Below are 56,826 nucleotides of genomic sequence, written 5' to 3' on the forward strand. Positions count from 1 at the left end.
AGAAATTATTTAGCAGGATAATAACTTTTTGCGCAGCCCATTTCATTGATTGGCGAGGGTTTGGTCGTCACCAAGGGCGTTCGAGAACCTGAAGACACTCAGCGGCTCTATGAGAATGAAGGTTCCAGGGTAGCTTTGGTCAGCTTCATGGCGGTTTACTTAAAGTCGATGCAGTGGGTCGTCCGACAACTTTGGCTTTGCCGTCGATTAGCGTTTGAGCCGAATAAACGCCATAATCGGCTCATAATTTGATTCGAATAAGCGTGGTAATCGGCTCATGCATATATGGGAGCAACGCAACTGGCCTTTATTCGAGTGGGATGAGCCCACTTTGCGCCCCCTGCTGAATGCCATAAGGCTGTTGCAAGGCCGTGTGGTCGGTCGAACGGATGCGACACCCGAACACACGGATCTAAACGTGGAAATGGATGCGCTCATTCAGAACGCTATTCGCACTAGCGAGATCGAGGGGGAGCGGTTGGACGTGGGGTCCGTGCGCTCATCGGTGGCTCGCCATTTGGGGTTAGAGCAGGCAGGCGTTACTCACCGAACCACGCCGGAATCTGAAGCGCTGATCGAGCTGCTGCTTCAATCGACCCATCAGCCCGATGATCCCCTCTCCCTGAAGCAGCTATGCCACTGGCAGTCTTTGCTCTTCGTGCAGCGTCCTGGTCTGATAAGCGAGGTACGCGTTAATGAGCTACGCGGCGATCATCCCATGCAGGTCGTTTCGGGTCGGATAGATCGTCCGAAGGTACATTTTGAGGCGCCACCGCGTGCTCAGTTGGAAGCGGAACTCGAGGCGTTCCTTGAGTGGTTCAATCATCCACCGGAAGGGCTCGATCCTTTGGTGCGTGCCGGTATCGCCCACCTTTGGCTGATTACACTGCATCCGTTTGATGACGGTAACGGGCGCGTTACGCGTGCAGTGACCGATCGAGCGCTGGCCCAGGCTGAGCGGCAGTCCGTGCGCTTTTATTCACTCAGCGCGGCAATCATGGCCCGGCGCGAGGCCTACTACGATCATCTTGAACGTACTCAGAAGGGCGGGCTGAATATCACACCCTGGCTTGCGTGGTTTCTGGATACACTCAAAGAGGCACTCGAACAGGCACTATTGCGTATTGACCGGGTGCTGCTGAAAACGCATTTCTGGCAGCGCCATGCCACCACGGTATTAAGTGCGCGGCAGATCAAGATACTCAATCGGTTACTGGATAACGCGGGGGAAGAGTTCGTACAAGGTATCAATGCGCGCAAGTACCAGGCACTGGCTAAGGTGAGTAAGGCGACCGCCACGCGAGATATGACCGAGTTGGTGGAAAAGGGCTGCTTTTACAAGCTGCCTGGTGGTGGGCGTAGTACGCGTTATGCGGTGTTACTTGGGCGAACTGTGGAGGGCTCTTTGTAGTGGCGATCTTTGCTGTTTAAGGGTGATCGTTACTGAAAGGGGGGGATTAAGCAAGCAGCTAACTCATACTATGACCACAAGGCACTTCAAGGATTTGTTTATTAAATGCCTTATAAAGTCACTCTGAGTGACTTTTTTTGTTGTTTATTAAACTCGGCCCATTGTGTCGGTTTATAGAAAGTGTATTTTAGTCATTATGAGTGATCAAAATGATGGAAAATTAAACCGCCTGCTTACAGGACTAAACGATACCGGCGTGGTTTCCAGCCGGTGGCTAAGAGCGCATGGCTATTACAGTAGCTTGTTGGCCCGCTATGTCGCTAGTGGTTGGCTGGTCTCCCCGGCGCGTGGTGTGTACATGCGTAAAGGAGGCTCTTTGAAATGGGAAGGGGTGGTGCGCACGGTGCAAGAGACGGAGGGTTTGTCGCTGCATATAGGTGGGCGCTTTGCGTTGGCTTGGCTGGGGCATGAGCACTACCTACGGTTGGGCGAAGCCGCCGTTATCACACTCTTCGGGCCGGATCGCTTGCCAGGGTGGGTATGCAAGTTGCCGTTGGTGGAACGGGTCGACTACTGCGGCAAAGGACCTTTTGATCTACCTGATATTCCACTTACTGATAAGACAACGGATCAGGCGTTGCTGAACCTGGGGCTGGAACGGCGTGAAGCGATGCCGAGCGGTGTGCTGGTGTGTTCGACACCGGAACGAGCCATGCTGGAGATGTGTGATGAGGTGTCTGATGCGGGTGGGGTCTACGAAGTGGATGCATTAATGCAGGCCATGGCCACCCTACGCCCTCAGCGGCTTGAAATGCTGTTGCGCCATTGCCACAGCATCAAGGCTAAGCGTCTGTTTCTCGCGCTGGCCGAGCGTCATGGGCACGCCTGGTTTTCGCACCTATCGATAGAGGGGGTGAATCTCGGCCGTGGGAAGCGTTCGCTGGTTCCAGGTGGCCGCCTGCATCCCACGTATCACATTGTCCTGCCGGGAGACCTTGATGAGCAGCTGGGATAAAAGACGCGCTCCGCCCAAGTCGCTATGTGCTTTACTATCTACACCTGTTATTCACGGAGAAAACATCCATGGCCATAGGCGGCTTGATTGGATTGCTGGATGACATTGCCGCCCTGGCGAAGCTGGCTGCCGCGTCACTGGACGATGTAAGTGCAGCCGCTGGGCGGGCAACGGCGAAGGCGGCCGGGGTGGTGGTCGATGATACGGCGGTAACGCCGCAATATTTGCACGGGGTAACGGCAGAGCGTGAGCTTTCGATCGTGAAGCAGATCGCGCTGGGCTCCATTCGCAACAAGCTGATCATTATCCTGCCGGTGGCGCTGCTCCTGAATCACTTTTTGCCCATGCTATTGCCGATCATCCTGATGGTGGGCGGCACCTACCTGGCCTTCGAGGGCGCGGAAAAGGTCTGGCACAAGCTCTCTGGTCAGCAGGACGACGACAAGCCAGCGGTCGAAAAGGGGCCGGAGGCCGAGAAAAAGATCGTGAGTGGTGCCGTTCGTACTGACCTGATTCTGTCTGCGGAAATCATGGTGATCGCACTTTCCACGGTTTCTCATCAAGGGTTCTGGTCACAGCTGGTGAGTCTGATCGTGGTCGCGTTGGTCATCACCATTTTGGTGTATGGCGTGGTAGCGCTGCTGGTCAGGATGGATGATATCGGCCTGAAGCTCGCCCAGCGGGATAATTCGGGAATTCAGGCACTGGGCCGTGGTTTGGTGACAGCCATGCCCAAGGTGCTAGCGACCATCTCTGTGGTGGGCACCATCGCCATGCTCTGGGTGGGTGGACATATCCTGATGGCCAACCTGGGGGCGGATGGCACGGGGTGGTTCAACGCGCCCTACGATTGGGTTCACCATATCGAGCATGACATTGGCGAAGCAACCGGTGCCCTGGGCGGCCTGCTGGGCTGGAGCTTCAATACGCTGTGTTCTGCGCTCATTGGCTTTTTGGTGGGCTCGGGGGTAGTGGGAACGTTTCACCTCGTTCCCTTCAAGAAGGCACATTCGCCGTAGTGGAGGCCGCAACGGGCGTATCAGGCATCAAGAGCCTGATACCTTGAATCGGCTGTGCCAGGCTGCTTCGACGTCGTTTGCACTACAATCCACGCAGCTTCGGGTGGGTGATGGCCTGTGGTAAAAGGCTATTTAAATCCAATATTTTATTGGTTAAAGCGCTTTTCAATCTTCCCGATCCCGCTCATAACGCGCCACCCCAGAAAAGCAGGGCAACCAATCCTCGCGGCGAATGTTCCAGAGCTCATAAATTGGCTGTAGCTGGCTGGGTTCATCAAGGGCGCCAAGGTGAATTTCGATTTCCTCTTCGCTGACTGACCAAACCGATGAGCCGCACACAGGGCAGAAGTAGCGCCCTTTGTAGCTGTGCGGTTCGCCTTCGATCGTGACGGCTTGCCTGGGGTAATCCGCCGCCGCATAGAAAAGCGCCCCGTGGTGTTTGCGGCAATCTATGCAGTGGCAGATGCCTACACTCAGCGGTTCGCCATTGGCTTTGAATCGCACCTTGCCGCACAAGCAGCCACCGGTTAGTTGCTTCATTCCTCACCCCCGCAAGACGTATTCACTCAAGGTAGACCGTTCTTTCAGCTTTGCTTTACGCCGTCATTTTAAGGTTGCCGGTAAGAGCGCTATTTGAGTTCGACTGCATCTAGTGAACCGGAAGTACACCTAAAGAGAAAAAGCTAAAGAAAAAGGTGTAAAGCATACGGCTACTACCCTGTGAGCTAAATACTGACTTCATTCGGCTCGTTTTTTGAGCCGAATAAGCGCTGTAATTGGCTCATCTCTAAATAGGTCGTACTGATAAGAGCAGCCTATAGCGCGTTTCGTCTGAGAAGGCTTCTTTCTCGACCACGGGCAATGTAGCAGCGCGGTGTCCAAGCGAGCACCTGCCCAATGTCGCACCACCTTTGGGCTTCAGGCACTTATGTGGTGCGACGAAGTGGCTTATGAAAGCGGTCAGACCCCCGAAATACAGTTATTTTGGATATGGCACAGTCCTTGCTAAGTACTGAGGTAAGTAAACAGTTACTTAACTCAATCAACCTGGAGCGCGACGTCCATCGGCGCCTCGGCAAGGGATCACACCATGAAAACGCAACTCAAGAACGCCAAGCTGAAAACACTCGCCTATAGCGTGGCATTGGGCGCTTTGACCTTCGCCGGCGTGGCAAATGCCAATACGCACATGAAATTCCACCACGACCTGCCGGAAGATAGCGCCCAGCACTTGGCGGCGGAGCGCTTCAAGCAGGCCGTGGAGGAGCGCAGCGACGGTGAGATCACCGTACAGCTCTTTCCCAACAACACGCTGGGTGACGATGTCGAGGTGACCCAGCAGATGCAGATGGGCGCGGTGGAGGCGGCCATCATCCCCACGGCCAAGCTTTCGGGCTTCGTGCCCGCCATGCAGATCGTCGACTTGCCGTTTCTGTTCCCTTCGCCGGACGTCGCCCACACCGTGCTGGATGGCCAGGCCGGTGACTATCTGCTCGCCACCACCGAGCAGGTGGGCCTGAAGGGCGTCACGTTCTGGGAGAGCGGGTTCAAGCAGTTCACCTGTAACCACGCCATCGAGGGCCCGGAAAGCTTTGAAGGCCAGAAAGTGCGCGTCATGCAAAGCCCGATCATCATGGAGCAGTTCAGCGCCATGGGCGCCAACCCGGTGCCTATCGCTTTCGGTGAAACCTACAACGCCCTGCAGCAGCGCGTGGTGGACTGCCAAGAGAACCCGCTGGTCTCGATTACCCAGATGCGGTTTTTCGAAGTGCAGTCGGATGTGGTCATCAGTAACCACGCGTATCTGGGCTACGCGTTCCTGTTCAGCCAGCGCTGGTTCGATGGCCTAAGTGAAGACGACCAGGCGCTGCTGACCGAGGTCGCTCGCGAAGCCACGACCTTCCAGCGTGAAGAGACCGCCCGCCGCGAAGAGGGTTACATCGCCACCATCGAAGAAAGCGGCACTAACGTCAGCTCCCTCGATGACGAGCAGCTGGCGGCGTTTCGCGAGGCGACTGCATCGGTTCACGAGGCCTTCGCCAGCGAGATCGGCATGGATCTGATGGACGAGTTCCAGCAGGCGATCGCCAACGCCGAGTAATACGCCCGCCGCAAGAGGGTCGGTATTCCGCTGGCCCTCTTTTCTTTGAAGTGTTCCTCATTGGGAGTGCGCCATGCGCAAACTTGATGCTTGGCTGTCGCGCAGCGAGGAGGTCGTGATCGGCCTGCTGATTTTCTCAGCTGCGCTCATTCTCTTTGCCAACGTGGTGGCCCGCTACGTGTTCAACGACGGGTTCTCCTGGGCGGAGGAGCTGGTGCGCTACCAGATCGTCTGGATGGTGCTGCTGGGCGCCAGTGTGGCCGCCCGCCAGGGTATTCACATCGGTATCGATATTCTGCGCCGCTTCAGCCCGCCGCCCATCGCCCGGGGGCTTGAGTTACTGGTCCACGCGATCTCGATCGGCTTCTGCGCTTTTTTGGTGTTCTACGGCTTTCAGCTCACCGAACAGACCCATCGGTTCGGCCAGGTCAGCTCGGCGCTGCAGGCGCCCATGTGGGTCGTACAGCTGGCCATTCCCGTGGGCGCTTTGCTGATGGGTATTCGCTTTACCCAGCACTTTTTCCGCGTCCTGCTCGGCCGCCGCCAAGCCGACACCCACCTCGATCAGATTGGATGAACCCATGGTTATCACGTTTCTAGTGCTGTTGGCGGTGTTGATGCTGGTGGGCGCGCCGATCTTCATCGCTCTGGCCGGCTCGGTCATGGCGGCGATGGGCAGCTTCAGCCACATTCCGCTGGCCATCGTCGTCGAGCGGCTGTTCGCGGGGCTGGATAAGTTTCCGCTCATGGCCATTCCGTTTTTCATCCTCACCGGCAGCTTGATGAGCGCCGGCGGGCTTTCGCAGCGCATCATCCGCTTCGCCAACCTGCTGGTGGGCCGCTTTACCGGCGGCATGGGGATGACGGCGGTGTCGTCGAGTATGTTCTTCGGCGCCATTTCCGGCTCCAGCCCGGCCACGGTGGTGGCGGTGGGCTCGCTGCTCTACCCGGCCATGCGCAAGGAGGGCTACTCCGGGCCGTTCTCGATCGGCGTGCTGGTGTCGTCTGGCTCGCTTGGCATCATCATTCCACCCTCGGTGGTGATGATCGTCTACGCGGCGGTCACCGGGGTGTCGGTCGGGGCGCTGTTCATGGCGGGGGTCGGGGCGGGGCTTTTATACGCCGCGTGCTTTCTGCCGTACTGCTGGTATCGCGCCAAGAAAGACGGCGTCGCGCCGATGGACCCGCCCAGCTGGCGCGAGGTGCTGGCCGGGCTGAAAGACGCCTCCTGGGGCCTGGGCGTGCCCGTCGTGGTGCTGGGCGGCATTTACCTGGGGATCTTCACGCCCACCGAGGCCGCCGCCGTGTCGGTGGTCTACGCATTGCTGGTCTCGGCGCTAATCTACCGCGAGAAAAGCTTCAAAGAACTGTTCCAGAGCATGATCGACGCGGCGACCACGACCGCCCAGGTGATGATCATTCTCTCGGCGGCGTCGGTGCTGGCCTGGTTTCTGACCAGTAACGGCCTGGCGACCACGCTTGCCAATACCATCCTGTCGCTCTCCGAGAACCCCTACCACATCTTCTTGCTGATCAACGTAACGGTGTTGATCGCCGGTATGTTCCTGGACGCCTCCTCGATCATGGTGATTCTCGCGCCGCTGTTCTACACGGTGGGTATGCGCATTGGTATCGACCCGGTTCATCTGGGGGCGGTGCTCACCGTGAACGGAGCGATCGGCATGTTCACGCCGCCCTTCGGGCTCAATCTGTTCGTGGCGGGCACGTTGGAAGGTGTGGATTACATGCAGACGGTGCGCGGGGCGCTGCCCTTCATCGGCATCGCGCTCGTTGCCTTGCTGCTGCTGACCTACATTCCGGCGGTTAGCATGTGGCTCCCCAATATGGTGTACGGCGGCTAAACGCCTGGAACAAGGATAATGACAGTGGCAACTTCCACGAAGACGGCCTCGGCCCTGGCGCACTCCCAGGAAGGCGTGGTGACCAGCCCGCACACCCTGGCAACTAGAGCCGGTCGCGAGGTACTGCGCCAGGGCGGCAACGCCGTCGAGGCGGCGATTACCATGGGCGCCTGCCTGGCGGTCACCTACCCGCACTTTACCGGCCTGGGCGGCGATGCCTTCATGATCATCGCCGACGCCCAGGGCGGGGTGCGCACGCTCTCTGGCATCGGCCAAGCGCCCAAGGCCAAGCTTGAACACGCTGGCGCGCTGCCCGCCCGGGGGCCAGGCTCGATGCTCACCACGGCGGCCACGGTGGATACCTGGGGGCAGGCCCAGGCGATATCGCGCCAACACTGTGGCGGCCAAATGAGCTGGCAGGCTTTGCTGGAACCCGCCATTGGGCTGGCCGAGGCGGGCTTCGAGGTCACGCCTTCGCAGCGCTTCTGGCTCGATTTCCGCCGTGACGAGATGGCGACGATGCCCGGTGTACAGGCGCTGTTCATGGCGAAGGGCAAAATGCCCGAGCAGGGCGATATTCTTCGCCAGCCGGAACTGGCCGCGTCGCTGCGCTCGATGGCCACGAACGGCTACCGGGATTTCTACGAAGGCGCGTTGGGGGCGAAGATAGCTGCCGGGCTTGCGGCGGCGGGTTCGCCACTGACGGCAAAGGACCTGGCGGCCACCCGGGCGCGGGTCGAGGCGCCGCTTTCGATGCCTTACCGGGGTGGCGAGCTGCTGGCGCATCGCCCGCCCACCCAGGGTATGACGACGCTGGAGATCATGGGTATTCTCGAGCGCTTCGACTTTACCGGCATCGAAGAGGGCAGTGCGGACTACTACCACCTGCTGGTCGAGGCGGTGAAGCGCGCCTTTCTGGATCGCAACGCTCACCTGGCCGACCCGGACTTTGCCTCAGTACCCGTCGATGAGCTGCTTTCGTCAGCGCACCTCGAAGCGCAGGCCGCCCATATTGAGACGGATAAAGCATTGGCGTGGCCGCACGAATATCAGCACGGCGATACGGTGTACCTGGCGGCTTCGGATCGTTTCGGTAACGCCGTCTCGATGCTGCAGACGATCTACTACGACTGGGGCAGCGGCGTCAGCGTGGGCGATACGGGCATTCTTTGGCACAACCGGGGGGCGGCGTTCAGCGCGGACCCAACGCACCCCAACGCGCTGGCGCCGGGCAAGCGCCCCTTTCATACTCTGAACCCGGGCATGTACCGCGTCGGTGGCAAGCCGCGCTTGCTGTACGGCACCCAAGGGGCGGACGGCCAGCCCCAAACCCTGGCGGCGGTGCTGACCCGCCTGATCGACTACGGCCTGGACCCGCTCACCGCGCTGAAAAAACCGCGCTTTCTATTAGGGCGCACTTTCTCCGACGGGCGTGATACGTTGAAACTGGAAGAGGACGCGGGAGAGGCGGTCTTTTCCGAGCTGACCCGGGGCGGCCATCAGGTGAGCCCGCTGCCCGCCCAGAGCGCGCTGGCCGGCCACCCCGGGGCGGTGGTCATCGACCCCGCCAAAGGCCTTTACGCCGCCCACGACCCGCGCAGCGACGGCATCGCGCTAGGCCTGTCGTTATAGATAGTTCGAGACGGTTCGAGACAGCAATAGACAACAACAGAGAACAAGGATGTCCCCATGAACGACCGCGAGGCGCTGGGCGAGGCACCGCCCGCCCGCCCCGAGAAACCCCGTCGTAACGCGGGTGAGACCCGCGAGCGCCTGATGCAGGCGGCCACGCAGGAGTTTTGCGAATGTGGTTTCGACGGCGCCCGGATGCAGCGCATCGTGCGCGCCGCGGCGTGCAACGTGCGAATGGCGTACCACTACTTCGGCGACAAGGAAGGTCTTTACCTGGCGGTGCTGGAGCGCGTCTACGAGGAGCTGCGGGCCAAGGAGAAAGCGCTCAACCTGGGCGGCCTGGAGCCGGTGGCGGGTATGCAGGCGCTGGTCGAGTTCACGTTTGACCACATGGCCGAGCACCCGGAGTTCACAAGCCTGGTGCGCAACGAGAACCTGCTGGGTGGGCGCATGCTGCGAAAATCCGCCACGGTGGTGCAGCAAACCACGCCGCTGGTGGGCATGATCCGCGATACTCTCGAACGCGGCGAGGCGGCCGGGGTGTTTCGTAGCGCCGTCGACCCCACCCAGCTCTACATCTCGATTCTTTCGCTGTCGATCATTCACATCAATCAGCGCGACACGCTATCGATCATCTTCGAGCAGGACCTGGCTGACGTGCAGTGGCTTTCTCAGCGTCGCACCCACGCGGTCGAGGTCATTCTCTCTTATCTTTGTGTCGATCTCGGGTGACTTCATGGCCCTGCTCCTGACCCGCTCCATCAAGCTTCAGAAAGCCAGTCGATGCATGAGACGGGCATGGAGCTGCGCCACCTTCAACTTCGGTAGCAGGGTAATCGTTTGGCCGCGGTGGTAGGGTTGAGTGGGCTTGAGGCTTTGTGGCTCGGGCCACTCGATTAACCAAACCAGCGTTGAGGAGGCGTGTATGAAGGCGAATGGCAGGTGGGTAGCAGGCTCTATACTGCTGACGGTCATGGCGGCACCGGCGATGGCAGAAAACCGCATCGATACGGTGCGCCCGGATGCCCCGGAATTGGCGGCCTACGGTGAATACCCGGTGGGCGTGCGCGAGCTGACGCTGACCCACGAGGATCAGATCGATATCGCCAACGTGGCCGAGGACGCGACATCAACGGATGAGATGCCGCGCTACGACCGTCCGCTGCCGGTCGAAGTGTGGTACCCGGCAAGCGATGACGCCGAGGGGAGCACCACGCTCGAGGCGTACCTGCGCGATGGCAAGACGCGGGTCGAACTCCAGGGCCAGGGGATGCGGGACGCGCCGCCGGCTCAAACGGATGCGCCGTACCCGCTGGTGATCGTATCCCACGGCTATCCGGGCAACCGCTTTTTGCTGTCCCCCCTTGCCGAGAACCTCGCCTCCAAGGGGTATGTGGTCGTCTCGATCGACCATACGGACACCACCTACAGCACCTTGAGCTCCTTCGCGTCGGCGCTGGTGAACCGCTCAAATGATCAGACGTTCGTGCTCGATGAGGTCGCCCGGCTCGGCCAAGCGCCGGAGAGCTTTCTGAACGGCCTGGTCGATGACGACCATACCGCGCTGGTCGGCTACTCCATGGGGGCTTACGGCACGCTGGTGTCCGCCGGGGTCGGGCTTACGGCGCAGGCGGTCGAGGCGGACGACGGCATGTGGCAAGCGCCCGCCGGCACCCTCGAGCAGTACCGCTTCGATACCACGGCTTTTCAGGAGCGTTTCGACCCGCGCATCAAGACCGCCGTCGTGTTTGCCCCGGCCGGGTACTCCTCGGGCTTTTTCGATGAAGAAACGATGAAAGGGCTGAATGTGCCCACGCTCTTCGTGGGCGGCTCGAACGATGACACCGTCGGTTATGAAGAGGGCGTTTTACCGGCATGGCAAAACGCAGAAGGCGTCGAGCGGGGCCTGTTGATCTTCGAAGGCGCCAACCACAATGTCGGCGCGCCGATGCCCGCACCCAAAGAGGCCTGGGTAGAGAGCGAGGCGGTGGGCTTCAACCTGGCCATGCACTACACCGATTTCGTTTGGGATAGCGTGCGGATGAACAACGTGTCGGCGCATTTCGTGACGGCCTGGCTTGGTCAGTACCTGAAAGACGAAGAGGCCATGTCGGCCTATCTGGATCTCGTACCGTCCTCCAACGACGGCGTATGGCGCATGAAAGAGGGCGAACCAACCCCGGAGCACACCTACTGGACCGGGTTCCCGGAGCGCTCTGCTCAAGCGCTGCATTTTGATTTTCTGGAGGCCGAGCGGTAAATCAAGCCGCTAGTGGCCATCGGCCCCTTGTTGGGGGCCAGAGTGTTTTCTTGATCGGCAAAGCCGTCGTCTGCTCTTTTGTAATCGACGTATCGGTTGGCAGAGAAGGCGACGGCGACACGCTCCAAGGGCATTGGATCGCGGGTTTTCGAGGGCGCTGATTGCGGCTAAGGCATTCGGTGGACGTGGCCCGTCGGGCGGGTTATTGTCTTCAAACGCTGCAATAAGGGCTGGCCAATGCTAATTGCGATAAAAAAGATGGGGTCATTGGGCGTGGAAGGAAACCCCGTCAGGGTTCGCCGGCAAATAGAGCTTTGTAACCAGCTTGGCCTGTTCGGCACGTTGGCCACTATCCCCTATCAACTGTTCTATATTGGCTACGACCTCGACTTCTATCGCGGCATTTTTGCGGCTAATCTGCTGTTCATGGTGGGCTACCTGTCGGTGTTGCCGCTTAACCATTGCCGACGCTATAGAAGCGCTAGAAAGTTGCTGGTCGTGAATGTGTGTATCCAGCTGTTCGTCGTGACGCTTTTCATTAGCGCTGAAGCCGGCGTGCACCTTTTTTACTTTTGTTTAGCGTCGATTCTGGTGTTTCTGTTCGAGCAGCTACGGGTAGGTACTTACCTGGTGCTGATGACCCTGGTCGGCGCGCTCTACATTGCCGCTCACTTCATGTTTCCACCGGCGGTGGCGCTCACGCCGGTGCCATCGCCCTGGGTCGATGTCATGTACGCCGCTAGCGTCGCGGGTGTGCTGTCTTTGCAGGCTGGGCTTTTGTATCTGCTGCTTCAGCAGATCGACAGTGCCGAAGATGAGCTGACGCACAAAAACGAGCATCTCGAGGCGCAGAGTAATACCGACCCTTTGACCGGGTTGGCGAACCGGCGGCTGCTCGATCGAACGCTCGAACGGGAGTGGTCGAGGCTGGCGTTTCAGGCGGGGGAGCTATCGCTGATCATGTGCGATGTCGATCACTTCAAAAGCTTCAACGATCGTTACGGCCACGGAGAGGGAGACGAGTGCCTGGAGCGGATCGCCGCGACACTCGAGCTTACGTTCGCCCGGCCGACGGACCTGGTGGCGCGCTATGGGGGTGAAGAGTTCGCCTGCGTGCTGCCCTTTACCGATGAGCAAGGTGCTCGTTATCTGGGCAACAAGATCGTCGAAGCGGTTCGAGACCTGAATATTTTAAACGCCGACACGCACGCTGGCCGGGTGACCATCAGCGTAGGCGTCTCTAGCGTCGCCCCGGCGTATCTCGAGGCCCGCTCAAAAAACGACAAACAACTGCTCAAATGCGCGGACCAGGCGCTTTACCAGGCCAAGGCCCAGGGCCGCGATCAGGTCGCGTTTTTGGCATGCTCGGCGGCCGAGCGCTCGCCCGAGCGGCCCAGGCCACCGAGTGAAAGACGCAGCACGACGTAATTTTTATCGGCGTCCTTTCTATCGACGTCCTTCCTATCGACGTACTCCTCATTATCGTTCATTTGCTCGGCTTGGTATCAAGAACCCCCGTGCCAGGCCGATAAAGTCTGATTGGGGGAGCGATTGCCGGTGTCGGACGGTCGTCGCTTCCCCGTTACCGTTGCCTCTCATTTTAAGTATTTATCCCCCCCGTTTTTTGAAAGCGTTTTACCGAGCCGCGCAAGCGCCGAACGCAACCAAAAAACCGTAAAGGGTCGTTTAACGCCGCAACGGAGCTTAAGCCCATGCTGGATGTAGTAATGAAGTGTTGGTCGCCGGGAGTGGCGGGCAATTCGACTCGGCTGCGCCGGCAGATAGAGCTTTGCAACCAGCTCTGTTTGTTCTGCATCGTGGCCACTTTGCCGTACCAACTCTTCTACATGCTTTACGATGTCGCCTTTTATCGTCCCATTTTGCTCATGAGCACGTTGTTCGTCGTAATCTGCCTTGTCATCATGTTCCTTAACCACCGGCGACGGTATAACGCCGCCAGAAACACGTTGGTCGCCGTTCTTGCCGTGTATCTGCTGCTCAAAACGTCCTTTTTAGGAGCCGACTCCGGGGTGCCTCTCTATTATTTCGCACTGGCGGGCGTGCTGATATTTTTGTTTCCTCACTTTACCTGGCAAACCTACGGCGTGATGATGGGGGGCTGCGGCGCACTTTACGTCATCGCGCATTTCGTGTTCGCAAGCCGCTCGTTTACGCCGATACCCGCGCCCTGGACCGACATCATGTATGGGGTCAGCGTGACGTGCGTATTGGTGATGTTGGGCGTACTGCTTTATCTTTTTCGACATCAGATCGAGCAAGCCGAAGACGAGCTAACGCTGACCAATCAGGCGCTGCTAACGCTTAGCAGTACCGATCCACTGACCGGGCTTGCCAATCGGCGAGTAATGCACGAAACGCTCAAACGGGAGTGGCGAAGGCTGACGCGAAAGCCCAACGCGCTCTCTATCATCATGTGCGATGTGGACCACTTCAAGCAGTTCAACGACCACTACGGCCATAACGCCGGGGATGACTGCTTGCGGCGCATTGCCCGCGTCCTGGAGGGGGCCGTGTCGCGCTCCTCCGATTTAGTCGCCCGCTTTGGCGGTGAAGAGTTCGTGTTTATCCTGCCGGGCATCAATGAAAAGCATGCTCGCCATCTAGGCGAAAAACTGTGCAAGGCGGTACGTGCGCTCGATATCCCCAACGCGGGTACGGCTTCGGGGTGGGTGACGATCAGCCTCGGCATAGCCAGCCTTGATCCCGCCAATTGCCCGATTCAGCGTACCAATACCGGGGAGGGGCTTTTGAACATGGCCGACAAGGCGCTTTATCGGGCGAAAGACAACGGCCGTAACCGGGTCGAGTTTTTGCCCTACCCACGCACTGACACACGCTAACGGAGAAAGAATGCAGATTGCGCTTTATCAGGTAGACGCCTTCGCCACAAAGCCCTTCGAAGGCAACCCGGCGGCGGTATGCCCGCTGGATACGTGGCTCGACGACAGCGAGCTTCAAGCGATCGCCGCAGAGAACAACCTGTCCGAAACCGCTTTTGTTGTACCGCTGGAGGCGGGCTACCACCTGCGCTGGTTTACCCCCTCCGTCGAGGTGGATCTATGCGGCCATGCGACCCTGGCCGCCGCCTGGGTGATTTTCAACGAGTTGGGCGATACGCGCGACGTTCTTCATTTTGAGACGCGCAGCGGCGTGCTGATCGTGCGCCGGGAAGGTCAGGCGCTGGCCATGGATTTTCCGGCCAAAACGCTTGCGCCTTTCGACCACCATGACGAGGTAGCCGCCGTGCTTGGTGGTATCGAACTCGAAGCGCTTTTGATCGCCGATGATATCGTGGCGGTGGTGCGAGACGCGGCCGCGACCGAAACTCTCGAGCCGGATATGCAGTTGCTGAAAAAACTGCCCGGGCGGGGCCTGGCGGTCACCGGTCAAGGGGAGGAGGTGGACTTCATCTCCCGCTGGTTTGGCCCCAACGTCGGCGTGGAAGAAGACCCGGTCACGGGATCGGCGCACACCGCGCTTGCGCCTTACTGGGCCGAACGGCTGGGTAAGCCCTTACTGACCGCCCGCCAGGGCGGCGCGAGAAAAGGCGAGCTTGGCTGCACCGTTCAAGGCGAACGCGTGGTGATCAAGGGCCGCGTAGCACCATATTTGAAAGGCATGATCACCCTCGGCGAGCGTTAAGCGGCCATGTAAGTATCTTAAGAAGCCGGAAAGTAAAAAGGCCGTTCGCGGATGCGCGAACGGCCTTTTGCTTGGCTTTTTACGCCTCTTCGAGCCCGTCGACGAGCAACACCCGGTAGTCCGCGCCTTGGAAACGGTGCTTGCGCGCCGCCTGGTAGGCGGGGCTTTGGTACCAGGCGCGGGCGGCGTCCATATCCGGGAAGCGCAGAATCACCGCGCCTTCCATGTCGCTGCCTTCCATCACTTCAAAATCGCCGTAAAACGCCAGCGGCTCCGGGTCGTGGCCTTCGCGGGCAGCCTGGGCTTTCTCTGCGTAGCGGGCCAGTTCTTCGGCGTCGTGGGTGCGTTCACGGATCAGTACGACATAAGCGGACATTCGATTCTCCTGTTGTGGGCCGGCGCTTAGGAAAGCTTTTTCAAAAGCGCTTGAGCGGTGGCCTCAGAAGAGCCCGGGTTCTGGCCGGTGATCAACAGGCCGTCTTCTACCACGTAGACGCCCCAGTCGTCGCCCTTGCTGTACTCACCGCCGTGCTGCTTGAGCATGTCTTCGACCAAAAACGGCACGACGCTGGTCAGGCCCACGGCGTCTTCTTCGCTGTTGCTGAAACCGGTCACCTTACGGCCCGTCACGAGCGGCTTGCCGTCGCTGCCCTTCACGTGGCGCAGGACACCCGGCGCGTGGCATACGGTAGCCACCGGCTTGTGGGCGGCCATGGCGTCTTCGATCAGTTTGATCGAGTCCGCGCTCTCGGCCAGATCCCAAAGCGGGCCGTGGCCGCCGGGATAGAACACGCCGTCGAACTGGGAGAGGTCGACATCGGCCAGTTTGTGCGTGTTGGCCAGCGCCTTTTGCGCTTCGTCGTCGGCCTCGAAGCGGTGGGTGGCGTCGGTTTGGGCATCCGGTACGTTGCTGTTAGGGTCGAGCGGCGGTTGGCCGCCGGCCGGGGAGGCCAGTGTCAGCGTCGCGCCGGCGTCCAGAAAGGTGTAATAGGGCGCCGCCAGTTCTTCCAACCAGAAGCCGGTTTTGTTGCCGGTATCGCCCAGCTGGTCGTGCGAAGTAACTACCAAAAGAATATTCATCATTGAATCCTTTAAAGGTTGGGGCTGGTTTAGCCGGTTGAATAAGGCCGTTGATTTAATAAAGCGTAGGTGGCATTGAGGGCGGCCTCCAGCGGTACGTCGTCCCGCGTGATCTTGGCGCGCAGGCTGGCACCCAGCCACAGGTGGTAAAGCGTGGCGGCCAGTGCCTGGGCATCGCCCTGAACGCTTTCGGGCAAGCCAAGTGAACTATCCGCCGTGGCCGCGTCGATAGCCAGTGCCAAACGGTCGATCACAGCGTCGGTGCCACGCTCGAGCACGTGGCGCATGTTCTCGGAAAGATCACTCACTTCCGCGGCCAGTTTGACCGCCAGGCATTTGCTGTTCGGCGCATCGAAGCGTTGGGTATCGCGCCAGTGATGCCAGTAGCTCAAAAGCCGCTGGGCGTTGGACGCACCGGGCTGGGCCAAGCGCTCTTCGAGCTGCGCGAGGTAGCCTACGAAGTACTCTTCCAGTAGCGCTTCGCCAAACGCCTCCTTGGAGGAGAAGTAGTGGTAAAAGGAGCCCTTGGGTACGCTGGCGGCTTTGAGAATTTCATTGAGGCCCACCGCCGCAAACCCCTTGCCGCCAATGATGCTCTGGCCGGTGGTAAGAATGCGTTGCCGGACATCGCCGGTAATAGGTGTCATGGTCATGGCGTTAGACTACTCTTCATTAGACCAGTCGTCTAGAGGGGCTGAGTTTTTTGCCAACACCCGCCTCGACAAAAGCGGCTTATCGTGTGGGCTTCCAAAGGGTAGACAGCGTTCCGCCAATGGGGTCACCGGCGGGCAAGGTCACGGCGGCGATACGCTTTTGGGCCGCCTCCAGCCTGGCCGGGTCGCCCCGTTCCAGGTCCGACGCCTGGTTTGGTGGGTAGGCGCCGACCATGCAAAAGCCGTCGCTATCCTCCAGGCAGGCATGGCCGGTACCGGCGGGCAGCACCAGCACGTCACCGGCTTCGAGCGTCACCTCGGGCCCGTTGGGCCCACCCAGTTGCGCCCGGGCTTGGCCGCGAAAAACGCCCAACGCCTCGTGGGCATTGGTGTGGAAGTGCTGAAAATCATACAGGTGGTAACGCCAGGACGGCGGCCAGCCGTTTTGTTCGAACATGGCCTCGAATTCACGCGCGCAATCTTCGCTGTCGCTATGATCCACCACATTGCGATAAAGCAGCACCGGCAGCGGCGAGTTGGGAAACCCCGTGGCTTCGTCGCCCTCCAGGTAGAGTTTTTCGGGTTGCGGTGGAGTCATCATCGCCTCCTGAGGCAGTCGCTAAAAAAGAAGCAGCTAAAGGGAGCGTAGCAGTGTGTTGGCGCTACTGCTTCGTTTGAATATTGCCCAGGTCTTTGGTGCTAAACCGCTTGTGCGGCTAATCAGTGAATGTGCATAAGCGTTTTAAACGCGATCTGAAAAGACGCTGTGAGCGGGACTATGGCCTACCTCTAAGCGTGGTCGGCCTTGGGTCGTGCTATAGACTAAAGTTGAGGATGCGGGATCGCTCGCCGGGCGGCGTTACTTGGTACGCTAGCTGTAGCAGCGTAGGCGTTAGATGTGCAGTCACTTCCTTGTTTCCCGTATCGAGAGTTAAGGCGAATTCATGATCATTTCCAGCCCTTCGGATTACCGGCAAGCCGCCAAGCAGCGCGTTCCTCGCTTTCTTTTCGACTACCTCGATGGCGGCTCGGTCACCGAGAGCACGCTGCGCGGCAACGTCGAGGCGCTGCAGGGCATTCCGCTGCGCCAGCGCGTGCTGAAAGGCGGCGGCACGCCCACGCTGGATACCGATATTCTGGGGAGCACGTGGAAGATGCCGGTCGCACTCGCCCCGGTGGGCGCCACCGGCCTGTACGCCCGGCGCGGCGAAGTACAGGCGGCGCGCGCCGCCGAGAAGGCGGGCATTCCCTACACGCTCTCGACGGTCTCGGTCTGTTCAATCGAAGAGGTCGCCCGGGAGGCCCACGGCGAGCAGTGGTCGCAGCTTTACGTCTTGAAAGACCGCGGCTTCATGAAAAACGCCCTGGAGCGCTCCTGGGAGGCGGGCATGAAGACGCTGGTGTTCACCGTGGACATGCCGCTGCCCGGCTCGCGCTACCGCGACCGCCGCTCGGGTATGTCCGGGCCCAACGCCAAACTGCGCCAGTACGCCCAGGCGATTACCCACCCGCAGTGGGCGTATGACGTGGGGCTTAAGGGCAAGCCGCTGTCGTTTGGCAACATCGAAGCCTACACCGGGCGCAAGATGGGCATGGAAGATTACATGGGCTTTTTGGCCAAGAACTTCGACCCCTCGATCAGCTGGGACGAACTGGCCTGGATTCGCGAAAGCTGGAAGGGCAAGCTGATCATCAAGGGCCTGCTGGATAAAGACGACGCCCGCGAGGCCCAGCGCATGGGCGCTGATGGCATCGTGGTCTCCAACCACGGCGGCCGCCAGCTCGACGGCGCGATCTCCACCGCCCAGGCGCTGCCCCACATCGTCGAGGAAGTGGGCGACGAGCTGACCGTGCTGGCGGACTCCGGCGTGCGCTCAGGGCTCGACGTGGTGCGCATGCTGGCCCTCGGCGCCAAGGGGGTGCTGCTGGGCCGCGCCTACGCCTACGCGCTGGCCGCCCGGGGCGAGGCCGGCGTTTCGCATCTTCTGGAACTGATCGCCGCGGACATGCGCGTGACCATGACGCTGATCGGCGCCAACTCCCCCGCCGAGATCAACCAAAGCCACCTGGACGCGGTGGTGAAAGAGCTCAAGATGAGTGAGTAAGTGGTTGGTCGAAGCATCTTAAATTTAATTTGAACCTCCTGTGGTGGCAGCCATCCAAAGGCCAGATTCTTCGAGGTTTTTCGCTTGGCGAACACCTCGAAGGGCATTATGCAGGCTCTGCAATGAGTCTGACGGGCCTCTTGCGAAGTGGTCGTTTTACTATCGATAAGGAGTGTTGAGCCGTGCTGCACAACGTTAAACCGCTAAAAAAGTGCCTGCCATTTGTCATGCTGGGCGTCGCTGTCTCGGTGCCTGCTTTCGCGCAGACCCTGGACCCATCCGACCCTGACGATATGGCCGAAATGCAGCAGCAGATGGTCGAGATCGCGCTCATGCAGCCTGGTGCTACCACCACGAGTGACGGCGCCACCTTACCGCTTTACCCGGATGCCGAGGTTCGGGTCCATTTCACCGACCCAAGCGTTATCCCCAGCATGGATGGCGGGACCCTGGGTGAAGATGCGCTGCCGACGATCATGATGGCGTCCGAGGATTCCGTTGCAGAGGTCACCGACTTTTATGAAGAGCAGCTCGACGGCTTTACGCGGCTGGACTACGAGGCAGAAGGCGTGACCTTCGGGAAAGGGTTGCCGGAGGACTTGAGCCCGATGGAGTTCGAGCGCTGGGCCAACCTCGTGCCGTACCATGAGCACGTGTCCATTTACGAACAGTCCGGCGAGACGATCATCGAAATGGCCTACCAGCCGGAGTAACGCAGCGCCCTTCGTGACCCATAAACGCCCTTCTCGAGCCGGTCGAGAAGGGTGTTTTGCATTTAATGCCCTGCAGCCGCGGGGTAGCGTGGTTTGCCTAGAAGTCGTAGCGCAGCGTGGAGGAGATGCTGCGCGGCTCGCCGTACACGCCGTAGCCGCCCACGTGGCTGTAGTACTTCTCGTCGAAGAGGTTTTTCAGGTTGACCTGCAGGCTAAGGTCCGAGGTGAACTGGTAGCGTCCGAACAGGTTGGTCAGGGTGTAGCTTCCCTGCTCGAACTCGCTGGGCAGACCCGCCGGGGTGGTCAGGCCGTTGGCGACCAGGCTGCTTTGCCAGTTCACGCCCCCGCCCAGGGTCAGCTCCCGGTGTTGGGGTACGCTGTAGCTTGCGAAAAGGTTGAACAGCGAACGCGGCTGGTCGATGTTGAGGACGTCTTCGTCGTCCTTGGCGGTGAAGTGGGAGTAGCCCAGGGTCATGTCCAGGTCCTCGGTCACCGCGCCGCTAAGCTCTACTTCGAAGCCTTCGCTGACCACGCCGTCCACACCGGTGTAGAAGGTTTCGGTTTGGCCCGGCGCCATGGGCAGGGCCGCGGCGACGTTGTCCTGCTCGATGCGAAATATCGAGGCCGAGCCGTTCAGCAAACCGTTGAACCAGGCGGCCTTGAGACCGGTTTCGTAACTTTTGCCCACTACCGGGTCCAGGTAGGTGCTGGCGGGGTCGCGGAAATCCTGGGGCTCGAAGATTTCGGTGTAGCTTGCAAACGCGGAGTAGGTGTCGTTGAAGTCATACACCAGGCCGCCGTAGGGAGTGACTTCGTAGGTGCTTTGGCTGTCATTGCTGCGCGCGGTTTGGGTCATGCCGCTCCATTCGGTGTAGCGCGCCCCGGCTATCAGGGTGAGCGGGTCGGCCAGTGAAAAGCGCGCGGCGGTGTAAACGGCTTTTTGCCGCGTGCTGGCCGCCTCGGAGGGTGTGAAGGGCGCCCAGCCTTCATTGGGCGCCGCCCCGTTGTAGCGGTTGAAATCATCGGCCTCGAAGCCGTCGATGAAGGTGTTCTCGTAGTCGTTGGTTTGCTCGCTGTAGTTGGCGCCGACGACCAGCTCGTGCTCGCGGCCCAGCAGCGTGAAGGGCCCGCTTGCCTGGGCATCGACGGAGTCGACTTCGCGCTGGCCGCGGTTCCAGCCGGTATAGAAGGACACGCCACTGCCATCCAGCCGGTCGGGCAGGGTGCCTTCCACGTAGGGGTAGGCCAGTTTACCGTCCATATCGGTCTCTTCATGGGTGCCCACCACGCGCACCTGCCAGTCGTTGTCGAAGCGGTGGCTTAGCTCGGCGAAGACTTTTTCCGACTCGAAGTCGTAGTAGGACCAGTCCGGCGCTACGCTGAACGAACGCGAGTAGTCGGTGCGGGTGCCATCGCTGTACCAAAGCGGCAGCCCGCCCCAGGTGGGCGAAGAAGTGTGACTGTCCTGATAATCGAAGCCCAGCGAAAGTGTCGTGTTGTCGGTGACGTCGGCGTCGACCACCCCGTAGCCGAAGGTGCGGCGCTTGTCCTGGCGGTCCAGGTGCGCGCCGCCCTCTTCATAGCCGCCGATAAAACGGGCGCGCACGTCGCCCGAGGCGCTCAGCGGCGTGGTTAAATCCACGGTGCTACCGCGCTTGTCCCAACTACCCAGCGTACCGGAAACCGAGCCTTCGAATTCGCGGCTATCGGCGCGTTTGCGTACGAAGTCGACCGAGGCCCCCGGGTTGCCCGAGCCGGTCACCAGTCCGTTGGCGCCGCGAATGACTTCGACGCGATCGTAAATCGCCGTATTGAGCCGGCCCTCGCCGAAATACCAGCGGCTGTCCCGGTTGAGGGTCGGGATCCCGTCATACTGGTAGCTGTTGATCCGAAAACCGCGGGAGTAAAAGCCGACGCGTTCGCTGTCGATAGGGCGCGCGGCGATACCGGTGGTATTGGCCAGCACGTCTTCGATGGAATCGAGGTTTTGGTCGCGAATGCGCTGCTCGGTCACGATACTGATCGCCTGGGGCAGCTCTTTTTGGCTAAGCGTCAGGCCCGTGCCGGCGGTGGTGCTTCTACGTGTGTAGCCAACGTTTTCGTAGAGGTTGGTGCCAATCACCGTCACGGTTTCGAGTGCCTGAACGTCGTTATCGGTTTGCGCCATGGCGTTACCGGCGCCTAGCAGGCTTACGCAGGTTAGCGCCGAAACCGCCGTGTAGACGGCAAAAGGTGCGGTTTTCATAGGATCCCTTGAGCGAGCGTTATATGCCTTATAAACAGGCGTTATATCTATGGCTACGCTGGATCATATAAAAACGGTTATCTTATGTAAATCTACATGAGAATTATTTATATTTAATTTTTATGAAGTTCTTTTAGCTCCCGTCCTCTAATCACTGCTGATAAAGCGTTTGAATGATTTGGCAGTGGGCGGTGTCGCCCCCACGGCACTGGCCGATCACCTGGCGAAGCTCGCCTGCCAGGGACTCGAGCGCCTTGATGCGCTCTTCCAACTGCGCCAGGTGGCGGCTGGCGATGGCATCCACCGCGGCGCAGTCGTTGTTGGGCTGGTCGGAAAGCGCCAGCAATTCTTGAATGGTAGAAAGGTCGAGGCCCAGGTGGCGGCCGTGGCGAATAAAGTTGATACGCTCGAGCGAGGCCTGGCTGTAAAGCCGATAGCCCTGCTCACCCCGGGCAGGGGGCGTGATGAGCCCACGCTTTTCGTAATGGCGGATACTCTCTGGCGAGCAGCCGGTCTGTTTGGCGATTTCTCCGATACGGTAGGACGGTTTCATTGGCTTGACCCTGTAATGGTTACAGGGTTTATCTTGGTGCATATCTACTCGGTCCACCAGCGGGAGACGACGATGGAGATGATGACGAGTTTGCTAAGCGTTGCACTAAGCGCGGCGCCTTGGCTTTTGCTGGGGCTGTTCGTGGCCGGGCTGGTCAAAGCCTGGCTTTCCGAGCGCTTGCTGATGCGCTGGCTGGGCGGTTCGGGCCTTGGCAGCATTCTGCGTGCTTCGATCATCGGCATGCCGCTACCGCTTTGCTCCTGCGGCGCCATTCCCACGGCGATGGCACTTCACCGCGGCGGGGCCGGGCGCGGGCCCACTACGTCGTTTTTGATCAGCACCCCCGGCGTCGGCGTGGACTCGATTTTTCTCACCAGCGCGCTACTGGGGCCTTTAATGGCGCTTTTGCGCGTGCTAGGGGCACTAGTCACCGCGATCGTGACGGGCATTTTGGTCAGCCTGACCGGTGAGCGGGCCGCGCCCGCTGCGCCGGTTTCGAGCTGCTGCGCCTCGGGTGGGTGTGGCTCGGCGCCTAAAGAAGCCAACCCGCCCGGTGGCTTACGGGCCGGGCTTCGCTACGCGTTCAGCGATTTGCTGGATGACTTCAGTGTCTGGATATTTGCAGGGCTCCTGCTGGCCGGCGTGCTCATGACCTGGGTCTCGCCCGAGGCGCTCGCCCGGTTTTCCGGCGGGCCCTTGGCACTGGGTTTGATGGCGATTATCGGTATTCCGCTTTACGTATGCGCGGCGGCGGCCACGCCTATCGCGGCCGGGCTTTTAATGGCAGGCATCACCCCGGGCATGGCGCTGGTCTTCTTGCTGGCCGGCCCGATTACCAGCCTGGCAACGCTGGGCGTTTTCCGCCGTGAGCTGGGTAGCCAAGCGCTGGCAGTTTACCTGGCGGCCATTTTGGTGGTCACGGTGCTGATTGGTTGGGGCGTGGATATTTTGCTGGCGTGGACCGGGTTCGACCCGGTTAGCCAAGCGGGGCAGGTTCAGGCGCTTTTGCCCCCGGCGCTCGAGTGGGCGGCGCTGCTGGTGCTTGCGTTTTTCGCGCTGCGTCCGCTTCGCCGGCGAGCGCTGGGGTTCTAAACTAAATTTGCCCCGTGATCGAGATGGCCTCAATCGTCGTTGCGTGACTCGACCGGGGCCGGGGTGATGTCGATGGGTTCGCGCTCGCTCAGGCGGCGCTGGTCCAGCGTCTCGTGGGCGATGCGGTAGCAGTCCTCGATATGTTTGTTGCCCATATACTTCATGGCGGTATAGCTGATACTGCCCGCTACGGCGCTACCGATGATCGGTACGAACTTCGAGGCCCCCTTGGTGGCCACCTTGAAGCCCATTTTCTGCAGCAGGTTGATGACCAGCTTACGGGTGATGTACTTGCCGGCCATCTGGCTGCCCGTATTCGAAATCGCGGTCATCATCATTACCTTGGATTCGGTATCGAGTTCGTCGATCTGCTCGGGGGTCAGGCCGAACTGCTCGTTGATTTGGGGAATCAGACGCAGCAGGATCGCCACGTCGGAGCCGATATCCAGCCCCGGAACGGGGATCACGGCGGCCCCGGCGGAAAGGGTCGAACTGCGTTTCACCTTCTTCTGGCAGACCCGTTTAATGGCCTCGAGATCTTCGATTGTTTCGATCATGGCAGGTTTCTCCTTGAGTCTGCATTGCAAGCACGCGCATCGCTGCTTTCCTTGCGGCTCGTTACCCTTGGCTTAGGCGCTCGGATGAACGTTTGGGCTGCAGGATTAAGCCCTTGCACGAACGTATTATTCAACGTCCGGGAATAAGAGCGTAGTCAATATGGGCACGCCTTACACCATAATACGCACCGGTGACGCCTTTGCTAACGACCACCGGGTTATCACCCGGGCTTGGCATCGCGATCGATGAAGACCGGCTCAAGGCGCTGAAGCTCGATATCTAAAGGGGAGAAGGGAAGCAGAGGGGAAAAACAGAGGGGAAAGGCAGGAATGCCCGGCGAGGGTGGCTCGCCGGGCAAGGGGCTTATGACTCGGACGTGTCCGCGTCGGGATCTTGCTCGTCGGGTGCTTCTGTGTCTGCTTCCGGGGCGTCTTGTAGCGTTTGCTCCGAGGTATCTTCATCTTCCTCAGAAGCCGACGGCTCGTCAGCGCTTTGCTCAGAGGCGGTCACCGGCGGGTTGTCCGGGGTAATCCGCCACACCACGTTGGTCAGGTCATCGGCGACGATGACCGCGCCATCCGGGGCCACGGTAACGCCGACCGGGCGACCCAGGGCGTTGCCGTCTTCGGTCAAAAAGCCGCTGGCGAAATCGACCGGGTCACCGGCGGGGCTGCCGTTCTCGAACGGGATGAACACCACCTTGTAACCGACCGGATCGGCGCGGTTCCAGCTACCGTGTTCACCAACGAACACGCCGTCGGCGTAGTCATCGCCTACCTCGGGGATCGAGAAGGCGACCCCCAGGGGCGCGACGTGGGAGCTCAGGCTGTAGTCCGGGGCGATCGCGGCGTCGACCAAATCCGGCTTTTGCGGCTGCACGCGCGGGTCGACGTGTTGGCCCCAGTAGCTGTAGGGCCAGCCGTAAAAGCCGCCTTCCTGCACCGAGGTGAGGTAGTCCGGCACCAGGTCCGGGCCCAGCTCGTCACGCTCGTTGACCACTGCCCAGAGCTGGTCGGTCTCCGGTTGAATGGCGAAGTCGGTGGGGTTTCGCAGGCCCGTGGCGTAGGGGCGGTGAGCCCCGGTCTCGGCGTCGATTTCCCACACCTCGGCCCGGTTCACCTCGGCGTCCATTCCGCGCTCGGTGATGTTGCTGTTCGAGCCGATGCCCACGTAGAGATACTCGCCATCGGCGCTTGCGACCATCGCCTTGGTCCAGTGATGGTTGATCTCGGCGGGCAGTTGGGCAATCACTTCCGGGGCGCCCTCGGCCTCGAGCTGGCCCTCTTCGTAATCGAAACGTACCAGCGCATCCTGGTTGGCCACGAACAGACCATCGTCGATCAACGCGAGCCCGTAAGGCGCGTTGAGGTCTTCGGCAAAGATGGACTGCTCGTAGGTGCCGTCGCCGTTGGGGCGCAAAATCGTCAGGCGGTCGCCGCTTTCGACCGAGGTGTTGCCCTGGCTTTTGATGTAGCCGGCGATGACATCCTTGGGCTTGAGCTGCGGGGCGTTACCGCCGCTGCCTTCCGCCACCAGGATATCCCCGTTAGGCAGCACGATGGTTTGGCGCGGCACCATCAGATCGGTGCCGATGGCGGTAATCGTATAGCCCTCGGGCACGGTGGGCTTTGCATCGCCCCATTCGGCGGGCTCGGGAACGGTCATGTCCGGCAGCAAGCCGCGCTCGGGCTCGGGCAGGGTCGGGTTGGGGCCATAGGGCTGTTCGACGTCGGCGGCGTTGACGCCGGTGGCCACTAAAAGCGCGGAAAGCGGGGTTAAATATTTGAGACGAAAGACATTCATGAAGCTACTCCAACAGCGCGCGTACGGGTAAAACCCAAAAAAATCGCTACCAGGCTCAGCAGAGTGATCACCACCGATAGCACGAGCCCGGTGGGCATCATCGCCCAGGCATCCCTGGCGTGGACGAGCGCGTTAACCAGGCCCAGCGCCCAGGTCACGACCAAAAGCGCCAGGTAAAGAAAGGAGCGCGTCGTGCGGTGGTCGGCGCGGAACAAGCCGATTAAAGCGGCGAGAATCGCGAAGCCGTTGAAGATCAGTCCCCCTGCGATCAGCCAGGAGGCAAAGGTTGCCCACTGAATATGGTAGCTCGACGAGTAGGCGTAGTCGGTGAGCGCCGCCCCCAAAAAAAGCGGTAGCATACCGGCCAGCAGTACGGCGTGAAGCGGGTGGATCCCGCTACGGTAAGTAGGGTGTGCAGATGCCTGCATGGTGCGCTCCTCCTTGATGAATGACCCGATGCGGTTGCCGCTTGGGAAGACCGCGTTCCAGACGGGCTCGTGGTTTGCCGCTCTATGAGCCGTTAGGCTGAGTATAGGAGACGTTTAGCGAGCTTAGAAAGCTTTCCTTGTCGTCACGCTCTTTTACCGAGCCAGCCGCGCCCTGGTAAAAGCATGGGACTACGTCTATTTTTTCGATAATTGACAAAAATGCGTTTTCATGAAAACGCCTAGCCTTCTTTTTCTGTCCGTAAAACAACGTAATGAACTAATGTCTAACATAAAAGAAAATCGTTTATAATCAAATTTATAAACCAAATTAGCCGGCTTTTTCGGATTTTTGTATTGTTTTTTCCAATGCCCCCGATAGGATGCCAAAAAGAACATGGTATTTTCGGAATTGAAAATACCGTCGCTTCCGGTTGCACCGCGCGGGCAGGGCGGGTGAAGCAATAAACCCAAAAGAAGTAATAAACCCAAAAGTTGGATAACGATGTTTGCAACCATTTTTCTACACGAAATCGCCGGCACGGCCATCCTGACGCTTCTGGGCTGCGGGGTCGTGGCCAATGTGCTGCTCAAGGGCACCAATGGCAACGGAAGCGATAGCATCGTTATCTTTTTCGGCTGGGGGCTGGCGGTGTTTTGCGCGGTATACGTTGCCTTCGATACCGGGGCGCATATCAACCCGGCGGTAACCATCGGTTTATTGATGAGCCCGGCCAGCGAGTACGCGCCAGGCATTCCCGTGACCGCGATGACGACGTTGGCCTACCTGATCTCTGAAGTGATCGGCGCCTTTTTGGGAGCGCTCGTGTGCTATTTGGCCTACAAAAAGCATTATGATGCCACCGAACAGGCCCCGGCTATTTTGGCGACGTTCTCCACGGGCCCGGCGATCCCCGCGTTGGGGTGGAACCTGGTCACCGAGATTATCGGTACCTTCGTGCTGATCTTTGTCATTATCATGTTCGGTAACACCCCGTCCGGGCTTGGGCCGCTTGCAGTGGCGCTGCTGGTGGTCTCGATCGGCGCCTCGCTTGGGGGCCCCACCGGCTACGCGATCAACCCGGCGCGGGATCTGGGTCCGCGCATTGCCCACGCGCTGCTTCCCATCAAACACAAGCAGGGTAGCAATTGGGCCTACGCCTGGGTCCCGGTCCTGGGGCCATTGATCGGCGCCTCGCTTGCCGGGCTGGCCGCTCACGTTTACTAATTCGTTTACACTTTACCGTTACTTTCTTAACTAAACGCCAACGCTTGAGAGGCATTTCATGAGCCAGAAAAAATACGTTCTCGCGATCGATCAAGGCACCACCAGCTCACGGGCAATGCTATTTGATCATGAAGGCCACGTTGCCAGCATGGCCCAGCACGAGTTCGAGCAGATCTTTACCAAACCCGGCTGGGTCGAGCACTGCCCGCGGGAGATCATGACCAGCGTGCTCACCACGCTGACCGAGGTGATCAACCAAAGCGGCGTGGACGTAACCGAAATCGCGTCCATCGGTATCACCAACCAGCGCGAAACCACGGTGGTGTGGGACAAAAATACCGGCCAGCCGGTGCACAACGCTATCGTTTGGCAGTCGCGCCACTCCGCCGAAATCTGCGACGAGCTTCGCGAGGCCGGCCACGCCGACATGATTCGTGAGAAAACGGGCCTGGTGATCGACGCCTATTTCTCAGCCACCAAGCTCAAGTGGATTTTCGAGAACGTAACGGGCGTCAAGGAGAAAGCCGAGAAGGGCGATCTGCTATTCGGCACGATCGATTCCTGGCTTGTGTGGAATTTGACCGGCGGCAAGGTGCACGTCACCGATGTCAGCAACGCCTCGCGCACCATGCTATTCAATATTCGCGATCGCCAGTGGGACCCGGAGCTTCTGGAGCTCTTCGGCGTGCCGGCCTCAATGATGCCGGAAGTAAAATCCTCCAGCGAAGTGTACGGTCAGATTCAACCGAAGTACCTGGTAGGCCAGGAGATTCCCATTGCCGGTATCGCCGGCGACCAGAACGCGGCGCTGTTCGGCCAGGCCTGTTTCGAGCCGGGTATGGCCAAGAACACCTACGGCACCGGTTGCTTTACCCTGATGAACACCGGCACCACCGCCACGCCCTCCAAGAACGGCCTTCTGACCACGGTCGCCTGGGAAGTGGACGGCACTCTGGAGTACGCCCTGGAAGGCAGTGTGTTCGTGGCGGGCTCGGTCATTCAGTGGCTGCGCGATGGTATGCGCATGCTGGGCAAGGCATCGGATTCGGAAGCCTACGCAACCCGCGCCAAGGATAACGACGGCGTTTATATGGTGCCTGCGTTTACCGGCCTGGGCGCACCGTATTGGAACTCCAACGTGCGCGGCGCCATGTTCGGGCTCTCACGGGGGACCCAAAAAGAGCACTTCATCCGTGCGGCGGTCGAGTCGCTGGCCTATCAGAGCACCGACGTACTCAAAGCCATGCAGGCCGACGCCGGGCTCGACCTGAGCGAACTGCGCGCCGACGGCGGGGCGATCGGTAACGACTTCCTCGCCCAGTTCCAGGCCGACATGCTGGGCGTGGACGTACTGCGCTGCGAGGTAAACGAGACTACTGCGCTCGGCGCTGCGTACCTGGCCGGTTTGGCCGTTGGGTTCTGGGCGTCTCGCGAAGAGATCTCCGAGCAGTGGGCCATCGAGCGCCGCTTTACCCCGGAAATGAAGGCGGAAAAACGCGATGCCCTCTACGCCGGCTGGAAACAGGCGGTCAACGCCACCATGGCGTTTCACGTCGAGTCCTGAATAACGGGCTAAACGATGTGCCTAAAAGCCTCTGGTTCGCCCAGAGGCTTTTTCATGTCCGCATCTCAAACGGCGAAGGTAGTGTAAGCGGATGTTCGGCGTAGTATTCTGAAAAACGCCCGATAGCCTAACCCGATAGCCTAAAGAGACGACGCATGAAAAGAGCCGAGCTTTATCGTCAGTTAGCACCGGAGGCGCGCCCGCAGTTAGGGCTTTCCGGCGTTAACCGGGTGATCTGCCTACTCATTCTACTCGCTTCGCTTACGGCCATTTTGGAAACCGAGTCGACGTTACGCGACCCGGCGCCGCAGCTTTTTACCGCGCTGGAGGCGCTGTTTGTCGCGCTATTCACCGTCGAGTATCTGGTCCGGCTTTACGCGGTAGGCGAAAATCCGCGCTATCGCGGAGTGAGGGGGCGGCTTCGCTATATCTTTTCGTTTTGGGCGCTGCTCGATCTTGTGGCTATTTTGCCTTTTTTCATCGGCTTCATACATCATGACAACGCGTTTTTACTGCGCCTTCTACGACTGGTGCGCATGCTACGCTTGGCACGTTTGGGACGCTTTAGTCAGGCTTGGTCGTCGCTTGCTGATGCGTTGAAAACGCGTGCCTACGAGCTGTGGCTAAGTGCAGGCGTCGCCGGGCTTTTGCTGCTGTTCTCTTCGTGCTGCCTCTATGTGGTAGAGGCCGATGTGCAGCCAGAGGCTTTTGGGAGCGTTCCTCGGGCGCTTTGGTGGAGCATCGCGACCTTGACCACGGTCGGCTATGGTGACGTAACGCCGGTCACCGCGCTGGGTAAATCCTTTGCCGGGCTCACGGCGGTGGCGGGTATCGGGCTTATCGCCATGCCCACGGGCATTCTAGCCGCAGCGTTTAGCGAAGCGTTCAGGAAAAAATAAGCGCTATTTCCCTCCGGCAGGAAGACATCGCATTCCACTCACGTGCGCTTCAAGTGCTGACGCAGCCTGGGCAGCGCCCGGGCAATCGGCGGCAGGCGGGTAGCCAGCAGCAGCGTACCGATAGCGGCGTACACGGCCCATTCCTGCATGTCCGCGCGCACCACCCAGAAAAAGTGCAGGAGCATCAAACCCAGAATCGGATAGGCGAGTTTGTGCAGCGTTTTCCAGCGCTTGCCAAGTTTGCGCATGGCGGCGCGATTGGACGTGGCCCCCAGCAGCGCAAGCCCAATGAGCGCCAGCATCCCTACGATGATGTAGGGGCGTTTGACGATCTCGGCGCCCAAAAGCGCCCAGTTGAGCCCGAGTATGAAAAGCGCGTAGCAGCAAAGGTGCAGGCTGGCGTAGGCCAATGTCCAAAGGCCCAGTTGGCGGCGAATCAGCGCAAAGCCCTTCCAGCGGGTGAGTTTGGAAAGTGGGGTCAGGCTAAGCGTTAAAAGCATTAGCCAAAGCCCGCCGATCCCGATATTGAGCAGCAGGTAGCGCCCGGGTTCCGGCCCGGCCGCGTTTTGATACACCTGCCAGCCCCAGTAAACGAGCGGCGCCAACGCGGCTAAAAACACCGCCCCGCGCCATAGTCGCCATTTGCCTTGTCCCGCCATGAATCGCGCCCCGCCCTTAATAGTTGGTCCTTAAATCCATCCCGGCGTAGAGCTTGGCGACTTCGTCTTCGTAGCCGTTGAACATGCGCGTATCGATGTTGTTCGGGCTGAACAGGCTGTTGGGCAGACGCCGTTCGGTGGCCTGACTCCAGCGCGGGTGGTCGACCTGGGGGTTCACGTTGGCGTAGAAGCCGTACTCGTTGGGGGCCAGCAACTGCCAGGAGTTGACCGGCTGCTCTTCGACCAGCGAAATCCGCACGATCGACTTGATGCTCTTGAAGCCGTATTTCCAGGGCACCACCAGCCTTAGCGGCGCGCCGTTCTGGTTGGGCAGCTCGCGGCCGTACATGCCGAGTGCGAGCATCGCCAGCGGGTGCATGGCTTCGTCCAGGCGTAGCCCTTCCACGTAGGGCCAGTCGATCAGCGCAAAGGAGGAGCGCTGCCCGGGCATCTGTTCCGGTTCGACCAGCGTCTCGAAGCGCACGTATTTGGCCTTGCTGGTGGGGTCGGCCCGGCGGATCACACCGGCAAGCGGAATGCCCAACCAGGGAATGACCATCGACCACGCCTCGACGCAGCGCAGCCGGTAGATGCGCTCTTCGAACTGGGAGGGGCTGGCAATATCTTCCAGCGTAAAGCGCCCGCCGTTGTTGACCTCGCCGTCGACCACCACGCCCCAGGGCTCGGTTTGAAGGCTCCCCGCGCGCTTGGCCGGGTCGCTCTTGCCGGTGCCGAATTCGTAAAAGTTGTTGTAGCCGCTGGCGTCGTCAAAGGGGGCCAGCGCGTCCTTGTCCGGGTCCTGGGGCGTGACGGCGCGCCACTCGGTCTGGGCGATTTTTTCATCGAGCCAGGCCGGTGCCTCCCCGCTTGGCACATCGGCGTAGTCTTCGCTTGCCTTGACGTTCCCCGAAAACGCAAGACCCGCGCCCAGGCCCACCACGCCGCCTAAAAAGCGGCGCCGGTTAAGGTAGACGGATTCGGGTGTGACGTCGGATTCGTGCAGGTCACCGGGTTTGGCGATTTTGATCAGCATCGGTATCTCCCTGACGCTAGCCTTTAGGGCGTCGTACCCCAGGGCGCGTTCTGTTCAGTTTTTATGCTTCTAGCCGGGTTGTCTAACCCTTTTAGTCAACGGTGCTTCGATAGGCGGCCAGACGAAAAGTTCGTTGATAACGCCCGGTGCCAGCGGCCTAACCCGCCGCCGCTGTGCTGGCGTTTGGGCGATGGCCGGGCTGGCTCGCCATGGTGTCGGCCAGGCGGTCGAGGGACAGCGCCAGGCGTTCGACCAGCCCGGTTAAAAGCTCGCGGTGGGCAACACTTTCGTTGTCGTGGTTTTTTAGCGCCTTATCGAGCTGCTGGCCGGCCTCGAGGATGCCTTGCGGCGCGTGGCCGCGGGCGCTTTGTTCGAACCCCTGGGCGAGGGCGCGCAGCAGCGTTTGATGAGCATGTTGAATGGCCAAGTGAGGCGTGTTGTCGAAACGGTGGCGCAGGCGCAGTGTGGCCGTGCCGATATCGAGCCCGGTAAGCCCCAGGATGAAAAGGTGGCGCTGCTCCTGGGCGAGCATGTCGTCGTGCTGGGCCAGCTGTAAAAGGCGGTCGGCCATATGGCCAATAAAGCGAGTTTCGCTTTGGGTGATCGAGCGCCGCTGCAGGCCGTGTATATCGCGGGAGATAGCGCGGATCAGGCGTCGCCGGCGAAGCCGCGTGCCAAGGCCCGGCAGCAGGCGAAACGCGGTGACCACCGTGGTAAGCCCGATGATGGCTGCCACCGCGCGGTTGGCAAAGCTATCGAAGGAAAAATCCATACCGTTGCCCGGCATGGTGAGCAGGATATTGAAGATGGTGAACGACAGACAGTAGCCCATGGTGGCCGGGTTGGTCGCCCCCAGCAGCCCCAAAAATAGCGGCGTGCCGAAGACCACGGCCATCAGCGGGAAGTCGTGCACTTGGGCGAGCAGCACGTGGCCAAAAATGAATGCGCTGGGAATGGCGGCGAGCATGCCCTTATAGAACATCACGGTGACCGTCACCGGGTTGTCTCGGGTGGCGAAAAACGCCGAGAAGAGCGTGCCCAGCATCATGGCGACCATGGCGCTGTCCCAGGCCGTGACGATCCAGAACGTGGCGAGCCCGGCGAACACAAGCCCGGAGCGCAACCCATTGATGGCGGCGGCCGCACGGTCGCGGTGCCAGGCAAGCGGGCCTGCCTTCAATGTATAGGCGCCGGGTGCGGCGATCGCCTCGCGGGCGTCCAGCATGATCATCGCATGGCCCAGTACTTCGCGCAGGCCCAGACGCAGGCGGCGGTCCAACGGGCTTAGTGGGTGGGCGTGCGTTTCGTCGTTTTCGTGTACCCGGGCACGCAGCCCTTGCAGGTGCTTGCGGGCGTTGGCCACCCCATTGACGTCCTCGGCATCGCGAAACCCCTGGGCGAGTTCGCGGGCAATGGCCACGCTCGTGGGGTCGAGCCGTTGGGTGTGTTCGAAAAGTAGCTGATGCAAGGCGTAAAGGCTTGCCAAAAAGCGCAGCGTACGCCGCGTAAGCACGTGGGAGGCGCGAATGCGCCCGGGGCCTTCCGGGCCTTCGAAACGCGCTGCCTGGCTGTCGGTTTCAAGCATGGTCAGCGCCCCCAGGCTCTCGCGCATCGCCTTGAGCATCGCGTCGCGGTCGTCGCTTGCTTCCAGGCGCAGGGCCGCGTGAGAGAACGCGCTGTTGATGACCGTATCCGCCTGCTGCGCCAGGTGGCCGCCCACCCGTGAGGGCCATAGAAGCGAGCTGACCAGGGTCGCGCAAATGGCACCCAGGCCAAGCTCGGTGAGCCTGGCCATCGCCACGTTGAAAATACCCGCCGGGGTACTGCCGCCGGCGATCACCACGATCAGCATGGCGGTCACGGCGGCCATCAGGCAGCCGTAGGTGTAGTTGTTGCGCCAAAGCGAGCCGACATAGGTGCACAGCGCAATCCAAAGCGTCAGCGCAATGAGCGCGGGCACCCGGGCCTGGGCAAAAAACGCCATGATCACGATACCTGCCACCACCCCGATAAAGGTGCCGCCCAGTTGGCAGATGCCTTTCTCGATCACCATGCCGCTCATCGGGCGTACCTGTAAGAAGGCGGCGGAAATCAGCGCCCAGTAGGGGCGCTCGAGATCGAAAGCCAGGGCGATATAGAGCGCCAGCATCATCGCAAGGGTCGCCTTGATGGCGAACTTGACCGCCGACATCTCGGGCATCAGGTAGGTTTTGACAAGCGGCGGCATGGGGCTACTCGTCGTCCTGACGGATGCGCACGGTAGCGGTCATGCCCACGCTCAAAAGCGTTTCGTCGGGAATTTCCTCCAGGGCAATACGCACCGGAATGCGCTGGGCGAGACGCACCCAATTGAACGTGGGCGCGACCTGGGGGAGAAGCTGAGCATTGAGCGTGGTGTTGGAATCGGCGATGCCGCGGCCGATACCCGCGACCCGGCCCTGGATACGGGTATCGCCCTGCATCAGCGTGACCACCGCCGGGTCGCCAACGCGGATCGTGCTCATCTTGGTCTCTTCGAAGTAGCCCACCACGTAGTAAGAGTTCTCGCGAATCAGCGCCATGATCGGCGTACCGCGATTGACGAAGTTACCCGCGCTGAACTGAACGTTGAGTACGTGGCCGCTGGCCGGCGCGGTGACGTTGGCGCGCTCAAGATCCAGCTCGGCGCTGGCCAGTGCCGCCTGGGCCTGTTCTAAATCCGCCGCCGCGACCTGGGAGTTGATCTGCGCGATCTGCTGATTCTCCTCGCTGATCGCCCGGCTGTTACCCAGTTGGTTTCGCCGGTTGGCCTCGGCGCGGTTGAGTTCGAGGGTGGCCTGGCGGTGGGCGACTTCAGCCCGGGCCTGGTCTAGCGCTGCCTGGTAGCGGGCCTGGTCGATTTGAAAGAGCGGATCATCTTGGTTTACGTAGTCGGTGTCGGTCACGCTGAGCGAACGCACCCAGCCAGAGACGTCCGGCGAGATGGTGATCACGTCGGCGTGAACCCGGCCATCGCGGGTCCAGGGCGTGTAAAGATAGTAGCGCCAAAGCCAGGTGCCGGCGGCAATGGCCAGCGCCACCATGACAAGCGTAAGCAGTATGCGAAGCGAAGAGCGCATCAGGCAGTCTCGAGTAAAACGGTGAATATGAACGCGATAAGCGCCGTGATGATAACGAACAGCGATACGTCGAACCACGCTTCGAACCAGAGCGCGCGGGCGGAGAGCGTGACGTGCAAAAGCGTCCGTAAAAGTAGCGTCAGGATAAAACCCAGCAGCGCATACACAAGCAGTGGGCTAATATAAATCCCGCCTAGTGCGAATTCTTGAAGACCCATAGTGTCCTTTTGAGTGTCGGCTGTTTTTTTGAGCGCGCGGTGTTTTAAACGAATCATTGTCGTGACCCACATGGCCGCTTGGGTGAACGATTTATTGTAGTGGTTAACTCATGTTGTTGCGTTAATCTGCGTCCGGCGAGTTAAGCTTCGCGCCCCTTTCAGGCCCATAGGGAGCGCCCTGGGCAGAAGCAAGTGCTGGTGCGTCAATATCCTATAGCACGAATCGATAATCAGTAATCGATAGTCGTTAATCGTAGTCGATGTCGGCGTTAGTGGTCGCACTCGCGTTTGGCCAACATTATCAATGGAAAACCGTATGAAACGAAGTCTCTTGTGGCCTTTATGGGCGTTTGGTCTGATCGCTTTTTTGTTTATGAGCGAAAGCTATGCGCAAACGCAAGACGGGGGTAGCGGCGACGGGCTTTGGTTTACGGTCGACGAGATTAACGTGGGCCTTGGCGAGCCGCCTGAGGACGTGTCGCGTGTTACCCCGCGCGAGGCGATCAGAAGTTTTCTAACGCTGACCGGCGAGGAGAGCTATACGGCGGCGGCGCATATGCTTAACCTCTCGGATTTCGAGCCGGATGAGCAGCCCGAGCGCGGCGCGGAGCTGGCCATGCAACTGGCCCAGGTCTTGCAGCGCGGTGATTGGCTGACCGCCTCTAACCTGCCCGCCCGTCAGGACGCGGTGATCGAAAATACCAATGCCGATAGCCCGCTGGCCGGTCAAGCCCGCCGGGATATCGAGCTCACAGCGCTCGAGACCGGCGGCGAAACCTATGATATTCGGATGGGGCGCTACTTCGTCGAGGATGAGGAGCCGATATGGCTGGTCATGCCCGAAAGTGTGGCTTCTATCTCGTTACTCTACGATGCCTACGGCCCTTCCTGGCTCGAAGATCAGCTCCCGGAGCGTTTCAAGGTCTCCATGGGCCCGCTACTGCTTTGGGAGTGGATCGCCGTTCCGCTCTTTTTGGGGCTGATCGGCGCACTAGGCTGGGGGCTTTACAAGCTCGTAGGGGTTACGGCCAAACTGCTGCCGGCGGGCAGTGTCACCATTTTTGCCCTGCGCATCAAACTGCCGGTCGCGCTTTTGACAGTGTCCTTCATTATCCAGGTGCTGTTGGATTACGTCGTTTCGTTCTCGGCCATGGCGACCACCACGTTTCGGGTGCTGCTGATCATGGTCATCGCCTGGGGGATTGGATCCATCGCGCTGCGCCTGGTGGATACGATCCTTTTGAGCATGGCCAAACGGCTGGTGGGCGAAATAGACGATACCAAGTCCCGGGACGAGCGCCGTTTTCTGACCTCGCTTTACGCCATACGCCGGGCGATCATTTTGTTTACCGTGGTTGGGACGTCGCTTTATGTGATCAGCCAGATCCAGCTCTTCGAAACCCTGGGGCTATCGATTCTCGCCTCTGCCAGTGTACTCGCCGTGCTGGTGGGTATCGCCGGCCAAGCGGTCCTGGGCAATATTCTTTCCTCTTTTCAGCTGTCGCTGGCCAAGCCCATTCGCATCGGCGACCTGGTCATGTTCGAAGGGCAGTGGAGCTACGTCGAAGGCATCTTCTACACCCACATTCGCCTACGGGTGTGGGACGAGCGGCGCCTGGTCGTACCGGTCACCTACTTCGTTTCCAAGCCGTTCGAGAATCTGTCGGTGAAAAGCTCCAAGCTTTACCGCTATTTGGAGTTGACGCTGCATATCAGCGCCAATATCGACACCCTGCGCAAGAAATTCATGGCGTATGCGGAGCAAGAAGAGAATATCGTCGAACATCATCGCCTCCTGTGCGCGGTGACGGCCCAGAACGGCCCGCAATTAACATTGACGTGCTATTTCGTGACCTCCGAGCCGTTGGCTGGCTGGTACGCGGAGGTGAACCTTCGTGAAAAAATGCTGACCTTCATTCGCGACCAACATCCCGAGTGGTGGCCGCGGGATATCATGGTGCTCAGTCACGAAGACATCGCCAAAGGCGAAGGCGCCAAAATGCAGAAAACCATTATGGCCACCTCCAGCCCCAAAGAGGGGGAGAACGGCTAATCTCGTTAGCCGCCAACGCAAAAGCCCCCGCAAGCACTGCTTGCGGGGGCTTTTCGATTCACGCTACTCGTCTTCAAAAGTAAGCGCTTACACACGCTATGCGTTGCAGCATCTGTTAGGAGAAAACGCGGAAACGCTCGCTGTCATCCATGAACTCTTTCTCACCGAAGGGCGCTTCGTGAGAGCCAAACGGCATCTGCGCGCGAAGCTTCCAGGTGGTGGGCAGGTCCCACTCCTTGGCGACCGCGTCGTCGATGATCGGGTTGTAATGCTGCAGGCTCGCGCCTATGTTGGCCTCGGCCAGCGCCGTCCAGACCGCGAACTGGGCGATACCGGTCGAGTGCTCCGACCAGACCGGGAAGTTGTCGGCGTAAAGCGGAAACTTCTCCTGCAGGTTTTTGATCACGTCCTGTTCTTCGAAAAACAGCACCGTACCGGCGCCCGCGGCAAAACGGTTGACCTTCTCCTCGGTCGACGCAAAGGACTCCGGCGGCACCATCTCGCGCAGCGTGTCCATCACGATTTCCCAGAACCGGTCGTGCTGCTCATTGAACAGAATCACCGCCCGCGAGCTTTGCGAGTTGAACGACGACGGCGCCAGCTTCACCGCTTGCTGGATCAGCGCGGCCGTCTCCTTTTGGCCGAGCGGAATATCCTTGCCAATAACGTACTGGCTGCGGCGGTTTTCAAAAACGCTAATAGCAGAGTTGGCCATTCAACCTCTCCTTGTGTTGCCGATGATCGTTGGGCGGCGCCCAAATTAGAATACATTAATCTAGTTCAGTGCTGCTGGGCATTCCATGGGGAAATGTCCTTCCCACCGGTGAAGAAAAGTATTGATACACACGTGGCTCATTCTGAAGGCGAAGAGTCGTTCGACTCTGCAAGCGTCAAGAAACCGTCTTCGTCCAGGTAGCCGCTGTCCCCGGTGACAAGCCAGGTGTGGCCGCCCTGTTCGTGAAACGCCCGGGCGGTGCCGGCTTCGTCGTTCAGGTAGCCCTGCATGACTTGGGGGCCGCTGATGAGTATGGTGCCGGTTTCACCGGTGGCCTTCTCTTCGAGGCTCTCGGCGTCGACGATCTTGATGCTGGTGCCGGGTAGCGGCATGCCGACGCTGCCTACCTTGGCGCCGCGCTGTACCTGCAGGTAGTTGGTATCCAGCGTGTCGGGCAGGTTGGCCGTGGCCACCGGCGCCGTTTCCGTTACGCCGTAGCCCTCCAGAATCAGCTTGCGAAATTTACGCTCGAAAGCGTCGCGCAGCTCCGGGGTAACGGTGTCGCCGCCCGCCACCACCAGGCGCAGGCTGTCCAGCATGAGCGGATGCACATCGTCGTTTTGCGTAAGCCTTTGCAAAAAGGCGGCGTTGGTGCAAAGAATCGTCGCCTGGTGTTTGGCTACGGCTTTGGCAATGCCGACGGCGTCTTCCGGGTCCGGGTGGCACACCAGCGGCAATCCTTCCACCAGCGCGAGTAACTGCGTCGCGGTCAAGCCGTAGGCCTGATGCGGTGGCAAAGGCGCCATCATGACATCGTTGTGCTCGGTATTGAGCGCATCGGAGATCTGGCCGACGTTGGCCATCAGATTGCGGTGGCTCAGTTGGATGCCCTTGAACGTGCCGGTGCGCTCTAACTTGAAGACAATGACCGCCGTGGCGTCCGGGCGGTGTGCGCGGCTGAGTAAACGGCGCAGCGCGCCGGTGGGAAGCAGGCGTACGCCAAGCCAGGTGAGCGCGCGCTCGCCCCGGCCGGCTTTTAGATCCTCCAAATAGACGATGTCGATGCCGGCCAATAGCGTCGTTATCGGGTGTCCGCGCTGGGCAAGTTCCCCGGCAAACGCGCGGGAGGTGACGACCGTGGTGATACCCGCTTGGCCAAGCTGGTGGGCGAGTGCCTGTTGACCGGCCCTGGCGTCGAGGTGGACCGCAGTTTTATTCGCCATCAGCGCAGCCATGGTGGTCAGCACGCCCTCATTGCTGCTGGGTAGTAAAAGCCCTAACGGTGTTGCCAAAGCCTGCTTTTTTAACCGCCTGGCGAGCATCGCGCTTTCGCCAAGCGCCTGGGCGGCGGTCAGTGTGCGGCGCGAGGTGTCGGTCAGGGCAAGTTCGCCCGGGCGGCGCTTGACGCTTTGAATCCAAGCATCGGGCAGGGTAGCGAACTCCTCCACGGCGTGCTGCCAGGAGCGGGTCGCCTGATCGAAAATACGCCGTTTGAGCACGTCTGCGGGGGTATCCTTTGAAAGCCCCTCGCCGAAGGCGACGATCACCGAGCGGTGGAGGGGGGCGCTTCGTAAGGTTTTCAGCTTTTTTGATGAGCGTGAGAATTGGCTGCCCCATAGCCCGCGCAGGTAAAACGGCACGATTTTGACGTCCGGATTGGCCATTTCGCAGGCGCGCTGATAGCCGCGACGAAACTCGCCCAGCTGGCCGGTGCGGCTAATGGCGCCTTCCGGAAAAAGACAGACGACCTCGCCGGCATTGAGCTGCTCGGCAACGCGCTCCAGCGACTTGCTGGCGTTTTCGCCGCGCTCGATCGGAATGCAGCCCAGCGCTTTCAAAAAGCCGCGCAGGTACCAGAGCTCGTACACGCTTTTAAGCATCACAAAGCGCACCGGGCGGGGGGAGGCGATCTGGACGATCGCCCAGTCCACCCAACTAATATGGTTACCCAGCAGCAGTACACCGCCCTGGGAGGGCATGTTCTCCAGGCCCTGAACCCGCACGCGGTAGTGGCGAGTGAGCAGAAAGCTCAGCACGAAGCGTACCAGGCTCTGGGGCAGTTTCACCACGGTATAGGCGCCGCCCAAAAGCGCGACGGCGGCAATCAATAGCAGCAGGTAGCGGCTGTCGAAACCGGCCAGTGCCATCAGTGCGGTGATGATCAAAAAGCCCAGCATGGCCAGGTTTTGAAACCAGTTGTTGGCGGCCAGCACGGTGCCAAGCTCGCGCTCGTCGGCGTGAAACTGAATCAGCGCGTTCAGCGGCACGATAAAAAGCCCGCCCATGGTGCCGATAAATACGAAGTTGAGCGCCTGGCTCAGCGGCGTAGACAGTAGCGGCAGGCAGCCAAGGCCCAGCGCCACGCCAAGCGCGCCCACCGGAATCAGCCCGGTTTCGATACGGTTGCGCGAAAAACGGCTGGCCAGCATCGAGCCCAGCGCGATACCGACGCCGCTGGCGGCCAATATGCCCTGCAGTACCAGAGTGTTGTCGATATTCAGCGCGCCCTTGGCGTAGGCGGGAAACGCGGCAAGCAGTACCTGGCCGACCGACCAGAACGTGGCGAGGCCAATGATCGAGAGCCGAAGTACCGGCTGGCGGGCCACGACCTTCAGGTTGCGCCAGCGGGTGCGCCCGCCCATGGGGCGCTGGGCCTCGTCTTCGTTGGCTGGCTCGACCGGTGGGTCCAGCGGCAGGCGGTAGAGCAGCAGCGCCTGTATTACGCTATTGACCACCAAAAGCCAGCCAAGCGGGGCAACGCTGGTGAGCATCTGCCCCGGGCTGGCGCTGGCGCTGGCCCACCGCTCGAACAGCGCCGTAAACGCCACGGTACCGGTCAGAATGGCCGTGATGGTGATCGCCTGGACCACGCCGTTGGCTTCGGCCAGGCGCTGCTTGCCGAAAAGCCCTTTTATCAGGCCATACTTGGCCGGCGAGTAAAACGCGGACTGAATGGCCAGTAAGAGCGTCATGGCAAACGCCAGCCAGAAAAGCCCGGCGTAGTAGGCGGCGGTAATTCCTAATGCTACGGCCACCGCCCCCCAGGCCGAGAGGCGCAGAACCCGCACTTTGGGAAAGGCGTTCGCCGCATGCCCGGCCGGGGTGAAGAGCAGGATGAACGGCAATAGAATCAAGCCATTCACCAGCGCGGTCAGGGCAATTTGGGTGGTGCCCTCAAAGCTTTTGAACAGCGTATTCTGAATGACGATCTTGTGACCGAGGTCGACAAAAGCGTTGAGAAAAATCGCGACCAGGTAGGGCCAGGCATTTTTTGTTTGCAGTACTCGTTGCATTGGGAAATCAGCCTTGTCGTCTCGAAGTCATCGAACTGTCCTTTATGGGTGCGTATTGCGCAACCTTTTAACCCCAGGTTGCGTTATGTGCGCGCTTAAGTATCGTTATAAGATACTCAAGGAGAGCCTGTCATGTCACAAACCGCCTCGCTGATCGATGCCTTGAAGCGTGAATTGCGCGCCCAGGGGAAAACCTATGCCGATGTTGCCGGGTGGCTTTCGCTTAGCGAGGCGTCGGTCAAACGGCTTTTCGCCGAGCGCCATATCACCCTGGCGCGGCTCGAGTGTATCTGTGAGCACCTGACGCTCGAATTGAGCGAGCTGGTCCAGACCATGCAGGCGGATACCCACCGCTTGCAGGCGCTAAGTCACGCCCAGGAGCAGTGTATCGCCGACGATCAGGAGCTCTTTTTGGTCGCGGTATGCGTGCTCAACGGTTATAGCTTTACCGATATACACCGCCAGTACCAGCTAAGCGAAGCGCAGTGTACGCGCCATCTTTTGAGTCTGGAGCGGTTGGGGGTGATCGAGCTGCTGCCGGGCAATCGCATCAAACGCCGGGTCGCGCCGCACTTTCACTGGCGCCCGAACGGGCCGATCCAGCAGTTTTTTCAGCAACATATTGCCAACGAGTTCTTTCGCTCGCGCTTTAACAGCGAAAGCGAAAAGCTTTTGGTGCTCAACGGGCTGCTTTCCCGGGCGGGCAACAGCGAATGGCAGCAAATCATGCAGCGTTTGGCCAAGGAGTTTCACGCGCTGTGCGAGCGCGAGCAGGCGCTGCCCATCACCCAGCGCTTTGGCACGACCTCGGTGCTGGCGGTGCGCCAGTGGCAGCACGGCTTGTTTCAGCACTACGCCCGCTAGGCCGCGATGGGCCAGGGTTAAGGTGGCGGTGGCTCAAGCAGGGCGGCCTGGGCAAAGAGCCACTCGCAAAATTGGGCCACCGCGGGTGGGGGCTCGCCACTCGTTGGCCGTATCAGGGAGTAGGAGAGGCGCGAGGTGAGCGGATAGCCTGCCAGCACGTGGTTTTCACTGCTGCGCCGCTACCGGGCATCGCAGTTGGGTATCTTCTCGTTTCTGGCGCCGCTTTTTGGGGTGATTTTTGGTACGCTACTGCTCGATGAAACGCTGAGTATCCATTTCCTGTTGGGGGGCGGTGTCATTTTGCTGGGCATCGTGCTGGTCATGCGCTCGCCTGGTTGATGTGCCGCCCTCGACGTTCTGCCCTCAAGAGCCTTCATGTTAACCACCCCGTTCGAATCGCTGGCCTGCCCGCTCGATGGCCATCCGCTCACCCGCCATGAGGGCGCTCTGCGCTGCCCGGCGGGGCACAGTTTCGATATCGCCAAACAGGGCCACGTGAACCTGCTGCCGGTACAGCAAAAGCGCTCCACCGACCCCGGCGACAGCAAGGCCATGGTGGCGGCGCGCCAGCGTTTTCTAAGTGCGGGGTATTATCAGGGCATTGCCGATGCGGTGAGCGCGGCGGTGTTCGAGGGCGTGTCTAACGAGCCGCTGCGCTGCCTGGACGCCGGCTGCGGCGAAGGCTATTACCTGCGTGCGCTGGCGGCCTCGGCCGGGGAGGTGGCGCTCGAGCGCGTCGGGCTCGATATTTCCAAGTGGGCGGTGCTTCAAGCGGCCAAACAGAGCCGGGGCGATGATAAAAGCGGCTGGTTGGTGGGGAGTAACGCGAATCTGCCCCTGCAGGATGGCACCATCGACCGGCTGTTGTGCATGTTCGGCTTTCCCGTGGTCCCGGAGTTTTCCCGCGTGCTGGTACCCGGCGGGGTATGGCTGCAGGTGGAAGCGGGGCCGGATCATCTTCGCGAGCTACGCGATATTATCTACCCGCGTCTCAAGCCCGAGCGCGAAGGCGAGCCTGAAACGCCGGCCGGGTTCAACACCCGCGGCGTCGAGACGATTCGCTACTCGGTGACGCTCGAAGATCAAAGCGCGATCGGCGACTTGCTGGCCATGACCCCGCATCTTTACCGCGCAAGCGTGGAAGGGCGTACGCGGGCACAGGCGTTAGAGACACTCACCGTCACGGTCGATGTGCGTGTGATCAAGTGGGTAAAGGAAGGCTGAGAACCGATGCTGTCTGAAAAGTACGCGCTTACGGCTTTTTAGACAGCATTTGGGTAACCCCAAACGCAACAAGGCCCGCATAAGCGGGCCTTGAGGGGGCGGATCGAAATCCGCTCAAGCAGTTAATCTAAACGATTAAGAAGTCTGCTTGATGTTAGAAGCCTGAAGGCCTTTCTTACCCTGGGTAACGTCGAAAGAGACGCTAGCGCCTTCTTGCAGGGTTTTGAAGCCGTCGGCTTGAATTTCGGAGAAGTGTGCAAAAAGGTCGTCGCCACCGTCAGAAGGAGCGATGAAACCGAAACCTTTAGTGTCGTTAAACCATTTAACTGTGCCAGTTGCCATTTTTAAATCCTTTCGCGCAAATGCGCTGTCGTAAAGTTCCTGGTATTACCCAGAGGAAGTAGCGGGTGAAACAAGGAATACACTATCAGGCTGCCGAAAAGATCGTACGCTTCTGAAACCATGCTGCTTGCTAACCAACTGACGACACAGTGTCATGATTCGACCGACGCGTCAAAGCCTTTCTGCAAATATTTTATAATCCCTGCTGTGACACTTGGTCTCACGCCTCTCTGTTTATGACGGGTATTTATGACTGGTCGGCCCCCTTCAAGCCGTGCGGCGGCGAACGAACAGCTGCAATAGCGCGCCCGCTCCGGCAATGGCGGCGGCGCTTACCGCCAGTAGCCAAAGCGGTAGCGCATGGGAGAGTAGCAGCCCGCCAAGCGCCGCTCCGATAGCACTTCCCAGATACAAGGCGGATTCGTTGAGCGCCACCGCGAGGTTGGCGTCACCGGTGGGCTCTCTTACCGTCATGAGCTGATTGTTCTGCGGTACCTGTAGCGCCCAGCCCACCGCGCCCCATAACGCAATGGGGGCCAGGGCAAGCCAGGGGTGCTGCGAGGCCGCAAGGGGAAACGCCAAAAGCGCGATGGTTAATAGCAGCATGATCACCAGTGTGACGTTAGCCTCGCGGTACTTGTCGGCCAGCGGCCCCACCAGAAAGCTGCCGGCGATGCCCCCCAGGCCCCATACCCAAAGATAGAGCGTGATGGAGGAGACCTCGCCAAAGGCGGGGGCGGCCAAAAAGGGCGCGATAAAGGTATACATGCCAAGGCTCGCGGTCGCCGCCATCAGCGAAACGGCCAGGATGGCCAGGGTGGTGGGGTGTTTCAAAAGGGCGAGTTTGCGCACGAGCGAGACGACGTTCGGGGTCGCAAGTGTGGGTAGCTTGAAATAGAGCCCGGCCCAGGCAATGGCGCCGAGTGCGGTGATGAGCCAGAGCGCGAATTGCCACCCCAATTGGTTTGCCAGTACAAGACTTAGCGGCACGCCCAGCACCGTGCCGCTTGCCATGCCGCCCATGATGACGGCAATCGCCTTGCCGCGCTGCGTATCGGGTGCAAGCGCTGCCGCCGCCGCGATCCCCATCGCCAGATAAACCCCGGCCGCCGCGCCGGCAACGCCCCGCCATACCAGTAGCGCGGTAAAACTTTCGGCCAGCGCGCTTAGTGCATTGGCTAGCGTAAAAACGGCCAGTGCGCTAACGAGCCCTTCGCGCTGCCAGCGCCCGGGTAGCAGCGCCACCACCAGCGGCGAGCCCAGCCCGTAGGCCAGGGTAAAGGCGGTCACCAGCTGCGCGGCTGCCGCATCGGATACGTCAAACTTTTGGGTGATCAGTGGTATCAGCCCCGCCGTCACGTAAGAGGCCATGCCCAGGGCAAACGCGCCCAGGGCGATCAGGTAAAGGGATAGTCGATAAGAGGGGGTCATTGAGCTCTCCATATAACGCGGTGGTCGTGAACGGCGCTATTTTGGCGAGCTCTTTAAAGGGGTACAATTTAACTCTTTATGCTATTACTAAAGGCAACAGCGTGGCCGAGACCCGTTCGCTACAACGCCGTCACCCGGAACTTGGCGAGTTCCTCAAGAGCCGCCGCGAGCAGATAACGCCACAGGACGTGGGCCTGCCAAGCGGGCCACGGCGGCGCACGCCCGGGCTTCGCCGGGAGGAAGTCGCAGCCCTTGCTGGCGTGGGGCTGACCTGGTACACCTGGCTGGAGCAGGGGCGCGATATCCGCGCCTCGAGCGATTTTCTCGAGCGGCTGGCGCGTATTTTCAAGCTCGATGCGACCGAGCGGCGCCACCTTTTTTTACTGGCCCACCAGCGCCTGCCCTCTGAGCCCGGCAAAACCTGGTGTCAGGTGCCGCCTTTGGTACATCGCTTGCTGGAGGATTTAACCCATCGCCCGGCCTACGTGCTCAACCTGCGCTGGGACGTGCTGGCCTATAACCCGGCCGCCGATGCGCTGTTTGGGTTTTCGCGCCACGAGGGGCCGGCGCGTAATCTTCTCTGGCTTTTGTTTACCGATGTCGCGGTACGCGCACTTTTCTGCCCCTGGCAGGATCAGGCGCGCCAAATGCTCGCCAGCTTCAAGCGTGATATGGCCCGTGCTCCTCGCGACCCGGCGATCAACGCGCTGGTCGAAACGCTCGAGCAAGTGGATGCGGATTTCAGGGCCTTGTGGCCAGGTCAGGATATCCAGGGGCCCTGCCTGGGCGTGCGCCATCTGCAGGTAGCGCCACTTGGGGCGGTGGACGTTGACCATATTTCGCTCACGATCGACGAAGACCGCCACCTGCGCCTGGTGTACTACGCGGCGCAAGACACCGCCCTGGGTGATTGGCTAACGGCGCGTTAGTCGATAGTGTCTATACTCGCTGCCAGGCCGTGGGCCGCTAAAGGGGCGGGCAGGGTTGTGTTGGGCGTAGGCGAACGCCATATAAGGCGGCATTTGGCTGGGCACCCACCCAAACACTCTTTTTACCGAGGCAGGGATTATGAAAGCGTTGTTACACGGCTATATGCGCACCTCGCTGATTTTGCGCGTCAGCATTGCGCTGGTGTTAGGGGTTGCGGTGGGCCTTTTCGGCGGCGAGACGCTGGCGGGGTGGTTGGCACCGCTGGGCGATCTGCTGCTGCGCCTTCTGACCTTTCTGATCGTACCGATCGTGCTGTTCACCCTGATGGTCGGGATCAATCAGTCCCAGGAGGGTAGCGTTGGGCGAATCGGCGGCAAGGTGCTGCTCTATTATCTGGCCTCGTCGGCGCTGGCGATCATCGTGGGTTTGACCGTTGCGTCGCTTTTCAGCCCCGGCAGTAATACCACGCCCGAGGAGAACATGAGTTTCTCCGTGCCGGATAACCCCGGGGTGGTGGATGCCCTACTGAATATCGTGCCCAACAACATGTTTGGCGCCTTCACCGAATTGAACATGCTGGGCATTATTTTTACCGCGCTGGTGTTTGGCATCGCGCTTTTGAAAATGCGTCAGTCATCGAGCCAGCAAGCGATGGGTGAGCGCCTTTACGGGGTGATCGAGGCGCTGAACGAGGTCACCCTCAAGGTGATGGCAGGATTTTTACACTACGTGCCGATTGGCGTCTTTGCCATCGTGGCGGGCACCGTGAGCCAGCAGGGGCTCGATACGCTACTGGCGCTAGGCGATATGGTCGTGGTGCTCTACATTGCGCTTGCCGTGCAGCTCGCCCTTTACTGCGTGGCGATGCGCCTTTTCGGTGTGCGTCTTGGCACGTTTTTCCGCGAGGCGCGAACCCCCATGGCCACGGCGTTTGCCACCCAAAGCAGTTCCGGCACGCTGCCGCTGACCGTGAACGCGGCGCATCGGCTGGGCGTTTCGAAAAGCATTTACGGCTTTAGCTTGCCGCTGGGCGCCACCATGAACATGGATGGCGCGGCCATTCGCATCGCGATTTCCGCGGTGTTTGCCGCCAACGTAATCGGTGCGCCGCTCGACTTCGCCAGCATGGTGCAGATCGTTCTGATCGGTACGCTGGTGTCGATCGGCACCGCCGGGGTGCCCGGCGCGGGCATCATCATGATCTCGACGGTGTTCACCCAGGTGGGGCTTCCGATCGAGGTGGTGGGGCTTTTGACTGCCATCGATGCGCTGGTGGGCATGGGCGCGACCGCGCTGAACGTCACCGGCGATTTAGCGGGTACGACGCTGATAGCGCGCAGCGAAGGCCAGACGCTTCACGAGGAACCTCAGGCCTTGGAGGTGCCTGCGCCGGAACGGACGTGACAAGCTCATAGGCTTGAAAACGACAAGGGCGCCGAAAGGCGCCCTTGTCGTTTGATACGTTTAAACGGGGCGGGTCAGTACTTCAATATCACGTAAAAGGCGTGGATGATGCCTGGAATGAAGCCGAACAGGGTGAGCAGAATGTTCAGCCAGAAGTGACCTTTGAATCCGACTTCGAGAAACACGCCCAGCGGGGGCAGTAGTATAGCGAACAGCATCTTGATGGGGTCTGTGGCGGTCAATGCCATGGTAAGCCTCCTGTGCTTATCAACCTGTGCTTGTAAAAAAATAGCGGCTTGTTACCTGGCTACCTGCACAAGTGTAGTGACCGCTGCTCGGCCCAGCGAATATTTTGCGTTAATTTTTATGTGATCTTGCCGGTTTCTTTCAAAGCGCAGTCTCGGTTTACAATAAGCGCTACCTTTTCGTAAGGGTTTGCCTTTTTACCGTACGACCACGATGAGATGCCATGAATAAGCTGTTGTCCTCCTCCGTTATGCTTGCAAGCGCCGTGGCCACGAGCCCCTCCCTGGCCCAGGCCCCCGCATCGGAGGTCACCGCGCTCCCTACGCTTGAAGTGAGTGCCCCGCGCCTTTCGCGGGAGCTTTACGCCACCCCCGCTGCGGTTTCAACGCTGGAGGGTGACGAGATCAGCCGCGGGCAGCAGCGCGTACGCCTGGACGAGTCCCTCGTTCGCGTGCCCGGGGTGTTCGTGCAAAACCGCGATAACTTCGCCCAGGGCCAGCGCATCGCCATTCGCGGCTTTGGTGCGCGCGCTCCGTTTGGCGTGCGGGGTATTACCGTACGAGTCGACGGCATTCCCTACACGCTGCCCGACGGCCAGGCCCAGCTCGATGCCATCGACCTGGACAGTGCCGAGCGTATCGAAGTCATTCGCGGGCCCTCATCCGTGCTTTACGGCAACGCCGCCGGCGGGGTGATCGATATCACCACCGCCGATGGCCGGACCAACCCGGGTTCGAGCGTGCGCGTCGAGGCGGGTAGCGACGGCTACCAGAAGCTTTCGCTGCAAAACGGTGGCCAAAACGGCGACTGGTCGCACCACGTGAGTCTTTCCGGGCTGAATGTGGACGGCTACCGCGAGCAGAGCTCCACCGAAAAGTACCTGCTCAACGCCAAGCTGCGCCGGGAACTGGGCAGCGACCGCGCGCTGACTGCCATTGTCAACCTGCTGGAAAACCCGCGCTCGGAAGACCCGGGGGCGCTCAACGCCTCTGAGGTGGCCCGTGGCCGCGACCAGGCCGCGCCGAATTCGAATGCGCTGGACGCCCACCAGAACGTGGACCAGCAGATGGTCGGTTTGCAGTACGAAGACCTGAGCGCAGGCCCGGGCGAGCTCTACATCAAGGGCTTTTACGCCCAGCGCGATTTCGAGCAGCAGCTTCCCTACGTGGGTGACAGCCGCCTGGGCTACGAGCGCGACTACATGGGGGTGAGCACCGAGTACCACCACTCCGTGGGGCTTGGCGCGTTGCCGCTGGATTACATCGTCGGCGTGGACGCTGCCCGCCAAAAGGACGACCGCTTTCGTAACGACGTCGGTTCAAGTGGTGCGGTCGGCGAGCAGGTCAATGATGAAAAGCAGACCGCGACCTCGACCGGCGTGTTCGCCCAGGGCGATCTGGGCCTTTCGGAGGCGCTGACGCTTTCGCTGGGCGCGCGCTTCGATCGGGTCAAGCTCGAGGTGGATGATCGTTTTCTCGCCGATGGCGACCAAAGCGGCGACCAGACCTTCAACGAGTGGAGCGGCTCCGCCGGGCTTAGCTACCGCTACCGCCCGCAGCATCAGGCGTACATCAATACCGGCACGGCGTTCGAGACGCCCACCTTTGCCGAGTTCGCTAACCCCGCCGGCGGCGGCGGCTTCAACCCAAGCGTAGAGCCGCAAAAATCCTGGAATCGCGAAGTGGGCCTGCGCGGCTACGTAGCCCCGCTGGCGCTGGATTACGACTTGGCGCTGTTTTCGGTGCGCGTGCGTGATGAGCTAGTGCCTTATGACGAGGGCGGGCGCACGTTCTACCAAAACGCCGGTAATACCGACCGCGACGGCATGGAGCTCTCGCTTGGCTGGCAGTTTTTTGACCAGTGGCGCGTGGACAGCGCGCTCACGCTTGCCCGCTACACCTTCGATGAGTTTGCCACGCCTTCCGAGCGCTTCGACGGTAACCGTATCCCGGGCCTGCCGGAGCAGACCTGGATCAGCCAGTTGACCTGGGAGGGCGCGAACGAGCGGTTTGCCACCCTCGAGACCGAGTACATCGGCGACTTAAAAGCGGATAACGCCAACGAGGTCGAGGCGGACAGCTACTGGCTGGTGAACCTGCGGGTGGGTGACGGCTGGCAGCTCGACGAGCGCTCGCGGCTCAACGCCTTCGTCGGGCTCAGAAACATTTTCGATCGGGAGCATTTTTCCAACGTACGCCTGAACGGCACCTATGGGCGCTACTATGAGCCGGCCCCCGGGCGCAGCGTTTACGGTGGCGTGGAGCTTGCGTTCTAGTCAGCCAGGCCGGTCGTTAAAGTGAAAACGGGCAGCCTTGGGGCTGCCCGTTTTTAGTATAGAGCGCTTGCTATTCACCCGCGTCTCGGGCTGCCCGTAGCGGGGGTCTTTCGCCAGGGATGGCGAAAGTAGCGTACAAGGACGTATTCACAGCGCCCCCGCGTAGGGTAGCGCGAGACCGCACCAAGCTGGCCATCTACTGGTTCAGCCAACCAAAACGGGCAGCCCTTGGGCTGCCCGTTTTGGTGGAGGACGACCGGATGCAGCATTCGGTCAGGCGGGGGTTACTCGGGCAGCGCGTAGCCGATCACGTAATCCCCCATTTTGGTGCCGAAGGTGCCGTGACCGCCGGCGCTGACCACCACGTACTGGCGGCCGTCGGCGCCGGTGTAGGTCATCGGGGTGGCCTGACCGCCGGCGGGCAGGCGGGCCTTGAAGACCTCCTCACCGGTTTCCAGGTTGTAGCCGCGCAGGTACTGATCCAGCGTGCCGCTCATGAAGGTCACGCCGCCGGCGGTGGTCAGCGGGCCGCCAAGTGCCGGCACGCCGACCGGCAGACCAATGGGTAGGCCGAAAGGCATGCTGTCCCGGGTGGTGCCGTTGGGATGCTTCCAGACGACCTCGGCGCTTTGCAGGTCGATACCGGCAACGTCGCCCCAGGAGGGCGCCTGGCAGGGCAGGTTGAAGATCGACAGCAGCGGGCCGAGCTCGACGGCGTAGGGTGCACCGGCGTTAGGCTGAAGGCCCTGTTCGCTGGCCGAACCCTGTTGACCTTCGATTTCGTCCCGCGGTACCAAAGTGGAGACGAAGGCCAGATACTTGGCGCCGGTGAACAGTGCCTGACGCTGCGGGTCGATGGCTACGCCGCCCCAGTTCATCACGCCCACGTTACCCGGGTAGACGATGCTGCCCTCGAGCGACGGCGGCGTGTACTGGCCTTCGTAGCGTAGCGAGTTGAAGCGGATACGACACATCATCTGATCGAACGGCGTTGCGCCCCACATGTCGCGCTCGGTGAGCGGCGCCGGCAGCAGGTTCAGTGCCGAGCGGGGCTGGGTTTCGGCGGTCCAGTCGCCTTCTACCGCGCCTTGCGGGACGGGAATTTCCTCGATCGGCACGATCGCCTCGCCGGTCTCCCGGTTGAGCACGTAAAGGCTGCCCTGCTTGGTCGGCTGAATCACCGCGGGCTGGGTGCCGTCCGCGGTGGCCAGGTCGATCAGCACGGGCTGGGCGGGCATGTCCATGTCCCAAAGGTCATGGTGAACGAACTGATAGACCCAGGCCACCTGGCCGGTATCGAGCTCCAGCGCCACGAGACCGGCGCTGTAGGTTTCGTCGTTCTCGGTGCGGTTGGCGCCGAACTGGTCCGGCGTCGCATTGCCCATGGGCAGGTACACAAGTCCTAGTTCTTCATCGACGCTGATCGGCGGCCAGACGTTGGGCGAGTTGCGTGTGTAGGTCTCGTCCTCGGCGATCGGCTGAGTCTCTTCCGGATTGCCGCTGTCCCAGTTCCAGACCAGCTCGCCGGTGCGCACGTCAAAGGCGCGGATCACACCGGAAGGCTCGTCGGTGGAGCTATTGTCGGTCACGTGGCCGCCCAGAATCACCAGGTTTTCGGTCACGGTAGCCGGGGAGGTGGAGTAGTAGCCGCCCGGATCGAAGCCGCCGATATTGCGGGTCAGATCGACCTCGCCGTTGTCGCCAAACCCGGCGCAGCGCTCGCCGGTGTCGGCGTTTAGCGCGATCAGGCGGGCATCCGCGGTGGGCAAGTAGAGTCGGCGCGGGCACATGACATCGGTCTGGCTAAGCAGCATGGAAGACTCGCTGCCGGTAGAGCCCGCCAGTTCTTCGATCAGCGCCACGTCGACGGCGAAGGCGCTGGCATCGGCGTAAAGCTCCGAAGAGCCGGCTGCTTCTGCGCTGATCTCGGTCGCGCTTTCGTCAGACTCGCCGCCGGCGTAGTTGGCGGCGTCATAATAGGCAAGTCCACGACAGGTCATGTGTGCCCAGCCGGAGAAGTTCTCGGCGCCCATGGTGCTGATCTCGGGGTCGAACTGCCACAGGGTTTCGCCGGTTTCCGGCGAGAGTGCCACGGCGCGGCTGTGCGAGGTGCAGATATACAGCGCGTCGTTGACCTTCAGCGGCGTGTTCTGGTTGGTGATTTCCGGGGGCGCGTTGGGGCCGGGCTCGTCGCCGGTTTGAATGCGCCATACCTCTTCGAGCTCGCCAATATTGTCGAGCGTGATCTGATCGAGCGAGGAATAATGGGTGCCGGCATTGGTGCCGCCATAAGCAGGCCAGTCATCGCCGGCCGCTTGGGCGGGGTTGATGTCGCCATTCGAGCGGTTCTCGGCCAGGTTGCCTTCCACAACGCCGGGCGCGGTGAACTGGCTGGCAATGGCCACGCCGATGCAGGCAATGACGCCAAGCGTCAGCGCCAGGCCACCGCCGCGAGAATTGAGCGGCTTGCGCCACCAAGGCAGCAGCATAATGATCGCGATCAAACAGGGAATCGCCACGCGGGGTACCAGCTGCCACCAGTCAAGGCCCACTTCCCAAAGCGCCCAGACCAGTGTGGCCAGCAAAGTAGCGGCAAAAAGCCAAAGCGCGGCGCCTTTGCGCAGTGCCAGCAGTAAGCCGGTTGCCAGTACGCTAATACCGGCGATCAAGTAGTAGGCGCTACCGCCCAGGCCGAGCAGCTTTACACCGCCAATGGCCAGCGCCATACCCGCGATGCCCAGTACAACACCCAGCAATAGGCCAGGCCAGGGGCTGCGGGCGCGTCTTTTTTCGTTCATGAAATTCCCTTGTGATAACGCTTTAGGGGCTAGCGGACACTAAGGCCAGCTAGCCGTCTTGACGTGCGCTAACCCATCGATAGGGTCAATTATCGATAGGGTCACTCATCGATAGGATCACTCATCGATAGGCTCAATGGGTTAGCGCGCGTTGGAGGAGGGCGTATTTTAAGCGTCAATTCGCTATTGGTCGAACGAGTTTAATACTCTTTTAACAAGAAAAGGCCGCCGCTCGAGGGCGGCGGCCTTGGCAGGCGGGAAGAAAAAGTGGTTAAAAAGAGGGCGTTAGTCGGTCAGCTTGACCAGCATTTTGCCGGTATTGCCGCCTTCGAAAAGTGCCAAAAAAGCGTCCGGTGTGCGCTCGAGGCCCTCTTCCACGGTTTCCTGGTAGTCGAATTTGCCCTCGGCAACGTGCGGCGCCACCTCGTTGAGGAAGTAGCCGTAGTTGGACCAGTGGTCGGCCACGATAAAGCCTTGCATTTTCGCCCTGCGCGCCACGATCTGAAACAGGTTGCCCGGGCCGTGGCCGGGTTTGCGCTCGTTGTAGCTATCGATCATACCGCACACGGCAATCCGCGCGCCTTCGTTGAGCTGGTCAAGCGCGGCCTCGAGGCAGGTGCTGCCGACGTTTTCAAAGTAGACGTCGATGCCTTCGGGGCTTGCAAGCTTAATGGCGTCACTGAGTTCCTGGGCAGTGCGCTCCTTGTAGCTGACCGGCTCGACACCCACCGATTCGAGCCAGGCGAGCTTGTGCGCCGCACCGGCAATGCCCACTACGTGGCAGCCCTTGGCCTTGGCGAGCTGTACGACAAGCGAACCCACTGCGCCGCTGGCCGCACTCACCAGCACGTTGTCGCCGGGTTTGCACTCGGCAATCAGGTTAAGGCCGGTCCAGGCGGTCATGCCCGGCATGCCCAGAACACCCAGGTAGGCCTGGTCGGGAACGTCGTGGTCGGGCAGCTTGGTAACGCCTTCGCCGGGCACTTGGGCCACATCGCGCCAGCCGCCCATGTGGCTGACTTTATCGCCGGCTTTCAGTTTCTCATCGTTGGATTCGATGACCTCGCCGATAGCGCCCCCTTCCATGGGCTTGCCAAGCTCGAAGGGCGCAACGTAGGTGCGCACGCCACTCATGCGCCCGCGCATGTAGGGGTCGACGGACAGCCAGTGGTTTTGGATGCGCACTTCACCCGGGCCGAGGGGTTGAAGCTCTTCGGTTTCCAGCTTGAAAAGCTCGCGGCTGGGTAGCCCTTGCGGGTAATCGGTCAATGTAAAGTAGCGTGACTGCATCGTAGCCTCCTGCTGGATGGAGCGATTTAAAAAGCTGACGTTTAGCCAGGTAACATAAAGACTATAAGTATCGCCGCTAGTTCGCCAATCGCTTATGAATAAAAAAAGCGGCCCGTTCGCGGGCCGCTTTGTAGCGAGAAGGTTTTATAAAATAACGGGTTAACCCAAGGGGTAGCGTACGAGAGAGGGTGCGTTAGCCGTTGAGTTCTGCAAGTGGCTAGTTGATCAGCGTGAGCATGACCGGGGCTGTGCCGCGGCGCACAATGCCAAGTTCGCGGGCGGCACGTTTGGAAAGATCGATGATTCGGCCTTGAACGAAAGGCCCCCGGTCGTTGATCAGCACCTCAACTTCCTGGCCGGTATCCGGGCGGGTCACCAGTACCTTGCTGCCAAAGGGGAGGCTTGGGTGGGCGGCGGTCAGCGCCTGCTGGTCGAAGGAGTCGCCACTGGCGGTGGTCGCCCCTTGGAAACGGTCGCTATAAAACGAGGCCTCGCCTCCCTGCAGATCGACGCCCTGGGCCAGGGCGCTACTTGAAGCGATGCTTAATAAAACCGCGAATAGGCTTTTCTTTAGGGTTCTTGCATGGGCTCCCATTGGAGTACCTCAGCTATTAATGTCGATCCGGCATTCTTTTGGAAAGTTGCCTGATAGGCCCGGAGATGTTACCGCCCTGGTTTACATTCAGCAAGCTTTGCGATATTCGGCGAAGATGTACCCCAAGTTAAGATTTTAGTTCAATTGACCGCTCTTTAAGTGAGATCAGTCAGTTAAAGCGCCTCATTCACCAAGGGAGTAGGCGTTGGCCCACTCTTAAAAAACGGGCTGGGCGCTTTATAAGTAAGGTGCCATGTAAGCAAAGCTATGCGACTATATTTCGCACTCGAATAGTGGTCTTAAAAGGGTATCCCATGGCTAACAGTTCTTCGTTAACGCTCGCAGTGGGTGTTTTAGGCGGCGCCCTGGCCGGCTTTTTGATCGCCCAGGTCGTGCCAGGGCTGGATCTTGTATCCGACCCTGACCCCGAGCCCGAGCCCGATGCATCCAAGACCGAGCAGGGACCCGAGGCGCTTCGCGGGCTTGATTATTTGACCCTCGATGAGCGCCTTCGCGGCGAGCTCACATCAAGCGCCGAGCTCAATGGCAAGGACGGTAGCCGCTCGATGCGCTATGCGCTGTCGCTCGATGAAGGCACCCTTGTCGAGCTGAGCCTGAACGGAGCGCTTTTAGGGGTGACCTCGCTTTATGACGACCAGCTGCAACTGCTGGATAGCGCCGAGACGCTTCGCTACCGCGTTGAAGAAACCGGCGATTACATCGTGGTCGTGAGTGGACAGGACGCCAGCAGCTACGGCCCGTTCACGCTCTACCCGCGCACCGTCGAGCTAAGCGATAGCGATACGCTCACGGTGGGTGAGCCGTCGGATCGTTGGCTGCAGGGTCGGGAGGAGGCCATTACCCTCACCATCGAGGAAGCCGGCCTTTACCAGATCGATATGCGCTCGGAGGATTTCGACGCTTATCTGACCATCGAAGGCGCGGACGGCTACCAGCGTGAAGACGACGACAGCGGCGGCAACCTCGATGCGCAGATCGCTGACTTTCTAGCGCCCGGCGACTATACCGTCAGGGCACAGACTTACGGCTCGGGCAGCGGCATGTACACGCTGACCGCCGAGGTCAGCGACCTTCAAGCCGGGGAGCTTCGAAACGATGGCCCGATCGCACCGGGTGAGACGCTCAACGGGTGGTACAGCGACCAGCCGTTGGCGTATACGCTCACCATCGAAGAAGCGGGTATCTATCAGTTCGATATGACCTCTGACGCTATCGACGCGTTTTTGGAGCTTAGCGATGAAAGCGGCTACTACCGTGAAAACGACGACGGCGGCGACGGTTTGGACGCTCGGTTGAGCGACTTTTTGGCACCGGGCACCTATCAGATTACCGCGCGCACGCCTTATGAAAGCGGGAGTGGCGGGCTTTTCTCGCTTTCTGTAGAAAGCAGCGAACTACCCGATGGCGTCGAGCTTCAAAATGGTGGCGACCTTGGCATTGGTGAAACGCTCAACGGCTGGTACAGCGGCGAAGACGTGCTCTATCAGATCGAGCTGGAAGAGAGCTCGGCGGTGACGATTGCCATGGACTCCACGGATTTCGACGCCTACCTGGAGCTCACCGGCGATGGAGTTTCCTACACCGATGACGACAGCGGTGGTGGAACCGACGCGCTGCTCGAGGTATCGCTTTTGCCGGGACGCTACACGGTGCACGCCCGCGGGTTTAGCTCCTATGGCAGCGGTCTGTTCGAGCTCTCCTTCGAGGCCGAGCCCACCGAGATGCAGCCGGACGCCTAGGGTCTGTCTGAAAAGCCGGCGAGCGAAGGCAAGACAAGGCAAAAATTGGCGAAGAAGCGGAGTTTACACCGAGTAAATGAGCATTCTGAGCCCATTTTTAACGCTGTATTGTCGAGCGCAGACACTTTTCAGACAGAGCCTAAGCGTCGATAGCCTTTATCGGCTCTCCGCAACGCCCTTGTTCGCTTTGTGCGGCAAGGGCGTTTACATTTATAGGGCCGCTTGGCGTTATTGGACGGTTAAAGCGGCGCTACAAGGATAGAACTCAAAAGGGATCTACTATGCAACGTATTACAGGGGGCGTGCTGGCCACGGCCGCGCTGGTACTTACCGGCTGCCAAAGTCATCCAAACGCGCCGGTCGAGCCTTACGCCATCGTAACGCTGGCCCAGGAGAAGCAGTTCGTCGCGCCCGAGTGTCAAGGCGATAACTGCGCCCAGGTGCGCGTCTCCGCGCTCGAGTTCCCCAAGTCCCCCGGGCTTACTCGCGAGCTTCGCAGCCGCTTGATCGCGCTGGCCCCGAGCGAGCGCGCGAATACACCGGGTGATGGCAGCGCGTCCTCACCCACTTGGGCAAGTTACGCCAACGACTTTTTCGAGCAGGCAAACCGCCACGGTATGCCTATGCCCGATGGCGGTGCCAGCGCGGTTTTGCTGGAAGCCGATGTCGTGGGTCGTTACAACGACGTGCTGATCATCGAACTCAATAGCGACACCT

50 protein-coding genes (1 of these 50 running past the window's edge) are annotated in these 56,826 nt (G+C 60.3%); 27 read left to right on the plus strand and 23 right to left on the minus strand.

Annotated features, from left to right (window positions below):
• The first annotated feature begins 277 nt into the window (after nt 1-277).
• From ACWFVE_RS03485 to ACWFVE_RS03495, 3 genes are all read left to right on the plus strand, one after another.
• Nucleotides 278-1,411, plus strand: a complete 1,134-nt coding sequence (locus tag ACWFVE_RS03485) for a Fic family protein (protein WP_447527899.1) — start codon at nt 278-280, stop codon at nt 1,409-1,411.
• Nucleotides 1,412-1,607: 196 nt separating this feature from the next.
• Complete coding sequence (locus ACWFVE_RS03490; RefSeq protein WP_447527900.1) at nt 1,608-2,426, plus strand: type IV toxin-antitoxin system AbiEi family antitoxin domain-containing protein; 819 nt, start codon at nt 1,608-1,610, stop codon at nt 2,424-2,426.
• 68 nt (nt 2,427-2,494) lie between these two features.
• Nucleotides 2,495-3,445, plus strand: a complete 951-nt coding sequence (locus ACWFVE_RS03495; RefSeq protein WP_447527901.1) for a DUF808 domain-containing protein — start codon at nt 2,495-2,497, stop codon at nt 3,443-3,445.
• A gap of 165 nt (nt 3,446-3,610) precedes the next feature.
• On the opposite strand, the gene ACWFVE_RS03500 is transcribed toward ACWFVE_RS03495, so the two are convergent.
• Nucleotides 3,611-3,985 (minus strand): GFA family protein, encoded by a 375-nt coding sequence (locus ACWFVE_RS03500; protein ID WP_447527902.1) that lies wholly within the window; start codon nt 3,983-3,985, stop codon nt 3,611-3,613.
• 550 nt (nt 3,986-4,535) lie between these two features.
• Here ACWFVE_RS03500 and ACWFVE_RS03505 point away from each other — a divergent pair.
• The 9 genes from ACWFVE_RS03505 (at nt 4,536) to ACWFVE_RS03545 (ending at nt 14,963) form a co-directional block, all read left to right on the plus strand.
• Nucleotides 4,536-5,546, plus strand: a complete 1,011-nt coding sequence (locus ACWFVE_RS03505) for a TRAP transporter substrate-binding protein (protein WP_447527903.1) — start codon at nt 4,536-4,538, stop codon at nt 5,544-5,546.
• 73 nt (nt 5,547-5,619) lie between these two features.
• Nucleotides 5,620-6,123, plus strand: a complete 504-nt coding sequence (locus ACWFVE_RS03510) for a TRAP transporter small permease (protein WP_447527904.1) — start codon at nt 5,620-5,622, stop codon at nt 6,121-6,123.
• A gap of 4 nt (nt 6,124-6,127) precedes the next feature.
• Nucleotides 6,128-7,408 carry a TRAP transporter large permease gene (locus ACWFVE_RS03515; RefSeq protein WP_447527905.1) on the plus strand — a complete coding sequence of 427 codons (1,281 nt, stop codon included), beginning with the start codon at nt 6,128-6,130 and terminating at the stop codon, nt 7,406-7,408.
• Between the two features lie 24 nt (nt 7,409-7,432).
• A complete protein-coding gene (gene ggt / locus ACWFVE_RS03520; RefSeq protein WP_447527906.1) occupies nt 7,433-9,040 on the plus strand; it encodes a gamma-glutamyltransferase in 1,608 nt (535 codons plus the stop codon).
• A 57-nt stretch (nt 9,041-9,097) separates the two neighbouring features.
• Entirely contained in the window at nt 9,098-9,772 is a 675-nt protein-coding gene (locus ACWFVE_RS03525; protein ID WP_447527907.1) for a TetR family transcriptional regulator, read from the plus strand.
• Nucleotides 9,773-9,965: 193 nt separating this feature from the next.
• On the plus strand, nt 9,966-11,300 hold the full coding sequence (locus ACWFVE_RS03530) for an alpha/beta hydrolase family protein (protein ID WP_447527908.1): 1,335 nt from the start codon (nt 9,966-9,968) through the stop codon (nt 11,298-11,300).
• Between the two features lie 273 nt (nt 11,301-11,573).
• Nucleotides 11,574-12,728 (plus strand): GGDEF domain-containing protein, encoded by a 1,155-nt coding sequence (locus ACWFVE_RS03535; RefSeq protein ID WP_447527909.1) that lies wholly within the window; start codon nt 11,574-11,576, stop codon nt 12,726-12,728.
• Between the two features lie 284 nt (nt 12,729-13,012).
• Nucleotides 13,013-14,161, plus strand: a complete 1,149-nt coding sequence (locus tag ACWFVE_RS03540) for a GGDEF domain-containing protein (RefSeq protein WP_447527910.1) — start codon at nt 13,013-13,015, stop codon at nt 14,159-14,161.
• Between the two features lie 10 nt (nt 14,162-14,171).
• A complete protein-coding gene (locus tag ACWFVE_RS03545; RefSeq protein WP_447527911.1) occupies nt 14,172-14,963 on the plus strand; it encodes a PhzF family phenazine biosynthesis protein in 792 nt (263 codons plus the stop codon).
• A 79-nt stretch (nt 14,964-15,042) separates the two neighbouring features.
• Here the strand turns inward: ACWFVE_RS03545 and ACWFVE_RS03550 are convergent, their stop codons facing one another.
• From ACWFVE_RS03550 to ACWFVE_RS03565, 4 genes are all read right to left on the minus strand, one after another.
• A complete protein-coding gene (locus tag ACWFVE_RS03550; protein ID WP_447527912.1) occupies nt 15,043-15,339 on the minus strand; it encodes a DUF1330 domain-containing protein in 297 nt (98 codons plus the stop codon).
• 26 nt (nt 15,340-15,365) lie between these two features.
• Entirely contained in the window at nt 15,366-16,043 is a 678-nt protein-coding gene (locus ACWFVE_RS03555; RefSeq protein WP_447527913.1) for a type 1 glutamine amidotransferase domain-containing protein, read from the minus strand.
• Nucleotides 16,044-16,072: 29 nt separating this feature from the next.
• Nucleotides 16,073-16,696: a TetR/AcrR family transcriptional regulator gene (locus ACWFVE_RS03560; protein ID WP_447527914.1), complete on the minus strand. Its 624-nt coding sequence runs from the start codon at nt 16,694-16,696 to the stop codon at nt 16,073-16,075.
• 79 nt (nt 16,697-16,775) lie between these two features.
• On the minus strand, nt 16,776-17,294 hold the full coding sequence (locus tag ACWFVE_RS03565; RefSeq protein WP_447527915.1) for a cupin domain-containing protein: 519 nt from the start codon (nt 17,292-17,294) through the stop codon (nt 16,776-16,778).
• 346 nt (nt 17,295-17,640) lie between these two features.
• Between ACWFVE_RS03565 and lldD the strand changes: the two genes are divergently transcribed.
• Both lldD and ACWFVE_RS03575 read left to right on the plus strand, forming a co-directional pair.
• Complete coding sequence (lldD, locus tag ACWFVE_RS03570) at nt 17,641-18,801, plus strand: FMN-dependent L-lactate dehydrogenase LldD (RefSeq protein ID WP_447527916.1); 1,161 nt, start codon at nt 17,641-17,643, stop codon at nt 18,799-18,801.
• Between the two features lie 182 nt (nt 18,802-18,983).
• On the plus strand, nt 18,984-19,514 hold the full coding sequence (locus ACWFVE_RS03575; protein WP_447527917.1) for a hypothetical protein: 531 nt from the start codon (nt 18,984-18,986) through the stop codon (nt 19,512-19,514).
• A 97-nt stretch (nt 19,515-19,611) separates the two neighbouring features.
• Here the strand turns inward: ACWFVE_RS03575 and fhuE are convergent, their stop codons facing one another.
• Both fhuE and ACWFVE_RS03585 read right to left on the minus strand, forming a co-directional pair.
• Nucleotides 19,612-21,759 carry a ferric-rhodotorulic acid/ferric-coprogen receptor FhuE gene (gene fhuE / locus ACWFVE_RS03580; protein WP_447527918.1) on the minus strand — a complete coding sequence of 716 codons (2,148 nt, stop codon included), beginning with the start codon at nt 21,757-21,759 and terminating at the stop codon, nt 19,612-19,614.
• Nucleotides 21,760-21,910: 151 nt separating this feature from the next.
• Nucleotides 21,911-22,312, minus strand: a complete 402-nt coding sequence (locus ACWFVE_RS03585; protein ID WP_447527919.1) for a MerR family transcriptional regulator — start codon at nt 22,310-22,312, stop codon at nt 21,911-21,913.
• Between the two features lie 72 nt (nt 22,313-22,384).
• On the opposite strand from ACWFVE_RS03585, the gene ACWFVE_RS03590 reads away from it, so the two are divergent.
• Entirely contained in the window at nt 22,385-23,404 is a 1,020-nt protein-coding gene (locus ACWFVE_RS03590) for an SO_0444 family Cu/Zn efflux transporter (protein ID WP_447527920.1), read from the plus strand.
• 29 nt (nt 23,405-23,433) lie between these two features.
• Here the strand turns inward: ACWFVE_RS03590 and ACWFVE_RS03595 are convergent, their stop codons facing one another.
• The 3 genes from ACWFVE_RS03595 to ACWFVE_RS03605 all read right to left on the minus strand — a co-directional run bounded on the left by ACWFVE_RS03595 (nt 23,434) and on the right by ACWFVE_RS03605 (nt 26,193).
• Nucleotides 23,434-23,961 carry a hypothetical protein gene (locus ACWFVE_RS03595; RefSeq protein WP_447527921.1) on the minus strand — a complete coding sequence of 176 codons (528 nt, stop codon included), beginning with the start codon at nt 23,959-23,961 and terminating at the stop codon, nt 23,434-23,436.
• A 364-nt stretch (nt 23,962-24,325) separates the two neighbouring features.
• Nucleotides 24,326-25,765: a PQQ-dependent sugar dehydrogenase gene (locus ACWFVE_RS03600; protein WP_447527922.1), complete on the minus strand. Its 1,440-nt coding sequence runs from the start codon at nt 25,763-25,765 to the stop codon at nt 24,326-24,328.
• Nucleotides 25,762-26,193: a DUF2231 domain-containing protein gene (locus ACWFVE_RS03605; RefSeq protein ID WP_447527923.1), complete on the minus strand. Its 432-nt coding sequence runs from the start codon at nt 26,191-26,193 to the stop codon at nt 25,762-25,764. Before ACWFVE_RS03605 ends, ACWFVE_RS03600 begins: the two co-directional genes overlap by 4 nt.
• Nucleotides 26,194-26,695: 502 nt before the next feature.
• On the opposite strand from ACWFVE_RS03605, the gene ACWFVE_RS03610 reads away from it, so the two are divergent.
• The 3 genes from ACWFVE_RS03610 to ACWFVE_RS03620 all read left to right on the plus strand — a co-directional run bounded on the left by ACWFVE_RS03610 (nt 26,696) and on the right by ACWFVE_RS03620 (nt 29,881).
• The gene (locus ACWFVE_RS03610; protein WP_447527924.1) at nt 26,696-27,418 is read left to right on the plus strand and encodes an MIP/aquaporin family protein; all 723 of its coding nucleotides are present in this window, start codon (nt 26,696-26,698) and stop codon (nt 27,416-27,418) included.
• A 58-nt stretch (nt 27,419-27,476) separates the two neighbouring features.
• A complete protein-coding gene (gene glpK / locus ACWFVE_RS03615; RefSeq protein WP_447527925.1) occupies nt 27,477-28,982 on the plus strand; it encodes a glycerol kinase GlpK in 1,506 nt (501 codons plus the stop codon).
• A gap of 155 nt (nt 28,983-29,137) precedes the next feature.
• The gene (locus ACWFVE_RS03620; protein WP_447527926.1) at nt 29,138-29,881 is read left to right on the plus strand and encodes an ion transporter; all 744 of its coding nucleotides are present in this window, start codon (nt 29,138-29,140) and stop codon (nt 29,879-29,881) included.
• 38 nt (nt 29,882-29,919) lie between these two features.
• On the opposite strand, the gene msrQ is transcribed toward ACWFVE_RS03620, so the two are convergent.
• The 5 genes from msrQ to ACWFVE_RS03645 form a co-directional block, all read right to left on the minus strand.
• Nucleotides 29,920-30,540 carry a protein-methionine-sulfoxide reductase heme-binding subunit MsrQ gene (msrQ, locus tag ACWFVE_RS03625; RefSeq protein WP_447527927.1) on the minus strand — a complete coding sequence of 207 codons (621 nt, stop codon included), beginning with the start codon at nt 30,538-30,540 and terminating at the stop codon, nt 29,920-29,922.
• A 16-nt stretch (nt 30,541-30,556) separates the two neighbouring features.
• Nucleotides 30,557-31,573, minus strand: coding sequence for a protein-methionine-sulfoxide reductase catalytic subunit MsrP (gene msrP / locus ACWFVE_RS03630; protein ID WP_447527928.1), 1,017 nt, complete (start codon nt 31,571-31,573; stop codon nt 30,557-30,559).
• A gap of 157 nt (nt 31,574-31,730) precedes the next feature.
• Complete coding sequence (locus ACWFVE_RS03635) at nt 31,731-33,800, minus strand: FUSC family protein (protein ID WP_447527929.1); 2,070 nt, start codon at nt 33,798-33,800, stop codon at nt 31,731-31,733.
• Between the two features lie 4 nt (nt 33,801-33,804).
• Nucleotides 33,805-34,671, minus strand: a complete 867-nt coding sequence (locus ACWFVE_RS03640) for an efflux RND transporter periplasmic adaptor subunit (protein WP_447527930.1) — start codon at nt 34,669-34,671, stop codon at nt 33,805-33,807.
• Nucleotides 34,671-34,889: a DUF1656 domain-containing protein gene (locus ACWFVE_RS03645; RefSeq protein WP_447527931.1), complete on the minus strand. Its 219-nt coding sequence runs from the start codon at nt 34,887-34,889 to the stop codon at nt 34,671-34,673. The genes ACWFVE_RS03640 and ACWFVE_RS03645 overlap by 1 nt, the downstream gene beginning before the upstream one ends.
• Nucleotides 34,890-35,205: 316 nt before the next feature.
• On the opposite strand from ACWFVE_RS03645, the gene ACWFVE_RS03650 reads away from it, so the two are divergent.
• Nucleotides 35,206-36,942, plus strand: a complete 1,737-nt coding sequence (locus ACWFVE_RS03650) for a mechanosensitive ion channel family protein (RefSeq protein ID WP_447527932.1) — start codon at nt 35,206-35,208, stop codon at nt 36,940-36,942.
• A 115-nt stretch (nt 36,943-37,057) separates the two neighbouring features.
• On the opposite strand, the gene ACWFVE_RS03655 is transcribed toward ACWFVE_RS03650, so the two are convergent.
• Nucleotides 37,058-37,657 (minus strand): nitroreductase family protein, encoded by a 600-nt coding sequence (locus ACWFVE_RS03655; RefSeq protein WP_447527933.1) that lies wholly within the window; start codon nt 37,655-37,657, stop codon nt 37,058-37,060.
• Between the two features lie 137 nt (nt 37,658-37,794).
• The gene (locus ACWFVE_RS03660) at nt 37,795-40,950 is read right to left on the minus strand and encodes an MFS transporter (protein WP_447527934.1); all 3,156 of its coding nucleotides are present in this window, start codon (nt 40,948-40,950) and stop codon (nt 37,795-37,797) included.
• A 132-nt stretch (nt 40,951-41,082) separates the two neighbouring features.
• Between ACWFVE_RS03660 and ACWFVE_RS03665 the strand changes: the two genes are divergently transcribed.
• The 3 genes from ACWFVE_RS03665 to ACWFVE_RS03675 all read left to right on the plus strand — a co-directional run bounded on the left by ACWFVE_RS03665 (nt 41,083) and on the right by ACWFVE_RS03675 (nt 43,038).
• Nucleotides 41,083-41,814 (plus strand): XRE family transcriptional regulator, encoded by a 732-nt coding sequence (locus ACWFVE_RS03665; protein ID WP_447527935.1) that lies wholly within the window; start codon nt 41,083-41,085, stop codon nt 41,812-41,814.
• A 168-nt stretch (nt 41,815-41,982) separates the two neighbouring features.
• Entirely contained in the window at nt 41,983-42,153 is a 171-nt protein-coding gene (locus tag ACWFVE_RS03670) for an EamA family transporter (RefSeq protein ID WP_447530496.1), read from the plus strand.
• Between the two features lie 36 nt (nt 42,154-42,189).
• Nucleotides 42,190-43,038, plus strand: a complete 849-nt coding sequence (locus ACWFVE_RS03675; protein ID WP_447527936.1) for a putative RNA methyltransferase — start codon at nt 42,190-42,192, stop codon at nt 43,036-43,038.
• 135 nt (nt 43,039-43,173) lie between these two features.
• Here the strand turns inward: ACWFVE_RS03675 and ACWFVE_RS03680 are convergent, their stop codons facing one another.
• A complete protein-coding gene (locus ACWFVE_RS03680) occupies nt 43,174-43,380 on the minus strand; it encodes a cold-shock protein (protein WP_447527937.1) in 207 nt (68 codons plus the stop codon).
• A gap of 267 nt (nt 43,381-43,647) precedes the next feature.
• The gene (locus ACWFVE_RS03685) at nt 43,648-44,811 is read right to left on the minus strand and encodes an MFS transporter (RefSeq protein ID WP_447527938.1); all 1,164 of its coding nucleotides are present in this window, start codon (nt 44,809-44,811) and stop codon (nt 43,648-43,650) included.
• Nucleotides 44,812-44,912: 101 nt separating this feature from the next.
• Here ACWFVE_RS03685 and ACWFVE_RS03690 point away from each other — a divergent pair, with 101 nt between their 5' ends.
• Both ACWFVE_RS03690 and ACWFVE_RS03695 read left to right on the plus strand, forming a co-directional pair.
• Nucleotides 44,913-45,740 (plus strand): helix-turn-helix transcriptional regulator, encoded by an 828-nt coding sequence (locus ACWFVE_RS03690; RefSeq protein ID WP_447527939.1) that lies wholly within the window; start codon nt 44,913-44,915, stop codon nt 45,738-45,740.
• Between the two features lie 139 nt (nt 45,741-45,879).
• Nucleotides 45,880-47,145, plus strand: a complete 1,266-nt coding sequence (locus ACWFVE_RS03695; RefSeq protein ID WP_447527940.1) for a dicarboxylate/amino acid:cation symporter — start codon at nt 45,880-45,882, stop codon at nt 47,143-47,145.
• A gap of 74 nt (nt 47,146-47,219) precedes the next feature.
• On the opposite strand, the gene ACWFVE_RS03700 is transcribed toward ACWFVE_RS03695, so the two are convergent.
• Nucleotides 47,220-47,393 (minus strand): YqaE/Pmp3 family membrane protein, encoded by a 174-nt coding sequence (locus ACWFVE_RS03700; RefSeq protein WP_447527941.1) that lies wholly within the window; start codon nt 47,391-47,393, stop codon nt 47,220-47,222.
• 221 nt (nt 47,394-47,614) lie between these two features.
• On the opposite strand from ACWFVE_RS03700, the gene ACWFVE_RS03705 reads away from it, so the two are divergent.
• Nucleotides 47,615-49,666 (plus strand): TonB-dependent receptor family protein, encoded by a 2,052-nt coding sequence (locus ACWFVE_RS03705; protein ID WP_447527942.1) that lies wholly within the window; start codon nt 47,615-47,617, stop codon nt 49,664-49,666.
• A 284-nt stretch (nt 49,667-49,950) separates the two neighbouring features.
• Here the strand turns inward: ACWFVE_RS03705 and ACWFVE_RS03710 are convergent, their stop codons facing one another.
• From ACWFVE_RS03710 to ACWFVE_RS03720, 3 genes are all read right to left on the minus strand, one after another.
• Nucleotides 49,951-52,464, minus strand: coding sequence for a glucose/quinate/shikimate family membrane-bound PQQ-dependent dehydrogenase (locus tag ACWFVE_RS03710; protein WP_447527943.1), 2,514 nt, complete (start codon nt 52,462-52,464; stop codon nt 49,951-49,953).
• A 285-nt stretch (nt 52,465-52,749) separates the two neighbouring features.
• Nucleotides 52,750-53,754 carry an NADP-dependent oxidoreductase gene (locus ACWFVE_RS03715; protein WP_447527944.1) on the minus strand — a complete coding sequence of 335 codons (1,005 nt, stop codon included), beginning with the start codon at nt 53,752-53,754 and terminating at the stop codon, nt 52,750-52,752.
• Between the two features lie 217 nt (nt 53,755-53,971).
• On the minus strand, nt 53,972-54,349 hold the full coding sequence (locus tag ACWFVE_RS03720) for a septal ring lytic transglycosylase RlpA family protein (RefSeq protein WP_447527945.1): 378 nt from the start codon (nt 54,347-54,349) through the stop codon (nt 53,972-53,974).
• Between the two features lie 314 nt (nt 54,350-54,663).
• Here ACWFVE_RS03720 and ACWFVE_RS03725 point away from each other — a divergent pair, with 314 nt between their 5' ends.
• Nucleotides 54,664-56,109 (plus strand): hypothetical protein, encoded by a 1,446-nt coding sequence (locus ACWFVE_RS03725; protein WP_447527946.1) that lies wholly within the window; start codon nt 54,664-54,666, stop codon nt 56,107-56,109.
• A gap of 281 nt (nt 56,110-56,390) precedes the next feature.
• Nucleotides 56,391-56,826: the 5' portion of an RsiV family protein gene (locus tag ACWFVE_RS03730; protein ID WP_447527947.1), read on the plus strand. It continues 350 nt past the right edge of the window; the window shows 436 of its 786 coding nt (coding positions 1-436); it begins with the start codon at nt 56,391-56,393; its stop codon lies off the right edge, out of view.

The organism is Vreelandella mediterranea (assembly GCF_970647075.1).

Bases quoted from the DNA above. Each gene is read 5' to 3' on its own strand.
- ACWFVE_RS03715 (WP_447527944.1), bottom strand. From the start codon at position 53,754: ATGCAGTCACGCTACTTTACATTGACCGATTACCCGCAAGGGCTACCC.
- ACWFVE_RS03550 (WP_447527912.1), bottom strand. From the start codon at position 15,339: ATGTCCGCTTATGTCGTACTGATCCGTGAACGCACCCACGACGCCGAA.
- ACWFVE_RS03515 (WP_447527905.1), top strand. From the start codon at position 6,128: ATGGTTATCACGTTTCTAGTGCTGTTGGCGGTGTTGATGCTGGTGGGC.
- ACWFVE_RS03695 (WP_447527940.1), top strand. From the start codon at position 45,880: ATGAAAGCGTTGTTACACGGCTATATGCGCACCTCGCTGATTTTGCGC.
- ACWFVE_RS03645 (WP_447527931.1), bottom strand. From the start codon at position 34,889: ATGGGTCTTCAAGAATTCGCACTAGGCGGGATTTATATTAGCCCACTG.
- ACWFVE_RS03635 (WP_447527929.1), bottom strand. From the start codon at position 33,800: ATGCCGCCGCTTGTCAAAACCTACCTGATGCCCGAGATGTCGGCGGTC.
- ACWFVE_RS03555 (WP_447527913.1), bottom strand. From the start codon at position 16,043: ATGAATATTCTTTTGGTAGTTACTTCGCACGACCAGCTGGGCGATACC.
- ACWFVE_RS03560 (WP_447527914.1), bottom strand. From the start codon at position 16,696: ATGACCATGACACCTATTACCGGCGATGTCCGGCAACGCATTCTTACC.
- ACWFVE_RS03565 (WP_447527915.1), bottom strand. From the start codon at position 17,294: ATGACTCCACCGCAACCCGAAAAACTCTACCTGGAGGGCGACGAAGCC.
- ACWFVE_RS03685 (WP_447527938.1), bottom strand. From the start codon at position 44,811: ATGACCCCCTCTTATCGACTATCCCTTTACCTGATCGCCCTGGGCGCG.
- ACWFVE_RS03675 (WP_447527936.1), top strand. From the start codon at position 42,190: ATGTTAACCACCCCGTTCGAATCGCTGGCCTGCCCGCTCGATGGCCAT.
- ACWFVE_RS03610 (WP_447527924.1), top strand. From the start codon at position 26,696: ATGTTTGCAACCATTTTTCTACACGAAATCGCCGGCACGGCCATCCTG.
- glpK (WP_447527925.1), top strand. From the start codon at position 27,477: ATGAGCCAGAAAAAATACGTTCTCGCGATCGATCAAGGCACCACCAGC.
- ACWFVE_RS03605 (WP_447527923.1), bottom strand. From the start codon at position 26,193: ATGCAGGCATCTGCACACCCTACTTACCGTAGCGGGATCCACCCGCTT.
- ACWFVE_RS03495 (WP_447527901.1), top strand. From the start codon at position 2,495: ATGGCCATAGGCGGCTTGATTGGATTGCTGGATGACATTGCCGCCCTG.
- ACWFVE_RS03725 (WP_447527946.1), top strand. From the start codon at position 54,664: ATGGCTAACAGTTCTTCGTTAACGCTCGCAGTGGGTGTTTTAGGCGGC.
- ACWFVE_RS03700 (WP_447527941.1), bottom strand. From the start codon at position 47,393: ATGGCATTGACCGCCACAGACCCCATCAAGATGCTGTTCGCTATACTA.
- msrP (WP_447527928.1), bottom strand. From the start codon at position 31,573: ATGCTGATCAAAATCGCCAAACCCGGTGACCTGCACGAATCCGACGTC.
- ACWFVE_RS03655 (WP_447527933.1), bottom strand. From the start codon at position 37,657: ATGGCCAACTCTGCTATTAGCGTTTTTGAAAACCGCCGCAGCCAGTAC.
- ACWFVE_RS03545 (WP_447527911.1), top strand. From the start codon at position 14,172: ATGCAGATTGCGCTTTATCAGGTAGACGCCTTCGCCACAAAGCCCTTC.
- ACWFVE_RS03485 (WP_447527899.1), top strand. From the start codon at position 278: ATGCATATATGGGAGCAACGCAACTGGCCTTTATTCGAGTGGGATGAG.
- lldD (WP_447527916.1), top strand. From the start codon at position 17,641: ATGATCATTTCCAGCCCTTCGGATTACCGGCAAGCCGCCAAGCAGCGC.
- ACWFVE_RS03680 (WP_447527937.1), bottom strand. From the start codon at position 43,380: ATGGCAACTGGCACAGTTAAATGGTTTAACGACACTAAAGGTTTCGGT.
- ACWFVE_RS03585 (WP_447527919.1), bottom strand. From the start codon at position 22,312: ATGAAACCGTCCTACCGTATCGGAGAAATCGCCAAACAGACCGGCTGC.
- ACWFVE_RS03665 (WP_447527935.1), top strand. From the start codon at position 41,083: ATGTCACAAACCGCCTCGCTGATCGATGCCTTGAAGCGTGAATTGCGC.
- ACWFVE_RS03505 (WP_447527903.1), top strand. From the start codon at position 4,536: ATGAAAACGCAACTCAAGAACGCCAAGCTGAAAACACTCGCCTATAGC.
- ACWFVE_RS03525 (WP_447527907.1), top strand. From the start codon at position 9,098: ATGAACGACCGCGAGGCGCTGGGCGAGGCACCGCCCGCCCGCCCCGAG.
- ACWFVE_RS03600 (WP_447527922.1), bottom strand. From the start codon at position 25,765: ATGAATGTCTTTCGTCTCAAATATTTAACCCCGCTTTCCGCGCTTTTA.
- ACWFVE_RS03705 (WP_447527942.1), top strand. From the start codon at position 47,615: ATGAATAAGCTGTTGTCCTCCTCCGTTATGCTTGCAAGCGCCGTGGCC.
- ACWFVE_RS03540 (WP_447527910.1), top strand. From the start codon at position 13,013: ATGCTGGATGTAGTAATGAAGTGTTGGTCGCCGGGAGTGGCGGGCAAT.
- ACWFVE_RS03640 (WP_447527930.1), bottom strand. From the start codon at position 34,671: ATGCGCTCTTCGCTTCGCATACTGCTTACGCTTGTCATGGTGGCGCTG.
- ACWFVE_RS03710 (WP_447527943.1), bottom strand. From the start codon at position 52,464: ATGAACGAAAAAAGACGCGCCCGCAGCCCCTGGCCTGGCCTATTGCTG.
- ACWFVE_RS03595 (WP_447527921.1), bottom strand. From the start codon at position 23,961: ATGATCGAAACAATCGAAGATCTCGAGGCCATTAAACGGGTCTGCCAG.
- ACWFVE_RS03490 (WP_447527900.1), top strand. From the start codon at position 1,608: ATGAGTGATCAAAATGATGGAAAATTAAACCGCCTGCTTACAGGACTA.
- ACWFVE_RS03510 (WP_447527904.1), top strand. From the start codon at position 5,620: ATGCGCAAACTTGATGCTTGGCTGTCGCGCAGCGAGGAGGTCGTGATC.
- fhuE (WP_447527918.1), bottom strand. From the start codon at position 21,759: ATGAAAACCGCACCTTTTGCCGTCTACACGGCGGTTTCGGCGCTAACC.
- msrQ (WP_447527927.1), bottom strand. From the start codon at position 30,540: ATGGCGGGACAAGGCAAATGGCGACTATGGCGCGGGGCGGTGTTTTTA.
- ACWFVE_RS03500 (WP_447527902.1), bottom strand. From the start codon at position 3,985: ATGAAGCAACTAACCGGTGGCTGCTTGTGCGGCAAGGTGCGATTCAAA.
- ACWFVE_RS03590 (WP_447527920.1), top strand. From the start codon at position 22,385: ATGGAGATGATGACGAGTTTGCTAAGCGTTGCACTAAGCGCGGCGCCT.
- ACWFVE_RS03620 (WP_447527926.1), top strand. From the start codon at position 29,138: ATGAAAAGAGCCGAGCTTTATCGTCAGTTAGCACCGGAGGCGCGCCCG.
- ACWFVE_RS03650 (WP_447527932.1), top strand. From the start codon at position 35,206: ATGAAACGAAGTCTCTTGTGGCCTTTATGGGCGTTTGGTCTGATCGCT.
- ACWFVE_RS03530 (WP_447527908.1), top strand. From the start codon at position 9,966: ATGAAGGCGAATGGCAGGTGGGTAGCAGGCTCTATACTGCTGACGGTC.
- ACWFVE_RS03720 (WP_447527945.1), bottom strand. From the start codon at position 54,349: ATGGGAGCCCATGCAAGAACCCTAAAGAAAAGCCTATTCGCGGTTTTA.
- ACWFVE_RS03660 (WP_447527934.1), bottom strand. From the start codon at position 40,950: ATGCAACGAGTACTGCAAACAAAAAATGCCTGGCCCTACCTGGTCGCG.